The organism is Pseudomonas sp. C5pp (assembly GCF_000814065.1).
GTDB classification, from domain to species: domain Bacteria; phylum Pseudomonadota; class Gammaproteobacteria; order Pseudomonadales; family Pseudomonadaceae; genus Aquipseudomonas; species Aquipseudomonas asiatica.
Window position 1 is genome coordinate 1 of the sequence record NZ_JWLN01000018.1, and the last position, 56,942, is coordinate 56,942.

The following is a 56,942-nucleotide window of genomic DNA, read 5'->3' on the forward strand; positions in this document are numbered from 1 at the left end:
ATGGGCGCGAAGCGGCCCCGCTCTTTTATTGCATCAGCCGCGCTTACGCTGCGGCAGCACATCCTTCAGCTTGGCACGCATGCTGCGCAGGGTCTTCTCGGTAGCCGACCAGTCGATGCAGGCATCGGTAATCGACACGCCATACTGCAGCTCGTCCAGGTTCTTCGGAATCGACTGGCAGCCCCAGTTCAGGTGGCTCTCGACCATCAGGCCGATGATCGACTGGTTGCCTTCGAGAATCTGGTTGGCGACGTTCTCCATCACCAGTGGTTGCAGGGCCGGGTCCTTGTTGGAGTTGGCGTGGCTGCAGTCGACCATGATATTGGCCTTGATCTTGGCCTTGGCCAGGTCCTGTTCGCAGAGGGCGACGCTGACCGAGTCGTAGTTCGGCTTGCCGTTGCCGCCGCGCAGTACCACGTGGCCGTACGGGTTGCCCTTGGTGGTGACGATCGACACGCCGCCTTCCTGGTTGATGCCGAGGAAGCGGTGCGGCTTGGATACCGACTGCAGGGCGTTGATGGCAACGGTCAGGCCGCCGTCTGTGCCGTTCTTGAAACCGACTGCCGAGGACAGGCCCGAAGCCATCTCGCGGTGGGTCTGCGATTCGGTGGTACGGGCGCCGATGGCCGACCAGCTGATCAGGTCCTGCAGGTACTGCGGGGAAATCGGGTCGAGCGCTTCGGTGGCGGTCGGCAGGCCCATTTCGGCCAGGTCCAGCAGCAGCTTGCGGCCGATGTGCAGGCCATCCTGGATCTTGAACGAGTCATCCAGGTACGGGTCGTTGATCAGGCCTTTCCAGCCGACGGTGGTACGCGGTTTTTCGAAATACACGCGCATGACCAGGTACAGCGTGTCGGACACTTCCTCGGCCAGCACTTTCAGGCGCTCGGCGTACTCGTGGGCGGCCTTGATGTCGTGGATCGAGCAAGGGCCGACCACGACGAACAGGCGATGGTCCTTGCCGTCGAGAATATTGCGCACCACTTCACGGCCGGCAGTCACGGTCTGCAGGGCCTTGGCGCTGAGGGGGATTTCCTTCTTGAGCTGATCGGGTGTGATCAGGGTCTCGTTGGAGGCAACGTTCAAGTCATCGATCGGTAAATCAGCCATCGTGTTACTCGTCAGGTCACGGGTGCCGGCCGCCAACTATCCCCGTGCGGCCCAGCAGCAAGAATAATCGCAGCGGGGAGCCGAACCTTAGCGCGTTACAGGTGGCGCGACAATGGGCTGGGCCCAGTCCGTGTGGGGTTTTTCCGAGATGGCAGGTGTTTGCCGAGCATGGGCTGCCCAGCGCCGCGCAACCTGTGTAAAAAGAGGGCTGACTTTTACCAGGAGATCGGCATGCATCCGCACACACCACGTATCGGCATCATCGGCAGTGGCGCCATCGGCGGCTTCTATGGGTTGATGCTGGCCCGGGCCGGCTTCGATGTGCATTTTCTTTTGCGCAGCGAGTACGAGGTTGTCCGCGAGCAGGGGCTGGCTCTGGACAGTGCCGTGCATGGCAACTTGCAGATGAAGGTGCAGGCCTATGCCAGTGCCGCCGACATGCCGCCCTGCGACTGGCTGCTGGTGGGGGCCAAGGCCACCAGCAATGACCAGTTGGCGCCGCTGATCGTGCAGGCGGCCGCACCGGGCGCCAAGGTGGTGCTGCTGCAGAACGGCCTGGGCGTGGAGGAGCAGTTGCGCCCGGCCTTGCGCAGCGACATGCACCTGCTCGGCGGCCTGTGTTTCATCTGCGTCAACCGCCAGGCACCCGGCGTGATCCGCCACCAGGCCCTGGGCGCGGTCAACCTTGGCTACCACAGCGGGCCGGCCAACGATGGCGGCGCCGCGCTGGTCAATGAGGGGGCTGAGCTGTTCCGGGCTGCGGGCATCGACTCGCAGGCCATGCCCGACCTGGCCCAGGCACGCTGGCAGAAGCTGGTATGGAACGTGCCCTATAACGGCCTGTCGGTGCTGCTCGGTGCCAGCACCACGCCGTTGATGGCCGACAGTAACGGCCGTGCCCTGATCCAGGCCTTGATGGCGGAGGTAGTACAAGGCGCGGCGGCATGTGGCCATGTGTTGCCCGAGGGGTATGCCGAGCACCTGTTCCAGGTGACCGAGCGCATGCCCGACTACTGGCCCAGCATGTACCACGACCATGTCCACAAGCGCCCGCTGGAGCTGCAGGCCATCTATGGCGAGCCGTTGGCACGGGCGCGTGCGGCAGGCTGCCGCTTGCCGCGCATGGAGATGCTGTACCAGGCGTTGGCTTTCATCGACCGGGGCGAACAGCCCCGCTGAGGGGGGGCTCTGGCCCCGTCGGGGCGCTCCAGCCCGCATCGGCAGCGCGCCGGACGGCAAAGCGTGCGTCCGGCGCGCTGCTAAGCTGAAGCTTGCTCTGCCGCAGCGGCAGTCGAGGAGGTCGAATGATCCACTCCATGCTGTATGCCACCGACCTCGGTGTCTACGCCCCTTTTGTCATGCAACACGCGCTGGCGCTGGCGCGCACATTTGGCGCCGAGTTGTATGTGATCCATGCGGTGGAGCCCATGGGCCAGTTCGCTGAATCTCTCCTGCAGAGCTACCTCGATGAACAGACGCTCGACCAGTTGCACAGCCAGGGGGTGAATACGGTGATGGCCAATATCGAGCAGCGTGTGCTGGAAAACTTTCGCGACGAACTTGGCGAGGAGGCTGACCTGGCAGTGATCAAGGCAGTGCGGGTACGCCAGGGCGACCCAGCGCAGGTGATCCTGGACCAGGCACAGCGGCTGAGCGTCGATCTGCTGATCTTCGGTAGCCACAGTACCGGCGCCGGCGTGGATGTTCCATTGGGGCGCACGGCGGTACGGCTACTGCAGCTGTCGCCGGTACCGGTATACATGGTGCCGCTGGCGCAGCATTTGGGGCGTAGGAAAGCATGAAGATGGCCGTAGGCCATTTCGGGGTGGTATGTAACAAAATAGTTCTAGATTTATTTCCAGAACCACTAATATAGTTATATATCGTCGCCGCCTGCTGCCGCGGACTCATCGCTGAACCGAGGGAAACCTATGAAGCTTCAACAACTGCGCTACATCTGGGAAGTGGCGCACCATGACCTCAACGTCTCCGCGACGGCGCAGAGCCTGTATACCTCCCAGCCAGGTATCAGCAAGCAGATCCGCCTGCTCGAGGATGAGCTGGGTGTTGAAGTCTTTGCCCGCAGCGGCAAGCACCTGACCCGCGTTACCCCGGCGGGTGAGCGCATCATCAATACCGCCGGCGAAATCCTGCGCAAGGTCGAAAGCATCAAGCAGATTGCCCAGGAGTTCTCCAACGAGAAGAAAGGCACGCTGTCCATCGCCACCACCCACACCCAGGCGCGTTATGCCTTGCCGCCGGTGATCAGCAATTTCATCAAGCAGTACCCGGAAGTGTCCTTGCACATGCACCAGGGTTCGCCCATGCAGATTGCCGAAATGGCCGCGGACGGTACGGTCGACTTTGCCATCGCCACCGAGGCGCTGGAGCTGTTCGGCGACCTGATCATGATGCCGTGCTACAAGTGGAATCGCTGCGTGGTAGTGCCGCAGGGCCATCCGTTGACCAAGCTGCCAAAGCTTACCTTGGAAGCGGTCGCCGAATACCCGATCGTTACCTACGTGTTCGGTTTCACCGGGCGTTCGAAGCTGGACGAAGCGTTCAACCACCGCGGCCTCACGCCGAAAGTGGTGTTTACCGCGGCTGACGCCGACGTGATCAAAACTTATGTGCGCCTGGGGCTGGGCGTGGGGATCGTCGCCAAGATGGCGGTGGACACCAAACTCGACAGCGACCTGGTGGCCCTGGATGCCAGCGAGCTGTTCGAAGCCAGCATTACCAAGATCGGCTTCCGCCGCGGCACTTTCCTGCGTGGCTTCATGTGCGACTTCATCGAGAAGTTCGCCCCGCACCTGACCCGTGAAGTGATGGCCAAGGCCATCCAGTGCCACAACAAGCAGGAGCTGGAAGACCTGTTCGAAGGCGTCGAACTGCCGGTGCACTGATCTAGAATCGTACGGGGCCGCTTTGCGGCCCCAGCTGTGTTATGCCTTGCTGATCAGGTTGCCCGCGTGCAACCCGCATTCCTTCTGCGTCGACTCTTCCCACCACCAACGCCCTTCGCGCTCATGCTGGTTTGGCAGCACCGGGCGGGTGCAGGGCTCGCAGCCGATGCTGATGAAGCCGCGCTCGTGCAGGCTGTTGTACGGCAGCTCCAGCATGCGGATATAACCCCACACCTCCTCGCTGGTCATCTGCGCCAGTGGGTTGAACTTGTACAGGGTGCGTTCGGGCGTGGAGAACGCGCTGTCGATTTCCACTGCAGCCACCTGGCTGCGGGTGCCCGGGCTCTGGTCGCGGCGCTGGCCGGTGGCCCAGGCGCTAACGGTGGCCAGCTTGCGGCGCAGCGGCTCGATCTTGCGGATGCCGCAGCACTCGCCGTGGCCGTCCTTGTAGAAGCTGAACAGGCCCTTTTCCTTGACGAACGGGTCGAGCTTGGCGCGGTCGGGGCTGAGGATTTCGATCGGCAGGTTGTACTGCTCGCGGACCTGGTCGATGAACCGGTAAGTCTCCGGGTGCAGGCGGCCGGTGTCGAGGCTGAACACCTTGACCTGCTTGTTCAGCTTCCAGGCCATGTCCACCAGCACCACGTCCTCGGCGCCGCTGAAGGAGATCCACAGGTCATCACCGAAGTGCTCGAAGGCAAGCTTGAGGATGTCCTGCGGGGACTTGTTGGCATAGGTCGCGGCCAGGGCGGCGACGTCGAAGGGTTGGCTCATCAGGCGGTTTCCATCTTGGCTGTGGCGCTGTGCGCTCGTAGTGAGGTGATGGTAACAAAAAATGCCGGGTTAGGCGGGCTTGGAGTCGGTGGCGCCTGCTCCGCGGGCTCGCCCGCTCCCGCGAAGTAGGCGCCGCCGATCACAAGCCTTGCAGGGTCTCCATCAACACCCTCACCTTGGCAATCGACTCTTCATATTCGGCCTGCCACTCGGAGTCGGCCACCACCGCGCCGCCGCCCCAGCAACTGACCTGCCCACCCTTGACCAGCAGGCTGCGAATGGCAATCGAGCTTTCCATCTCGCCGCGCACATCCACGTAGAGCAGTGAGCCGCAGTACAGCGCCCGGCGTGCCGGCTCCAGTTCATCGATGATCTGCATGGCGCGGATCTTCGGCGCGCCGGTGATCGAACCGCCGGGGAAGCTGTCGCCGATCAGGTCCAGGGCGTCCTTGTCGCTGGCCAACTGGCCGGTGATGCTGCTGACCAGGTGGTGCACGTTGGGGTAGCTCTCCAGGCTGAACAGCTCCGGCACCTTCACCGAGCCGATCTCGCAGGTACGCCCCAGATCGTTGCGCAGCAGGTCGACGATCATCAAATTTTCCGAGCGATCCTTGGGGCTGTGCAGCAGCTCCTCGGCATTGCGCATGTCTTCTGTCGGGTTGCTGGCGCGCGGGCGGGTGCCCTTGATCGGCCGGGTTTCCACCTGGCGCTGGCTGACGCGGATGAAGCGTTCGGGCGAGAAGCTCAGCAGGGCGCTGCCGTCGGCCAGTTGCTGGTAGCCGGAGAAGGGGGTGGGGCACGCTTTGCGCAGGGCCTGATAAGCGTGCCACGGGTCGCCTTGGCAGGGCGCGCGGAAGCGCTGGGTAAGGTTGATCTGGTAGCAGTCGCCGGCCTGGATGTAGCGCTGCACCTGGTCAAAGGCGGCCTTGTACTGCTCGGGCTGCAGGTCGCCGGCCATCGGCGCGAGTAGCTGGAAGCTGCCGCTTTGCGCGTTGTCGACACCTTCGAACAGGGCGATCAGGCGTTCCCGTTCGCTGCCCGGCAGGCTCGGGTGGAACACCAGTTGGCTGGTCGCGCACTGGTGGTCGGTCACCAGCGCCCAGGCATACAGGCCCAGTTGCGCGTCCGGCAGGCCAAGGTCGTCCACGGCCAGGCTGGGCAGGTGTTCCAGGCGGCGGCCGAAGTCATAGCTCAGGTAGCCGATCAGGCCGCCGGCAAACGGCAGCTCGCTGCCTGCGGGCAACTGCGCATGGCCCAGTCGTGCCAGGCCGGCGCGCAGGCGCTGGAGGAAGGTGCGGCCTTCTTCGTCGGGCTGCGCTTGCAGGTGTTGCAGCGGCCAGGCGCTGAGCAGGTCGAAGCGCCCGCGTTCGGCGCCGGGGCGGGCGCTGTCCAGCAGGATCGCACCGGGGGCCTGGCGCAGGCGGGCGAAATAGGCGGCAGGGTCGGGCTGGTAGGGCAGGGGGTGGAGCGTACAGGTCGGCATCAGTGTGTACGGCGATGTAAAAGCGAGGAGGGCGATTGTAGACCTGTGCAGGAAATGCGCCTAGCGCTGGGCGCGACATTCAACATTGTGTTTGGCGCCGGGGGCTGCTTTGCAGCCCATTCGCAGCACAAGGCTGCTCCTACAGGAGATAGCGTAAACCTGTAGGAGCAGCCTTGTGCTGCGAATGGGCCGCAAAGCGGCCCCCGGGTTGCTAGCGCGGATGCACGTGCCCGAACAAGCCTTGCGATACCCGCACGCGCTGTTCGGCATCTTCGCTGATGCCATCCTTGGCCAGCGCTTCCAGGTGCGCCTCGATGGCGTGGGTGCGCTGGGTCAGGCCGCAGTCGTTGGCGATCTGGATGTTCAGGCCGGGGCGGGCGTTGAGCTCGAGAATCAGCGGCCCCTTGTCCTGGTCCAGCACCATGTCGACACCGATGTAGCCCAGGCCGCACAGCTCGTAGCAGCCGGCGGCCAGCTTCATGAAGCCGTCCCAGTTCGGCAGTTGCACGCCATCCACCGCGTTGGTGGTGTCCGGGTGCTTGCTGATGATGTTGTTCAGCCAGGTGCCGCGCAAGGTCACGCCGGTAGCCAGGTCGACACCCACGCCGATGGCGCCCTGGTGCAGGTTGGCCTTGCCGCCGGACTGGCGGGTCGGCAGGCGCAGCATGGCCATCACCGGGTAGCCCATCAGCACGATGATGCGGATGTCCGGCACGCCTTCGTAGCTGATGCTCTTGAAGATCTGGTCGGGGGTGACCCTGTACTCGATCAGCGCACGGTCGCGGTGCCCGCCCAGCGAGTACAGGCCGGTGAGGATGCTCGAGATCTGGTGTTCGATCTCCTCGTGGCTGATGATCTTGCCCGATACCGTGCGGTAACGGTCCTCGAAGCGGTCGGCGATCACCAGGATGCCGTCACCGCCAGCGCCCTGCGCCGGCTTGATGACGAAATCGTTGCGCCCGCCGATGATCTGGTGGAGCTTCTCGATCTCTTTCTCGGTCTCGATGATGCCGTACATTTCCGGCACATGGATGCCGGCCGCCAGGGCGCGCTCCTTGGTGATGATCTTGTCGTCGACGATCGGGTACAGGTGGCGCTTGTTGTACTTCAGCACGTAGTCCGCGTTGCGCCGGTTGATACCCATGATGCCCCGGGCCTCCAGGGCTTTCCATGTCTTGATCAGGCCAAACATCAGGCGTCAGCCTTCTTCAGGAATGCCTTGAAGCGCACGAGCTCGGTCAGGCGGTAGCCGCGGTAGCGACCCATTGCCAGCATGAAGCCCACCAGGATCAACAGCACGGCCGGGAAGGTGAACACGAAGTACACCAGCTCCGGCACCATCATCAACAGGTGCGCCAGGGAAGCGGCGAACAGGGTGCCGATGGCAACCTTCATGGCATGGCCGCCGCCACGCTCTTCCCAGGTGATCGACAGGCGCTCGATGGTCATGGTCAGGATCACCATCGGGAACAGCGCAACCGACAGCCCGCGCTCCAGGCCCAGCTTGTGGCTGAACAGGCTGATGGCGGCAATCAGCACCACGACGAAGGTCAGTACCACCGACAGGCGTGGCAGCATCTGCAGCTTCAGGTGTTCCAGGTACGAACGCAGCGACAGGCCCAGGGCGGTGATTACCGTGAACAGCACGATACCGAAGCCCAGCTGGGTCTCGCGGAAGGCCAGGGCGATCAGTACCGGGGTGAAGGTGCCCAGGGTCTGCAGGCCGACCAGGTTGCGCAGCACCAGGATCACCAGCACGCCGATCGGGATCATCACCATGATCATGAAGGTTTGCTGGGTCTGCAGCGGCAGGCCGTACAGCGAATATTCGAGGAAATCGGCGTCGGTATTCTCGTCGGTCAGCTTGGCCAGGCGGATGGCGTTCATCTCGCTGTTGTTCATGCTGAAGGTAACGTTGGCCTTCTTGCCGCCATCGACGGTGATCAGGTTGTCGTCACCGGTCCACCACAGCAGGCGATCGCTGGGCAGGCCTTGCTCGCCGGTGTCGGGGTTGAAGTACAGCCAGTCGGTACCGTTGAAGCTGCGCAGCCACAGTTCCGGCGTTTGCGGGGTGTCGGCCACCAGGCGGATGGTGTGCACCTTCTCCATCGGTACGTGGGCGATCGACAGCAGCAGGTCGATGACCTGGGCCTTCTTCATGGCCGAGGTGTCGCCGGCCAGCAGCAGCTTGACGTTGTCGTCGTTGAGGTTGTTGACCCGCTTGATGGTCTCGCTGACGAAGGTCTCGACGTCGGCCGAGTGCTGGCGGATCGGCGCCATCAGGGCCTCGGCGGCGATCTTCTCGGGGCCTTCCACTGCCAGGCTGTCACGGAAGGTCGGGCCTTTGACCGTGGTCTTCTCGTTGCTGTAGCGCTTGGTCAGCACCAGGCGGTAGTAGAGGGTCTGGTTGCCGCTGGCGCGGCGGGCCGACCAGGTGACCTTGCGGTTGCCGTCGGCACGGTTGACGCTCACCCCGTAGTTGTTGGAGATGAAGCTCTCGTTGAGGCTGACGTAATCGCGGTTCAGCGGTGGCACGAACATCTGCACCTTGACCGGGTCCTTGGTGCTGGCCACGAACTCGACCTTGGCGTCGATATTCCACAGGTCGTCGGTTTCATCCTCGGTTACCGGGATGCCGAGTACGAAGATCTGATAAGCCGTGACCGCCACGCCCAACAGCACCAGCACGGTGATCAGGACTTTCAGATGGAGGGTAAGAGAGCGCATCGGGATTACTCTGCTTTGGGAGCGTCGGTGGCACAGGCAGGTTTGCCGGCCGCGTATTTAAGGCTTGGGTCGACCAGCGCGTCGAAGTGCTTGAGCGCCTCGGAGCCGATCAGCAGCGGGAACTGGAAGGCGCTGCGGTCGGTGAGGTTGACTTCGATGGTGCGCATGGCCTGGCCCATGCAGATTTCAAGTTCGATGACCGGGCGTGCGGTGTAGGCCTTGCCCGATTCGGCATCATAGTCGCCGGCCCGGCGCTTGATCTTGCTCACGCGTGCCAGCGGGCGTTCGATGGGGTGCGAATGGGCGGCGTCGATGGCCAGGTAGAAACGCACCCAGCTTTCGCCGTTGCGCTTGAAACGCTTGATGTCACGGGCGCTGAGCGACGCGGTCTTGGCGCCGGTGTCGAGCTTGGCGGCCACTTCCAGGTCCAGGTCGCCCAGGCGTGCATATTCGTTGAGACCGTACACGGTCTTGCCTGCGGCCTGGCCAAGGGCCGGCAGCAGGGTGAGGCAGAGCAGCAATGATGCGGGTGTAAGTCTCATATTCCTGGCGCGGTGCAGTGCAAGGTTCGGGGCTGTTTTCAAAGCCATGTTCAGAGCCGTGTTCAGGGCAAGGCGACTGGCAGCGACTGCGCAAGCTTCCTCGTTAATCTGTCAACAGCATGAATGGATGACAGACAGGCTATCCATACTCCGTCGGAGGCGCGGCATTCTATCACGCCGGCGCCTTGACGCCAGCGGTGCGCGATCTGACAGCACCGGGCTGGCATTAGTTCGTTCTTAGACGATTGTCGACAATATTGATTTTGTCTTTGACTGCTTCGGTCTAATTCGCTAATTTCTGGCAAAGAGATTTTCAAGGTGTCGACAATATGCAGGACCTATCCACCCCCGGCCCGGTGCTGACAGACGAAACGGAAACCTTGTCCGAAAACGTCTTCCGGCGCATCCAGGCAGCTATCGTCAAGGGCGATATCGCCCCCGGCAGCAAGATTTCCGAGCCGGAGCTGGCGCGTACCTATGGCATCAGCCGCGGGCCGCTGCGCGAGGCCATCCACCGCCTCGAAGGCCAGCGCCTGCTGGTGCGCGTGCCGCATGTGGGGGCGCGGGTGGTGTCGCTCAATCATGCCGAACTGATCGAGCTGTACGAAATTCGCGAATCGCTGGAAGGCATGGCTTGCCGCCTGGCCGCCGAACGCATGAGCCAGGCCGACATCGACGAACTGCGCCGGGTGCTCGACACCCACGAGCGCGACGCCGCGTTCCAGGCCGGCCTGGGCTATTACCAGCAGGAAGGCGACTACGACTTTCATTACCGGATCATCCAGGGCAGCGGTAACCAGACCCTGGTCAAGATGCTCTGCGGCGAGCTGTACCAGCTGGTGCGCATGTACCGCATCCAGTTTTCCGCCACGCCCAACCGGCCGCGCCAGGCCTTTGCCGAACACCACCGCATTCTCGATGCCATCGCCGACCGTGACGGCGAGCTGGCCGAACTCCTGATGCGCCGCCACATCGGCGCGTCCAAGCGCAATATCGAGCGTCACTATCTGGACGCCCACAACAACAGCCCACGAGGTGAGAAATGACTGTGAAGAGCACCCCCGGTCAGCGTTTCCGCGACGCCGTTGCCGCTGAACATCCGCTGCAGGTGGTTGGCGCCATCAATGCCAATCATGCCCTGCTGGCCAAGCGCGCCGGCTTCAAGGCCATCTACCTGTCCGGTGGCGGCGTCGCCGCCGGTTCGCTGGGCCTGCCGGACCTGGGCATCAGCGGCCTGGACGATGTACTCACCGATGTGCGCCGCATCACCGACGTGTGCGACCTGCCGCTGCTGGTGGATGTCGACACCGGTTTCGGTGCCTCTGCCTTCAACGTCGCCCGCACCGTGCGCTCGATGAGCAAGTTCGGCGCTGCCGCCATCCATATCGAGGACCAGGTTGGCGCCAAGCGCTGCGGCCACCGCCCGAACAAGGAAATCGTCAGCCAGCAGGAAATGGTCGACCGCATCAAGGCCGCAGTCGATGCCCGTACCGATGACAGCTTCGTGATCATGGCGCGTACCGACGCCCTGGCCGTCGAGGGCCTGAACGCCGCCCTGGACCGCGCCGCCGCCTGCGTCGAGGCCGGTGCCGACATGATCTTCCCGGAAGCCATCACCGAACTGCAGATGTACAAGACCTTCGCCGACCGGGTGAAGGCACCGATCCTGGCCAATATCACCGAGTTTGGCGCCACGCAGCTGTACACCACCGAGGAGCTGGCCTCGGTCGACGTGTCGCTGGTGCTGTACCCGCTGTCGGCGTTCCGCGCCATGAACAAGGCGGCCGAGAATGTTTACACCGCGCTGCGCCGCGACGGCACGCAGAAGAACGTGATCGACACCATGCAGACCCGCATGGAGCTCTACGATGCCATTGGTTACCACGCCTTCGAGCAGAGCCTCGATGCGCTGTTTGCCCAGAAGAAGGGCTGAAGGTCAAAGATTTGCGTTAGAGCGGCTGGCCTCTTCGCGGGTGAACCCGCTCCCACAAGTACGGCGTGATGCTCGATGCCTGTGGAACCCTGTGGGAGCGGGTTTACCCGCGAAGGGGCCGGCCCAGGTTTCAACGATTAGCCAGATTTCCATAACAAGTTCAAGAAAGGAGAAACACCATGGCCGAAGCAAAAGTACTCAGTGGCGCAGGCCTGCGCGGCCAGGTGGCCGGCCAGACCGCGCTGTCGACCGTGGGCCAGGCCGGTGCCGGGTTGACCTACCGCGGTTACGATGTGCGTGACCTGGCTGCCGGTGCCGAATTCGAGGAAGTCGCCTACCTGCTGCTGTATGGCGAGCTGCCGAGCAAAGCCGAACTGGCCGACTACAAGCGCAAGCTCAAGGGTCTGCGCGACCTGCCGCAAGCCCTGAAGGAAGTGCTCGAGCGCATCCCGCGTGACGCCCACCCGATGGACGTGATGCGCACAGGTTGCTCGGTGCTGGGTACCCTGGAGCCCGAACTGACCTTCGAGGCCCAGCGTGACAAGACCGACCGCCTGCTGGCGCTGTTCCCGGCGGTGATGTGCTACTGGTACCGCTTCACCCACGACGGCGTGCGAATCGACTGCACTAGCGACGAAGACACCCTCGGTGGTCACTTCCTGCACCTGCTGCACGGCAAGAAGCCGAGCGAGCTGCACGTCAAGGTCATGAACGTGTCGCTGATCCTCTACGCCGAGCACGAGTTCAACGCCTCGACCTTCACCGCTCGCGTCTGTGCCTCGACCCTGTCCGACCTGTACTCCTGCGTCACCGCTGCCATCGGCTCGCTGCGCGGCCCGCTGCACGGCGGTGCCAACGAGGCGGCGATGGAATTGATCGAGCGCTTCCAGAGCCCGCAGGAAGCCACTGCCGAGCTGCTGCGCATGCTCGAGCGCAAGGACAAGATCATGGGCTTTGGCCATGCCATCTACAAAGAGTCCGACCCGCGCAACGAGGTGATCAAGGGCTGGTCGAAACAGCTCGCCGACGAAGTCGGTGACAAGGTGCTGTACCCGGTCTCCGAAGCCATCGACAAGACCATGTGGGAGCAGAAGCGCCTGTTCCCCAACGCCGACTTCTACCATGCCTCGGCGTACCACTTCATGGGCATCCCGACCAAGCTGTTCACCCCGATCTTCGTCTGCTCGCGCCTGACCGGCTGGGCGGCGCACGTCTTCGAACAGCGTGCCAACAACCGCATCATCCGCCCGAGCGCCGAGTATGTCGGCGTCGAGCAGCGCCAGTTCGTGCCGATCGAGCAGCGCTGACAGGCCGTACCTGTGGGGGCCTGTTCCGGCCTCATCGCCGGCAAGCCGGCTCCCACAGGGACTGCACCAGCCTCAGGAGCAGTGCAATACCTGTGGGAGCCGGCTTGCCGGCGATGAGGGCGGAACAGCTGACACAGGGCTGCAACCAGAAAGCTATCCACGACCGTACCGTGACCGAGCCTGATAACGATATGAACACTGCATTCCGCAAGCACCTGCCAGGCACCGACCTGGACTACTTCGATGCCCGCGCGGCGGTCGAGGCCATCAAGCCCGGCGCCTACGATGGCCTGCCTTACACCTCTCGCGTACTCGCCGAGAACCTGGTGCGCCGCTGCGACCCGGCTACCCTCGACGCCTCGCTGGGCCAGCTGATCGAGCGCAAGCGCGACCTCGACTTCCCGTGGTTCCCGGCCCGCGTGGTGTGCCACGACATTCTCGGCCAGACTGCACTGGTCGACCTCGCCGGCCTGCGTGACGCCATTGCCGACAAAGGCGGCGACCCGGCCCAGGTCAACCCTGTGGTGCCGGTGCAACTGATCGTCGACCACTCGCTGGCCGTCGAGTGCGGTGGTTTCGACCCGCAGGCCTTCGAAAAGAACCGCGCCATCGAAGACCGCCGCAACGAAGACCGCTTCCACTTCATCAACTGGACCAAGAAGGCGTTCAAGAACGTCGACGTGATCCAGCCGGGCAACGGCATCATGCACCAGATCAACCTGGAGAAGATGTCGCCGGTGATCCACAACGACCGTGGCGTGGCCTACCCGGATACCTGCGTCGGCACCGACAGCCACACCCCGCATGTCGACGCCCTGGGCGTGATCGCCATCGGCGTGGGTGGCCTGGAGGCCGAGAACGTGATGCTCGGCCGTGCCTCGTGGATGCGCCTGCCGGAAATCGTCGGCGTCGAGCTGACCGGCAAGCTGGCGCCGAACATCACCGCCACCGACCTGGTGCTGGCCCTGACCGAATTCCTGCGCAAGCAGAAAGTCGTCGGCGCCTACCTGGAGTTCCACGGCGAGGGTGCCCGTGCCCTGACCCTGGGCGACCGCGCCACCATCTCCAACATGGCCCCGGAGTATGGCGCCACTGCGGCGATGTTCGCCATCGACCAGCAGACCATCGACTACCTGCGCCTGACCGGCCGCGAAGAGCAACAGGTCAAGCTGGTGGAAACCTATGCCAAGGCCACCGGCCTGTGGGCCGACAGCCTGGGCGGCGCAGTCTACGAGCGCACCCTGAGCTTCGACCTGTCGAGCGTGGTGCGCAACATGGCCGGCCCGTCCAACCCGCATGCCCGCGTCGCCACCAGCGACCTGGCGGCCAAAGGCATCGCCGGCAGCTGGGAAGAAGTGCCAGGGCAGATGCCAGATGGCGCGGTGATCATTGCTGCCATCACCAGTTGCACCAACACCAGCAACCCGCGCAACGTGATTGCCGCAGGCCTGCTGGCGCGCAATGCCAACAAGCTGGGCCTGGCCCGCAAGCCGTGGGTCAAGTCGTCTCTGGCGCCTGGCTCCAAGGCCGTGCAGCTGTACCTGGAAGAGGCCGGGCTGGAGAAGGAGCTGGAACAGCTCGGCTTTGGTATCGTCGCCTTCGCCTGCACCACCTGCAACGGCATGTCCGGCGCCCTGGACCCGGTGATCCAGCAAGAAATCATCGACCGTGACCTGTACGCCACCGCCGTGCTGTCGGGCAACCGCAACTTCGACGGGCGCATCCACCCGTATGCCAAGCAGGCGTTCCTCGCTTCGCCGCCACTGGTGGTGGCCTACGCCATCGCCGGTACCATCCGCTTCGACATCGAGAAGGATGTGCTGGGCGTGGTCGATGGCAAGGAAATCCGCCTCAAGGATATCTGGCCCAGCGACGAAGAAATCGACGCCGTGGTACGTGCCGCGGTCAAGCCGGAGCAGTTCCGCAAGGTGTACATCCCGATGTTTGCCATCGAGGAAGACCGTGGGCCGAAGGTGGCGCCGTTGTATGACTGGCGCCCGATGAGCACCTACATCCGCCGCCCACCATACTGGGAGGGTGCCTTGGCCGGTGAACGGACCCTGCGCGGCATGCGCCCGCTGGCAGTGCTGCCGGACAACATCACCACCGACCACCTGTCGCCGTCCAACGCCATCATGCTCGACAGCGCAGCCGGCGAGTACCTGGCGAAGATGGGCCTGCCGGAGGAGGACTTCAACTCCTACGCTACCCACCGTGGCGACCACCTGACCGCCCAGCGCGCCACCTTTGCCAACCCCAAGCTGTTCAACGAAATGGTGCGCAAGGAAGACGGCAGCGTGAAGCAGGGCTCGCTGGCGCGTATCGAGCCGGAAGGCAAGGTCACCCGCATGTGGGAGGCGATCGAGACCTACATGGAGCGCAAGCAGCCACTGATCATCGTCGCCGGTGCCGACTACGGCCAGGGTTCGTCCCGTGACTGGGCGGCCAAGGGTGTGCGCCTGGCCGGTGTCGAGGCGATCGTCGCCGAAGGCTTCGAGCGTATTCACCGCACCAACCTGGTGGGCATGGGCGTGCTGCCGCTGGAGTTCAAGCCGGGCACCGACCGCAAGACCCTCGGCCTGGATGGCAGCGAAACCTATGACGTGCTGGGCGCGCGCACGCCGCGGGCGACGCTGACCCTGGTGGTTACCCGCGCCAACGGCGAGCGTCTGGAGGTACCGGTGACCTGCCGCCTGGACACTGCCGAGGAAGTGTCGATCTACGAGGCCGGCGGGGTGCTGCAACGCTTCGCCCAAGACTTCCTCGAAGCGACCGCCTAATCAAGAGCAGCGCGGTCCTCTGTGGGAGCGGGTTTACCCGCGAATGCGTCAGCAGATACAACATTGTTTTCTGATCGGACGCTTTCGCGGGTGAACCCGCTCCCACAGGGGGTGCGCAAGACAGGAATTGAACATGGCTCATGTACCGCAAGTAAAAATCCCCGCCACCTACATCCGCGGCGGCACCAGCAAAGGCGTGTTCTTCCGCCTGCAAGACCTGCCCGAGCAGGCGCAGATCCCTGGCCCGGCCCGCGACGCACTGCTGCTGCGGGTGATCGGCAGCCCCGACCCTTACGGCAAGCAGATCGACGGCATGGGCGGTGCCACTTCGAGCACCAGCAAGACTGTGATTCTGTCGCAGAGCATCAAGCCTGAGCACGACGTCGACTATCTGTTCGGCCAGGTCAGCATCGACAAGGCCTTCGTCGACTGGAGCGGTAACTGCGGCAACCTCTCCGCCGCGGTCGGTTCGTTCGCCATCAGCAGCGGCCTGGTCGACCCGGCACGCATTCCGCGCAATGGCATCGCCACCGTGCGCATCTGGCAGGCCAACATCGGCAAGACCATCATCGCCCATGTGCCGATCACCGAAGGTGAAGTACAGGAAACCGGCGACTTCGAGCTGGACGGGGTGACCTTCCCGGCCGCCGAGGTGCAGCTGGAATTCCTCGATCCGGCGGCCGACGAAGATGGCGACGGCGGGGCGATGTTCCCCACCGGCAACCTGGTCGATGACCTCGAGGTGCCGGGTGTTGGTACGTTCAAGGCGACCCTGATCAATGCCGGCATCCCGACCATCTTCGTCAATGCGGCGGATATCGGCTACACCGGCACCGAACTGCAGGACGCCATCAACGGCGACCCACAGGCGCTGCTGCGCTTCGAGACGATTCGCGCCCATGGTGCCGTGCGAATGGGCCTGATCGACAACGTCGACCAGGCTGCCGGGCGTCAGCACACGCCGAAAGTGGCTTTCGTCGCGCCGCCGAGCACCTACACTGCGTCCAGTGGCAAAGCGGTGCAGTCAGGTGATATCGACCTGCTGGTACGGGCCTTGTCGATGGGCAAGCTGCACCATGCAATGATGGGGACGGCCGCGGTGGCCATCGGTACCGCGGCGGCCATTCCGGGCACGTTGGTCAACCTCGCCGCAGGCGGGGGCGAGCGCAGCGCCGTGCGTTTCGGCCACCCCTCGGGCACCCTGCGGGTGGGGGCCGAGGCGCGCCAGGTGAATGGTGAATGGACAGTGACCAAGGCAATCATGAGCCGCAGTGCTCGCGTGCTGATGGAGGGCTGGGTTCGCGTGCCTGGCGATAGCTTCTAACGCACCACTGGCGCTCGGCTTTAGTGAGTTGGGGCCGCTTTGCGCCCCTTCGCGGGCTTGCCCGCTCCCACAGGTAATCCACAGGTTTCGAAGGCTGTGGTGTACTTGTGGGAGCGGGCAAGCCCGCGAAGGGCTGCAACGCAGCCCCGGCAATTCTGAAGGGAGCTGGATATGAGCGCCAACGTAGACCTCAACGCCCGCCCGGACTACGACCGGGTGCTGCAAACCCTCGCCGATTACGCCCTCACGTATCGGGTCGAATCCGCCGAAGCCCTGGATACCGCGCGCAACTGCCTGATGGATACCCTCGGCTGCGGCCTGCTGGCCCTGCGCTTCCCCGAATGCACCAAGTTGCTAGGCCCCCAGGTGGAAGGCACCGTGGTGCCCAATGGCGCCCGCGTGCCCGGCACCGCCTACCGCCTCGACCCGGTCAAGGCTGCCTGGGACATCGGCTGCACGGTGCGCTGGCTGGACTACAACGATACCTGGCTGGCCGCCGAATGGGCCCACCCGTCGGACAACCTCGGCGGCATCCTGGCCGTTGCCGATCACCTGTCGCAGAAGCGCGTGGCCGCAGGTGAAGCGCCACTGCTGATGCGCGATGTGCTCGAAGCCATGGTCATGGCTCACGAGATCCAGGGCGTGCTGGCGCTGGAAAACGCCTTCAACCGCGTTGGCCTCGACCATGTGATTCTGGTCAAGGTAGCCTCCACCGCCGTGTGCGCCAGGCTGATGGGGGCCAACCGTGAGCAGATGCTGAGCGCCTTGTCCCACGCGTTCGTCGATGGCCAGGCGCTGCGTACCTACCGCCACGCGCCCAACGCTGGTTCGCGCAAATCGTGGGCCGCCGGTGATGCTTCCAGCCGTGGCGTGCGCCTGGCCGACATTGCCCTGCGTGGCGAGATGGGCGTGCCTGGCGTGCTCACCGCGCCGCAGTGGGGCTTCTACGATGTGCTGTTCAGCCACACCAACAAGGACCTGGCGCTCAAGCCGTCCGAACAGCAAGAGCTGCACCTGCCGCAAGCCCTGGGTAGCTACGTGATGGAAAACGTGTTGTTCAAGGTCAGTTTCCCTGCCGAGTTCCACGCCCAGACTGCCTGTGAGGCTGCGGTAACATTGCATCCGCTGGTACGTAACCGCCTGCACGAGATCGACCGTATCGTCATTACCACTCAGGAGTCGGCGATCCGCATTATTTCCAAGAGCGGCTCGCTGGCCAATGCCGCCGACCGCGACCACTGCCTGCAGTACATGGTGGCAGTGCCACTGATTTTCGGGCATCTGGTGGCCGAGCATTACGAAGACGCCTTCCATGCCAACCACCCAAGCATCGACCGCCTGCGCGAAAAGATGGAGGTGGTGGAAGACCCGCGCTTCAGCCGTGAGTACCTGGAGCCGGACAAGCGCTCGATCGCCAATGCGCTGCAAGTGTTCTTCAAGGATGGCAGCAGTACCGAGCAGGTGGTGGTGGAATACCCGATCGGGCATCGCCGGCGGCGAGGGGAGGGCATACCGTTGCTGGAGGCCAAGTTCAGGGAAAACCTGGCGACGCGCTTTGCGCGGCAGCGGTGTGGGGAGATCGTGGATGTGTGCAAGGACCAGCAGAAGCTGGAGCAGATGGCGGTGCACAGGTTTGTCGACCTGTTCGTGATCTGAGGTTGCCTGTGCTGGCCTCTTCGCGGCTAAAGCCGCTCCCACAAGGTCTTGCGCAGCCCTCGAAAACTGTGGGGTCCCTGTGGGAGCGGCTTTAGCCGCGAAGAGGCCGGTACAGGTTGAAACAAGAAAGCCCCGACATTTCTGCCGGGGCTTTCTTTTACATCTTACAACTCAGCTTACGCCTGAACCACCGGGATCTTGGCGTTGGCTGCCGCTTCGCGGAACTCGGCGATCTGGTCGAAGCTCAGGTAGCGGTAAACGTCGGCAGCCATGCTGTCGATGTCCTTCGCGTACTGCATGTACTCTTCGACGGTCGGCAGCTTGCCGATGATCGAAGCGACAGCGGCCAGCTCGGCCGATGCCAGGTACACGTTGGTGGCGTCGCCCAGACGGTTCGGGAAGTTACGGGTCGAGGTGGAGACCACGGTCGAACCGGTCTGCACACGTGCCTGGTTACCCATGCACAGCGAGCAGCCTGGCATTTCCATGCGCGCGCCAGCCTTGCCGTAGATGCCGTAGTAGCCTTCTTCGGTCAGCTGGTGAGCGTCCATCTTGGTTGGCGGGGCCAGCCACAGACGGGTCGGGATACCGCCCTTGACCTTGTCCAGCAGCTTGCCGGCAGCGCGGAAGTGGCCGATGTTGGTCATGCACGAACCGATGAACACTTCGTCGATCTTCTCGCCCTGTACCGAAGACAGCAGGCGGGCATCGTCCGGGTCGTTCGGTGCACAGAGCACAGGCTCTTTCACTTCGGCCAGGTCGATTTCGATGATCTCGGCGTATTCGGCATCGGCGTCGGCCGACAGCAGCTCAGGCTTGGCCAGCCAGGCTTCCATGGCCTGGGCGCGGCGCTCCAGGGTGCGGGCATCGCCGTAGCCTTCGCCGATCATCCAGCGCAGCAGGGTGATGTTGGACTGCAGGTACTCGGCGATGGCCTTCTCTGGCAGCTTGATGGTGCAACCGGCAGCGGAACGCTCGGCCGAGGCGTCGGACAGCTCGAAGGCTTGCTCGACGGTCAGCTCGTTCAGGCCTTCGATCTCGAGGATGCGGCCGGAGAAGATGTTCTTCTTGCCCTTCTTCTCGACGGTCAGCAGGCCCTTCTGGATGGCGTAGTAAGGGATGGCGTGGACCAGGTCACGCAGGGTGATGCCTGGCTGCAGTTTGCCCTTGAAGCGCACCAGCACGGATTCTGGCATGTCCAGCGGCATGACGCCGGTGGCGGCGGCGAAGGCCACCAGGCCGGAACCGGCCGGGAACGAGATGCCGATCGGGAAGCGGGTGTGCGAGTCGCCACCGGTACCCACGGTGTCAGGCATCAGCATGCGGTTCAGCCAGCTGTGGATGATGCCGTCGCCCGGGCGCAGCGACACGCCGCCACGGGTGCGGATGAAGTCTGGCAGGGTGTGGTGGGTGGTGACGTCGATCGGCTTCGGATAGGCCGCGGTGTGGCAGAACGACTGCATCACCAGGTCAGCGGAGAAGCCCAGGCACGCCAGGTCTTTCAGCTCGTCGCGGGTCATCGGGCCAGTGGTGTCCTGGGAACCGACGGTGGTCATCTTCGGCTCGCAGTAGGCACCTGGGCGCACGCCCTGGCCTTCTGGCAGGCCGCAGGCACGGCCGACCATTTTCTGTGCCAGGGTGAAGCCCTTGCCCGAATCGGCAGGCTGCTCCGGCTTCTTGAACAGGTCGGAGGCGCCCAGGCCCAGTTCGGCACGGGCCTTCTCGGTCAGGCCACGGCCGACGATCAGCGGGATACGGCCGCCAGCGCGGACTTCATCCAGCAGCACTTCGGTTTTCAGCTCGAAGGTGGTGACCAGTTCGTCGCTGCCGTTACGGCGCACTTCGCCCTTGAACGGGTAAACGTCGATGACGTCGCCCATGGCCAGGTTGGTGCAGTCGAATTCGATCGGCAGGGCGCCGGCGTCTTCCATGGTGTTGTAGAAGATCGGGGCGATCTTGGTACCGAAGCAGAAACCACCGGCGCGCTTGTTCGGTACGTACGGGATGTCGTCGCCGAAGAACCACAGCACCGAGTTGGTGGCGGATTTGCGCGAAGAACCGGTACCGACCACGTCACCGACGTAGGCAACCGGGTAACCCTTGGCCTTGACCGCTTCGATCTGGGCCAGCGGGCCGACCGAACCAGGCTGCTGCGGCTCGATGCCGTCGCGGGCCATCTTCAGCATGGCCAGTGCGTGCAGCGGGATGTCAGGGCGCGACCAGGCGTCCGGGGCAGGGGACAGGTCGTCGGTGTTGGTTTCGCCAGGCACCTTGAACACGGTCAGGGTGTACTTGTCGGCGATGGCCGGACGCGAGGTGAACCACTCGCCGGCAGCCCAGGATTCCAGCACGGCCTTGGCGTGAACGTTGCCGGCCTTGGCTTTTTCGGCCACGTCGTGGAAGGCATCGAACATCAGCAGGGTGTGCTTGAGCTGTTCGGCCGCGACGGCGCCCAGTTCGGCGTCATCCAGCAGTGCGACCAGCGTTTCGATGTTGTAGCCGCCCTGCATGGTGCCCAGCAGTTCGGTGGCGTGCTTGCGGTCGATCAGAGGCGACTTGGCTTCGCCTTTGGCGACGGCGGAGAGGAAAGCGGCCTTGACATAGGCAGCTTCGTCGACCCCTGGCGGTACGCGGTGGGTGATCAGGTCTACGAGGAAGGCTTCTTCGCCGGCCGGCGGGTTTTTCAGCAGCTCGACCAGGCCTGCAGTTTGTTCGGCGTTCAGCGGCTGGGGCACGATACCCAGGGCGGCACGCTCTTCGATGTGTTTGCGGTAGGCTTCAAGCACAGTTATTTCCCTCATCAGTGGTCCCTAAAGGGGGTCCGGGACGCTCATCCAGCATTCAATGCACCCATGCGCTGCCACGGCTTTGTGGGCCGCCCAGCCAGAGTCGCAAAGAATCCTTACAGAAGCTGCTTTCAAAGTTTTACGCCTGCAGAACGGGGAGCTGATGAGGGCTGGCACGGGCATGCGAGGGATGCATGGCCCGGGCCAACGCCGTTCTACCGGATGAACTGTGCTCGTGACGCTTTGAAAACAGCTTCCAACGGACATTGTTGCCTTTGAAAAGGCGGGATGATTCTACGGCAAAAAAAGCCCGAAGGTAAGGCGGCGAAGATGACTTTAACGAGTGACCCTGGTTAGACAAAGGGCTAACATGGGTTCGTGTTCCATCGCCAAGCTGTTGTTTTTCATGTCCAACAAGTCCATCAAGACCCCTTGCGTCGGCCTGTGCTCCACGGTTTACGGAGACACGGTTTGCCGTGGCTGCAAGCGGTTTCACCACGAAGTGATCAACTGGAACGGCTACGACGATGCGCAGAAGCGCGCCGTGTGGCTGCGCCTGGAGCAGCTGCTGGTGCAGGTGATGATGGCCAAGCTGGAGGTGTTCGACAAAGGCCTGCTGCGCCAGCAACTGGAGCAGCGTTCCATCCGCTTTGTCGAGCAGCAGTCGGAATATTGCTGGGCGTACCAGCTGATTGCCCGCGGGGCGCGGATGATCCGCGACCTGGAAGCCTACGGCATGGTGCTGTTGCCGGAATTCCGCGACTGGGAGCTGCCGCAGTTGCGCGACGCCATCGACCGCGAATTCTTCCTGCTGTCCGAGGCGCATTACCAGCGCTACATCGCCCCGGCGTTCCTGCAACAGGCATTGGAGTAGGCTGTTTCCCGCTGATTTCGGGCGGCATTGCTCGCGTAGTGTCCGGCGTTTTCCATGTACAGGAAGCGCCCATGAGCGACTATGTCTACCACCCGGAATTTTCCTTTTTGGCTCGCTGCTGGTGGCAGCTGGGCGATGAGCTCCTGCATCCCGATCAGTGGGACGCTTCGACCGCCAGGCTTGCCCCCATGTGGCTGCATTATGGCGGGGCCGGTTTTCACAATGACCACTGGTACCGATATCTGCGGGCCGAGCCCGAAGGCACCGGCCCATTGCAGCTGGAGCCATGGAGCTACACCTTGCCCAGTCATGTGTATGGCGAGCTGTTCTGGTTCGGAGCCTATATCAGCGGTACGGACCGGACCGGGGCGACGCTGCGCTATGAAATGCGGCCTTATGACCGGAACTGGAAACCGCTGAAGCGGATTGTCTACAGTAAGCCGGGGGCGCTGTCAGGCTTTGCAGGCTATGCGGGCGTGAAGGACCAGACCGAGGCGGCGGCCGGGCGTGAGCATCTGACCGATCCGCAGCACCTGTGGAACCTTTCGGGTATCAACCACAACGATATCAAGCGCGGGGCGCGGTTATGCAATGTCGTTCTGGTCGACGCCGCCGGGCAACGGGCCAGGCGCATCGCCAACCGGGAGGCATGGCTGATAAACACGCTGACTGGCGAACCAGGCCTGATGGCCCTCGAAGTGCTGGACTACGCCCATGAAGCGCGCGATGTCGCCTGGGGCACGGGCCTGCAGCGGGCGGGCAGCAGTCAGGCGTTCAAGGCAGAGCACAGTTTCATCGCCAGTTTGTGCTGGCGGCCCGATGAGACGCCAGCCGGCCCTGCCGGCTCCACGGACGGCGTGCAGGGCTTGGTGGCAGCTCGCTTTGACGAAGGCTGGGAGTGGAACCCACGGGCAAGGTTGAGTGTGGAGCAGACCGATGCTTTGGGCACGCGCTGGCGCGACGATGAAACCCGACCGGCATGCGAGCGTTTCTGGTTTGCCGCCTACCTCGATAACGGGGTGTATGCGTATGAGATCTGGCCGCTTGACGAGCGTGGTCGGCGCCTGAACTTCACCCTGCGCAAACAGAAGGGCTGGACCATGAGCCTGGCGCAGCGCTGGCAATCGGTTCGTGCGGAGGCGGATATTCTCTGGCATCTGGACGGGTTGGACCCGGCTGCCTTGCAGGCGGGGGCAACTGTGGCCAACGTGAAACTCAGGCACAGCAGTGGCCGAGTCGTGAAGCTGGCAGATCGCAGCGAACGCAGGCTGGGTACGGAGGCGCTGGGTGAGGAAGGATCCCTGACTGTGCAGGTGCTGGAAACCTCGGCCAGGTTCTAGGGGGGGCGCAAGGGCGCTGCTACAGCGCCCTTGCCGGGGTTCAGTCGCCGCTGTACTCGCAACCGCTGGTGCAGGTTTCGTGGATGCGCACCTTCGACAGTTCCGGCAGCAGCGGCTTGACCTGGTCCCAGATCCACTTGGCGATCACTTCACTGGTGGGGTTTTCCAGGCCCGGGATGTCGTTCAGGTAGTTGTGGTCCAGTTGCTCGTAGATCGGCTTGAAGATCGCCTTGATCTCGGCGAAGTCGCGGATCCAGCCGGTGTGCGGGTCGAGCGGGCCGGTCAGGTGCAGGCCGACCTTGAATGAGTGGCCGTGCAGGCGACCGCATTTGTGCCCGGCAGGGACGTGCGGCAGGCGGTGGGCCGACTCGAATGTAAATTCTTTAAAAATTTCCACGCTGTCATAACTCTATGTGAATCAAGAATGCGCGCAGTCTACCAGCATGGCCGCTACAAGGCTTGCAGGCGTTCATGCAACCGCCCGGTGGCAATCAGCTCCAGCAGCTCGTCGCCCAGCCGCTGGCTCTCGGCAATGGCCTTGTACCAGTAGCGCTTGCGGCCAGGCGCATCGCCCATGAAACGCTTGAAGTCATTGCGGTCGGGCAGCTTGCCGTAGGGCAGGGCCGCCAGGTACTGCGGCGAGGGCGTCATCAGCAGCACGTTCTGCAGGCGCGTGGCATCGCCCTTGCGCCAGGGCAGGGCCTTGTCGAACCAGCCGGGTACGACCTTGTCGGTGAAGTGCGGGTACAGCACCAGGTCGTCGCCGCGGTAGGGCAGGTCGAGGTGGTAGTCGAGCAGGCCGCCGTCGCGGTAAGTGCCTGCACCTGCACCAGGGATGTCTTTCACGCCTTCCATGACCATGGGGATGGAGCCCGAGGCAAGCAGGGCATGGCGCAGGTTGGCCAGGTCCAGCGGCAGGCAGCGCGAGGGGAAGTCGGTCAGTGCGTCGAGCGGCGGCGTGGCGCGGCCGTCGTGCAGGATGACGCGCTCGAAGTGCCGTGCCAGGCGCGAGCGGCCGAGCAGGTTGCTGGCGATCACCGAACCCAGGCCGAGGCCCAGGCGGCCCCGATGGTCGTGGGCGAGCTGGCCATGGCTCTTCACCACCAGGATGTTCAGGCGATAGTGCGGGTTGGCCAGCAGCTGGCTGTCGCGGCCTTGCAGCAGGTCATCGAGCATGTGTTGGCAACTGCGGCTGATTTCGGCCGGGGTGACGCCCTTGGCGAAATCCTGCTCGGTGTACAGTTCGCCCAGGCGACGGATGCCTGCGACCGGGTCGTCGAGGCAGGCACTGGCAAAGCGCCAGGCGCCGATCGAGGCGCCGATCAGCGCACGTTGGCGTGGCGCCGACGGCAGCCACTCACCGAACAGCGCCAGGTCCAGGCCCTGGATGCCCAGCGGCTTCGACCCGCCAGCCGCACCCGGCAGCACACCGACATCGGCCGCCTGCAGGCCGCGCTCGCGGACCTGCCGCAGGGCACGTTGGCCGGCCTTGAAGGTGAGGGCGGGGTATTTGATGTGAATGGCGCTCATGGCGGATCTCTTGGGCGGCAGGCAAGTCATTGTAAAGGGTTCAAGGCACGCACAGGACCTGTAGGAGCAGCCTTGTGCTGCGAAGAGGCCATTGCTGGCGAAGAAAATCTGTTGCCCTAGTGGCCCATTCGCAGCACAAGGCTGCTCCTACAGGTATTTGCCCCATGCCGCGGCCTGTGATGAACCGGTGAGAGCTGCGCTATCATGGCGCCAGTTGTTTTCAGGTTGAATTAAGGACCGGTGGTTAATCTTAACCCCGTAGACAACTTGCACAGTTCTCAGGAGAGAAGAACGATGAAACGCATGACTGCCCTGTTCACCGTAGCCGCCGCCCTTGCCCTGGGCGCCCATTCCGCCATCGCCAAGGACGTGCAGCCCGACGAAGTGGTCAAGCTGGTAAATGCCAAGGCCGTCAAGTCGCTGGACGAACTCAAGGCCGCCGCCGTGGCCAAGCACCCGGGTGCCACCGTCACCGACTCGGAACTTGAAGATGAGTACGGTCGCTACGTCTACAAGGTCGAGCTGCGCGACACGCAGAACGTCGAATGGGACGTGGCGCTGGACGCCAAGACCGGTGAAGTGCTGAAGGATGAGCGGGACAACTGATGATCCACCTACTGCGGCCGGCGCGCTACTTCGCGCTGGCGCTGCTGGCCGTCTGTTCCCTGGCCGTTGCCCGTGACCTTGATCAGGACGAAGCCCTGGAACTGCGCCAGAAGGGCATCATCCTGCCGCTCGAGCATCTGCTGGAAACCGCCCTGGGGCGTCACCCCGGGGCGCGCCTGCTGGAGGCCGAGCTGGAAGAAGACGACAATCGCTACGAATACGAAGTCGAGTTGCTGACAGCTGAAGGCGTGGTGCGCGAGATCAAACTCGATGCCAGCAGCGGTGCCCTGTTAAAAGACGAGGAAGACGACTGAATGCGCCTGTTGCTTGTCGAGGACAATGTACCGTTGGCCGATGAACTTACCGCCGGCCTGCAGCGCCAGGGCTACGCCGTGGATTGGCTGGCCGATGGCCGCGACGCGGTGTATCAGGGCCAGAGCGAACCCTACGACCTGATCATCCTGGACCTTGGCCTGCCGGGCCTGCCGGGCCTGGAAGTGCTGGCTCAGTGGCGTGCCGCCGGCCTGGCCACGCCGGTGTTGATCCTTACTGCCCGCGGCTCGTGGGCCGAGCGTATCGAAGGGCTGAAGGCCGGGGCCGATGACTACCTGAGCAAACCCTTCCACCCCGAAGAACTGCAGCTGCGCATCCAGGCGTTGTTGCGCCGTGCCCGTGGCCTGGCCAACCAGCCAACGCTGGAAGCGGCCGGCCTGCACCTGGACGAAAGCCGGCAGTGCGTGAGCCGTGACGGCGTGGATATCCAGCTGACCGCCGCCGAGTTCCGCCTGCTGCGCTACTTCATGCTGCATCCGCAGCAGATCCTGTCCAAGAGCCACCTGGCCGAGCACCTCTACGACGGTGAAACCGAGCGCGACTCCAACGTGCTGGAAGTACACGTCAACCACTTGCGGCGCAAGCTGGGCCGAAGCGTCATCGAGACCCGCCGCGGGCAGGGCTACATCTACGCCGGGAGCGCCGCGTGAAGTCGATCCAGGCGCGCCTGAGTCTGGGCCTGGTGGCGGTGCTGGTGGTGGTCGGCCTGGTGCTGGCGCAGCTGACCCTTTGGTTGTTCGAGGTCGGCCTGCAGCGCTACCTGGAGAATGGCCTGCGCAAGGAAAGCGAAAACCTGTTGGTGGCCCTGGTGCGCGGGCCTTCGGGTCTGCAGCTGGATGAGCGGCGTATCTCGGCCGCCTACCAGCGGCCGTTTTCCGGCTATTACTTCCGCATCGATTTCGATAAAGGCACCTGGCGTTCCCGGTCGCTGTGGGATCTGGACATGCCCAAGCCCGCCGCGCCGGGCCTTTCCGACAGCCACGAACTCGGCCCGGAAGGCCAGCAACTGCTTGCCCTGCGTGCCGACTACCGGCGCCTGGGCCAGGACATCTCGATCAGCGTGGCACAGGATTATTCACCGGTACGCGAAGGTTTCCGGCGCCTGCAGCAGATCGGCCTGGGCATGGGCCTGGTGGCGCTGATCCTGGTGCTGGTGTTGCAGCGCATCACCGTGACCCGCTCGCTGCGGCCGCTGGAGCGGGCACGCCAGCAGATCGCCCAGTTGCAGCAGGGCCAGCGCTCGCAGCTGGATGCCGAAGTGCCCAGCGAACTGGCGCCGCTGGTGGGGCAGATCAACCACCTGCTGAGCCATACCGAAGACAGCCTGCGCCGCTCGCGCAATGCCTTGGGCAACCTGGGCCATGCATTGAAGACGCCGCTGGCGGTTTTGCTGAGCCTGGCCTCCAGCGAGCGCCTGAAAGACCTGCCGGATGTTCGCGCGCAGATGCGCGAGCAACTGGAGCAGATTCAGCAGCGCCTGGCGCGTGAGCTGAACCGTGCGCGCCTGGCGGGGGATGCGCTGCCTGGTGCGCAGTTCGACTGCGACGTCGAGCTGCCGGGGCTGCTGGGGACACTGGGCATGATCCATGGCGAGGGTCTGCTGCTGGCCAGGGATGTGCCGCCCGGGCTGCTGCTGCCGTGGGACCGCGAGGACTTCCTGGAACTGCTCGGCAACCTGCTGGACAACGCCTGCAAGTGGGCCGACAGCGAGGTGCGGCTGGGTATCGCGCCGAGTGCCGATGGCTACCAGGTGTGGGTCGATGATGATGGCCCCGGTATCCCCGAGGGCCAGCGGCAACAGGTGCTGGAGCGCGGTTCGCGGCTGGACGAGCAGGTAGACGGGCACGGGCTTGGGTTGGGCATCGTGCGCGATATCGTCGAGGCCTGGGGCGGGCGTCTGGCGCTGCTGGATAGCCCGTTGGGCGGGCTGCGGGTGAGCATCGACTTGCCGCGCAAGGCTCGGTAATACCAGGGCCCTGTGGGAGCGGGTTTACCCGCGAACACCGGCGAAGCCGGTGCCATGCACCGTGTCGCATTCTTCGCGGGTGAACCCGCTCCCACAAGTTGCGCGGCGCGCTTGAGGAATTTGCTGGCCATATCACCACTGCAAAAAAATTGCAGTACAGCCGCATTTTTTTGAATTAGCCCAATCTCACCCCACCCGGCAAAATTCCCCCACGAAACCTTGCGGTTTCCATCTCTCCACGGACGGAGCCCCTTGTGCTATTGCAACCGCAATACGAGGCCCAGGCCACCTCGGCTGGGCTTTCTTTTTAACCAGAAAAAACTACAGATTCCGATTACCTACATGCCTGCCTCGCGTTTCGAAAGTCGTTTGCAGCGGCTGTTGCCAGCGCCCCTGAATATTCCCCCCAAAGAATGGTTGCGTGCCGGTATCGGCGCGTTGTTCGGCCTGTTCCTCGCCGGCTGGCTGACCAGCATGGCCTACGGCCCCAGCATTGCCTTGCACCTGCTCGGCCCGCTGGCGGCTTCGGCCGTGCTGGTGTTCGCCGTGCACTCCGGCCCATTGGCCCAGCCCTGGCCTGTGCTGGGCAGCTACGCCTTGGCCGGTGCGGTCGGCCTGGCCATGCGCCAGGGCTTCGGCCCGCAGCTGTGGGTTGCCGCTGCAGCCCTGGGTATCTCGATTCTGGTGATGTGCCTGCTGCGCTGCCTGCACCCGCCAGGCGGCGGGGTGGCGGTGAGCGCGGTGCTGGCCGACCCCGGGCTTACCGCCATGGGCGACCACCTGCTGGAGCCGGTGCTGCTCAATGCGTTGATCCTGGTAGCGGTGGCGATCCTCTACAACCGCGTCACCGGCGTGCGCTACCCGAAAGGCGCGGTGCCGCGCAAGGATCTGCACCACACCCATGACCCGCTCCCCAGCGAGCGGGTCGGCATCCGTGGGGAAGACCTGGACCAGGCTCTGGAAGAACTGGGCGAGTTCGTCGATGTCACCCGTGACGAACTGGAGCGCATCATCCTGGCCACCGAGCAACACGCCCTGCAGCGCAGCCTCGGCGGCATCACCGCGGCCTCGGTGATGTCCCGCGACGTGCAGTTCGCCACGCCCGACACCACCCTGGAGCAGGCCTGGAAACTGCTGGCCAGCCACCACCTGAAAACCCTGCCGGTGCTGCAGCAGGGCAAGCTGGTGGGAATAGTCAGCCTCAGCGATCTGGTCGGCCCGGCCATGCAGCGTGGCCGCTTCAGTTGGCGTGGGTTGTTCGGCCGCAAGACAGTGCGCATGGAGCAGGTGATGAGCCGCCGGGTAATCAGCGTCAGCAGCCAGCACCCGCTGGAGCGCTTGCTGCCACTGCTGTGCGAACAGGGCCTGCATTGCCTGCCAGTGCTCGATGCCGACCAGTTGGTGGGGGTGATCACCCAGACCGACCTGATCGCCGGCCTCAAGCGCCAGTTGCTTAGCGAGGCCGAGGCTTCAGATAAGCGGGTCCCAGCGTTGTGACCAGTCGCTGGCGCCGGCGGCCACCAGCCGGCGCAGGATGGCGAAGGCCTGTTGCAGGGCTTCGCTGTCGCGTTTGCGCGGGTACACCAGGAAGGTCGGGTAGGTGAATTCCGGCGCCTGCGGTACCCGCTCGAACACCCCGCTGTCCAGATAGGCCTGCACTACCCGCGTGCGGAAGTAACCACTGCCGCCCTGGTCGAGTATGAACTGCAAGGCCAGCGGGCCCAGGTTGAAGCTCAGCGCCGGGCGCGCGCAGTCGGGCAGGGCGGCATCGTGCTGGCGACGGAAGGCTTCGCCCCAGTCGATATAGATGTACGGGTCTGGCTGGGCGACCCGGCGCACACGGATCAGCTTTTCCTCCATCAGCTGCTCCACCTGCAGGCCCGGGCCGTAGGTCGGCTGGTAGACCAGCGCGGCATCCAGCAGGCCCATCTCGACCTTGCGCAGCAGCGATTCGCCGTCGCTCACCTCGCTGCGGATGGCATGGCTGGGCAGTTCGCGGTGCAGGGCACTGACCCAGTCGAGCAGCATCGGGTTGCCCAGGCTCACCTCAGCGCCCACGTGCAGCACTTGCTGGCAGCCTTCGGGCAGCGGCAGGTCGCGGCGCGCCGCTTCCCAGGTTTGCACCATCTGGTTGGCATAACTGACGAATGCCTCGCCGTCGCTGGTCAGGCTGGCGCCGTTGCGGCTGCGCACGAACAGCTGGCAGCCCAGTTGCTGTTCCAGGCGCTGCACCCGCGCGGTGATCGCCGTCTGTGACACGAACAGGCGTTCGGCGGCGGCGACCAGGCTGCCGCAACGCACGATTTCCAGAAAGGTACGGGCCTGATCGATGTCCATGAGCTGCTCGGTGGCTGAAGGGGTGGCCTATTCTAGAGGCTTTGCACCGTTATGGGGCGTTTTTGCGTTGTCTGCAAATTTGCAGGTCGGTTGTGACTTTAGTCCCATGGCGGCGCGGGTGTAGCGGTCCATACTCAAGTTTCGCCCTTCAATAACAACAAGTACCGGGTTTCTTTCGATATGAGCTACCAGCACAGCTACGCCCATTCCATTTCCGACCCTGCCGCTTTCTGGGCGGAGCAGGCCGCGCACCTGGCCTGGCACCGCAAGCCGGCCCTCACGCTGCAAGACAATGCCGATGGCACCCACCGCTGGTTTGCCGATGGCCGCCTGAACAGCTGCTACCTGGCCCTCGATCACCAGATCGAGCAGGGCCGTGGCGAGCAGCTGGCGCTGATTTACGACTCGCCGGTGACCGGTGTGCAACAGGCCTACACCTACCACCAACTGCGCGACGAGGTGGCGCGCCTGGCCGGTTTGTTACGCCAGTTGGGGGTGAACAAGGGCGATGGCGTGATCATCTACATGCCCATGGTGCCGCAGGCGGCCATGGCCATGCTGGCCTGCGCGCGGATTGGCGCAGTGCACTCGGTGGTGTTCGGTGGCTTTGCCGCCAACGAGCTGGCCTTGCGCATCGACGATGCCCGGCCGACGCTGCTGCTGACGGCCTCCTGCGGGCTGGAGTTCGACCGGGTAATCGAATACAAGCCGCTGGTCGATCGTGCCCTGCAACTGGCCCGCCACCAGCCGCGCAACGTGCTGGTGCTGCAGCGCCCGCAGGCGCGTGCCCAGCTGCAGCCAGGTCGCGACCTGGACTGGCAGGCGGCATTGGCCAAAGCCGAGCCAGTGCCACCGGTGGAACTGGATGCGGGTGATCCGCTTTACATCATGTACACCTCTGGCACCACCGGCAAACCCAAGGGCATCGTGCGGGAAAACGGCGGCAATGCCGTCGCGCTGTGCTACGCCATGCGCCATATCTACGGCATGCAGGCCGGCGATGTGTGGTGGGGCATATCCGACGTGGGCTGGGTGGTTGGCCATTCGCTGATCGTCTATGGGCCGCTGATGAGCGGCTGCACCACGGTGTTCTACGAAGGCAAGCCGATCCGCACCCCGGATGCCTCGGCCTACTGGCGGGTGGTGGAGCAATACAAGGTCAACGCATTGTTCTGCGCCCCTACGGCCATGCGCGCCATCCGCAAGGAAGACCCTGAGGGCGAGCTGATCCGCAAGCACGACCTGAGCTCGCTGCGCCAGTTGTTCCTGGCTGGCGAGAAACTGGATTCCAGCACCCACGAGTGGCTGGAGCGGGTCAGTGGCAAGCCGGTGCACGACCATTGGTGGCAGACCGAGACCGGCTGGCCGGTCACCGCGCCCTGCGTAGGGCTGGAAGGCAGTGCGGCGAAGCCCGGGTCGAGCAACCGGGCGGTGCCGGGCTATCACGTGCGCGTGCTGGATGACGAGGGCAACCTGCTGGGGCCGAACCACCAGGGTTCGATCGTCATCGCCCTGCCATTGCCGCCCGGGTGCAGCCAGACGCTTTGGGGCGACCACGAGCGTTACCTGCAGGCTTACCTGCGGACTTACCCGGGGTATTACCACACGGGTGACGGTGGCTACCTGGACGATGACGGCTTCGTCTACATCATGGGGCGCACCGATGACGTGATCAACGTGTCCGGGCACCGGCTGTCCACCGGCGAGATGGAAGACCTGGTGGCACGCCACCCGGCAGTGGCCGAGTGCGCGGTGATTGGCGTGCATGACGAGATCAAGGGGCAGGTGCCGTTGGCGCTGGTGGTGCTCAAGGACGGCGAGGGCATTGCAGAGGCGCAGTTGCTGGTGGACCTGGTGGGTAGCGTGCGCGAGGAGATTGGCGCGTTGGCATGTTTCAACCGGGTGCGGTTGGTGAAGCGACTGCCCAAGACCCGCTCCGGGAAGATTCTGCGGGCGGTGCTGCGCAAGATTGCCGACGGGCAGGACTATGTGCCGCCTTCGACCCTGGATGACCCGGCGGTGCTGGGGGAGATCGAGGCGGTGCTGGCGGATTTGCCCAGGGCTGGCTGAGGGTTTGACCTTGCTGGCCTCTTCGCGGGTAAACCCGCTCCTACAGGGATGTCGCAGGCCTTGAGAACTGTGCAATACCTGTGGGAGAGAGGCCGGCCTGGTCAATACAGTTCTAGGGTCCTACCTGATGCAGCTGTCCCAGCCGGCTGCGCGTACGCATCAGGTCGGCAAGCGGCCCGCCCAGGCTTTCTTCCAGTGGCCGCTTGCCGATCACCAGCACCTGCCGGTCCTGGTCATACAGCACATCCACCAGGTTGACGAAGCGCTGCTGCGCCGCCAGGGAACATTCCGACAAGTCATCCAGCCCATCGATGATCCACTCATCGTATTGCCCGGCCAGCACCAGGTAGTCGATCACTGCCGTGGCCTTTTCGCACAGGTCGTCAAAGCCCAGCACCACCCGCCGGCTGTCCACCGCCAGTGCGCGCAGCGGGCGCTTGTTCACTTCCAGCATCACCGGCTGCGGCTCGGGCACATTCAGCGCCTGGCGCTGCGCTGCATTGCCCGGCCAGACATAGTGGCCCCGGGTAAAGCGCTGATGTTCGCGGTTGGCCGGCAGGCTGCGGAAATCGGTATCGCCCCCCACTTCCAGCACTTCCATCGCGCTGTTGATCAGGCGGATCACCGGCAGGAAGCGCTCGTGGTACAGCGGGTTGGGCAGCAGCCCTTCGGGTGCATAGTTGGACGTCACCAGCAGGAATACGCCACGGCTGAACAACGCATTGAACAGCCGCGTGAGCAGCATGGCATCGCCAATGTCGTGCACATGGAATTCGTCGAAGCACAGCACCTGGCAATCACCCACCAGCTCGTCGAGGGTCGCGCCCAGTGCATCATCCAGCGCCCGGTGGCGGTGCATGCCCTGGTGCAGGCGGGCGAAGAAGTCATGGAAGTGCAGGCGCAGCTTGGCCTGCACCGGCACGGCCTGGAAAAAACCGTCGAGCAGCCAACTCTTGCCACGGCCCACCGAACCGTACAGGTACAGGCTGCGTGGCTGGCCTTGTTCGAGCTGCGCCAGCTGTTCGGCCATGCAGTGGATTACCCGGCGTTGGCCGTCGCTGAGTTGGTAACCGCGGCTGTGCGCCTTGTCCTCAAACCAGCCGAGCAGTTCGCTCTGGTTGGCGGCGGCGCCGCGCAGGCGTTGGCCAAGCTGGCGTAGCGGGGTAGGGATCCAGGCAGGCAAAAGCAAAGCTCCTTGGGCGATGGCAGGGCAGGGTGCAGCTTGCCCGAGGGCAGCCATTTTGACTAATACAGAAAGTGCGCGGCAATCATCGCCTGACGAGATAGGTTCGCCATGCAGGCGTACAGTAAAGGCTGGAACCGGTGCGAGGAGGGGCGAGCATGCACGCCGACTTTGATCTGCAGCGCTTCGTAGAGGCGCAGAACCCTGTGTATGACCAGGTGATGCAGGAGCTGCAGGCCGGGCGCAAGCGCAGCCACTGGATGTGGTACGTGTTTCCCCAGCTCGATGGCCTGGGCCACAGCGCCATGGCCGAACGCTATGCGCTGGCCGGTATCGACGAAGCCCGTGCCTACCTGGCTCATCCGCTGCTCGGCCCGCGCCTGCAAGCGTGCGTGACTGCGCTGCTGCAGCACCATGACAAGAGTGCCCGTGAAATGCTCGGCAGCCCTGACTACCTCAAGCTGCGCTCGTGCCTGACCCTGTTCGCCCAGGCCGCGCCCGGCAACCCGTTGTTCCAGCTGGCGCTGGTGCAGTTCTACGACGGTGAGGCGGACGCCCTGACACTGGCCATGTTGCAGGGTTAGTTCAGGCCTTTTGTTCCAGTTGGCGCTCGATCATGTACTTCACTGCCAGCCGACGTTCTTTCAGGCGGCGCAGGTCTTCATCCTCGAAGTTGCCCGCCGAAATCGACTCGGCGGCCAGCACCTGGTTGTCGATGTCCATGTATTCGTCCAGCAGACGGTCCAGTGCCTTGTCCTGCTGTCGGCGCTGCTGGACGATTTCGCGCGGGTAGTGCAAGTCCTGGTAAAGATCGTGGGAGACAGGCATGGGGTCCTCCTTGGTCAATGCAGATGGCTCATCTGATTGGAAGGGAGGAATGCGATTGTGTTGAAGCCAAGCGGGCGGAAAGCGACGGATGGTCGCCTCGCCAACCACGAAAATGACTAACTCGCTGTTTTTTGGTAATTTTTTTTCATCAGGGGGTTCACAGACCGAAAGTTTGTTGTTAAAGTGCCGCGCATTCCAAGACAACAACCCAGTTGTCACTCAGTTGGAATTGTCAGAGCAGCAGATGCTGCATCCGATACAGGGGCGTCGCCAAGCGGTAAGGCAGCAGGTTTTGATCCTGCCATGCGTTGGTTCGAATCCAGCCGCCCCTGCCATTTTCTTGCTTCAAACGTATCTCGGTCCGGTGCTTGGAAAGACTAGCGCTGGGCTTTGTCGTTTCCGCAGGTTTTGCCGAAGGCTCTGTTCGGTCACCTGGCCGTTCCAAGCATCTCGTTCAGCAAGCGGGCCAGTTCATCGGCCTGTACCGGCTTCTGGATCACCAGGCTGCCCGGCAACTCCAGTCCCTGCAACTCTGCATAACCGGTAAGAAGCACCACCGGCAGGTGCGGGTAGCGCTCGCGCGCCGCCAGGGCCAGTTGCGCACCGTTGAACTCGGGCATGGCGAAATCGCTCAGTAGCAGGTCGATCTGCTCATCCAGCAAGGCCAAGGCCTGTTCGCCACTGTGCGCCTGGCGTACCTGGTAGCCGTACTGGCGCAACACATCACCAAGCATGTCGCGTACCAGATGGTCGTCATCCACCAGCAGCACGGTGCGATTACAACCGCTTTCGCTAGTCGAGTGGCTGAGCAGCGACGGCATCGGTTCGTTGACGGCTTCACCCTTGACTGCCGGCAGATACACGGCCACCTGCGTACCACGCCCCGGCGTGGTGTCGATGCGCACGCCACCCCCGGACTGTTTGGCGAAGCCGAATACCTGGGCCAGGCCCAGGCCCGAACCCTTGCCGATATCCTTGGTGGTGAAGAACGGTTCGAACACCTTGGCCAACACCTCTTCGCTCATGCCGCAGCCGGTATCGCGGATACTCAGCATCACGTACTCGCCAGGGTCCGGGTCTTCCGGGCGCTGTGGACGTGCGTCGATCCGGGTGTTGCGGGTCGACAGCGTCAGCTGGCCACCGTCGGGCATGGCATCGCGGGCATTGATCGCCAGGTTGAGAATGATCATTTCGGTCTGGGTCGGGTCGGTCAGGGCCTGCCACAAGGTTGGTTCCAGGTCCAGGCGCACCGAGACATTGCCGCCCAAGGTGCGGCGCAGCAACTCTTCCAGCCCGGCCAGGGTGCGGTTGAGGTTCAGCGCCACCGGCTCCAGGCGCTGGCGGCGGGAGAAAGCCAGCAACTGCGAGGTCAGCTTGGCGCCGCGCTCGCCGGCTTCGCGGATGTGCTTGAGCCGCGCACTGGCCTTTTCCAGGTCGGCTTTGGCCAGGTCGCGCTCAAGGAAGCTGGCGCCGGTGAGGATTACCGTCAGCAGGTTGTTGAAGTCGTGAGCCACACCGGCGGTCAACTGGCCGACCGCTTCCAGGCGCTGCATCTGCTGCAGCGCGGCCTCGATGCGTTCGCGTTCGGCGATCTGCTCGCGCAGGCGGGCGTTGGCTTCGGCCAGGCCCAGGGCGGCTTCGCGCTCGCTGGTGATGTCGCGTGCCACCACGTACAGCAGGGTGTCTTCCGGCACCACCACCCACGATAACCAGCGCTGCTGACCACCGGCATCCAGGATACGCCCGACAAAGCGGGCGCTGGTGCGACCATGGGCGAGGGCAGCCAGTTCGGTGAGCAGCAGTTCCTGGTCGGGCTCGGGCAGCAGGTGCAGCAAGGACGACTGGCTCAGGCGTTCGCGGGACAAGCCCAGGCTGGCTTCCCAGGCGGGGTTCAGCGCGACTGGGGTCAGGTCCTTGTTGAGCACGGCCAGCAAGTCTTGCGACAGCTCCCAGGCACGGTCGCGTTCGCGGGTGCGGCGCTCGACCCTTTCCCCCAGCATTTCGTTGAGCTGGCGCAGTGCCTGGGTGGCCAGGCGTTGGGTGTGGATGTCCTGCAACACCCCGGAAAAGCGCACGCACTGGTCGTTGACGAACCGGCTCTGGCCGCTGCTGAGCAACCAGCGCGGTTCCAGGCCGTCGGGTTGGGCGATGCGGAATTCGACCCGATACAGGCCGCCACCTTCCGGGCACATGGCCTGTTCCACCGCCTCGCGCACCTGCGGCAGGTCGTCGGGGTAGATGCCGGCGTAAAACACCTCGAGGCTCATTTCAGTATCGGTGGGTAGACCGAACAGGGTTTTGCAGCGGTCATCCCACAACAACAGGCCTTCCTGCGGGCGCATGTCCCATGTGCCCATGCCGGCAGCGTCGATGGCAATGCGTGCACGTGCCTCGACGTCTGCCAGGGCCTCTTCGGCGCGGCGCCGGCGCTGGCGCTCCTGCACTTCGGTCAGGGCCCGGCGCACGGCCTTGGGCAGTAGCGGCAGGTTCTTCTTCAGCACATAGTCGGTGGCGCCCAGGCGGATCATTTCCACCGCATGTTCTTCGCCATAGATACCAGACAGGAAAATGAACGGAATGTCGGGTGCCAGGCGCTGGGCGATGGCCAGCACATCGGTGCCGGACGAGCCCGGCAGCACGCAGTCGCACAAGATCAGGTCGTAGTGGGCCTCGCTCAGGGCTTGCTCGACACCGGCATGGTCGAACACCAGCTGCGCCTGCACCTGCAACCCGCTACGTTCCAGGCGCATCAGGGTCAGCTCGGCGTCCATCGAGTTGTCTTCGACCATCAGCAGTTTCAGCGGCGTTGGCTGCATCGTCGCGGCCACCTCAGATGCTGCCACGCCGGTTCAGGCGCAGCGAGCCGGGTGGCGGTTCGTTGAGTACCGCCCAGAACACCCCCAGGTCGGAAATGGCGGCGACGAATTCCTTGAACTCCACCGGCTTGACCACGTACGCGTTCACCCCCAGCTCGTAGGCGCGCAGCAGGTCGGGCTCCTCGCGCGAGGACGTCAGCATCACCGTCGGGATGCTGCGCAGCTCGGCGGTGGCGCGCACTTCCTTCAGCACCTCCAGGCCGTCGACCTTTGGCAGTTTCAGGTCCAGCAGCAGCACGGCGGGGTTGCCATCGTCACGTTCGGCATAGGCATTGCGCCGAAGCAGGTAGTCGAGTGCCTCGGCACCGTCACGCAGCACGATGACCTCGTTGGCCAACTGGCTGCGCTCCAGCGCCAGGAGCGTCAGCTCCAGGTCCCGTGGGTTGTCTTCGACCAGCAGGATGGGTTTGAGCATGATGGTAGCGGTGCCTCAGGTAGTCGCGGGATGGCGCGGGAGGGTGAAGTGGAAGGTTGCACCCTGGCCAACCTTGCCATGGGCCCAGACCCGACCGTCATGGCGTTCGATGATGCGACGCACGCTGGCCAGGCCGATCCCGGTGCCTTCGAAGTCTTCCATGCGGTGCAGGCGCTGGAACACGCCGAACAGTTTGTTGGCGTAGGCCATGTCGAAGCCCACTCCGTTGTCGCGAATGCAGATCTCGGTTTCGCCCGGATGTTGCACGGCGCTGATGCCGATGCGCGCCGGGGTGCGCCCGCGTGTGTATTTGATGGCGTTGGCCAGCAGGTTGTGCAAGGCCATGTTGATGAACGCCGGGTCACCGACCACCTTGGGCAGTTGGGCGATGTCCCAGACAATTTCGCGGTTTTGGTAGTCGGGCGCCAGTTCGCTGCGAATGGCCTCGACCAGGGCGTTGAGGTCGACCTCGGACAGGCGCAGGGCAGAGCGGCCCATTTGCGAGAAGTTGAGCAGGTTGTCGACCAGGCTTCCGGCAAAATGCGCGGCTTCCTCGATGTGTTGCAGAAAGCGCCTGCCGCGCTCGCTGAGGCCCTGGCCCTCGATTTCGCCGAGCAGTTCGGAGTAGCCGGCAATATGGCGCAGGGGTGCGCGCAGGTCATGGGACACGCTGTAGGAAAACGCTTCGAGCTCCTTGTTCGAGCGACGCAGTTCGCCAGCCAGCTGCGCCAGTTCCTCGGCCTTGCGCAGGACAATCCCCAGCACTGCCGTGCGCAGCTCCTGCACGCCTTCGATGACTAGCGGGTGCCAGGGTTCGCAGTAGCCGCGCAGTTTTTCCTGCCAGCTATCGAAACTGTGCCGCGGGTCGAGGTTGCCCTGCGGCCCGACCTGTTTGTTCGGCTGCCCGGCCCAGTTCACCGTGCGCACCTGCTCGGGACGGAACCACAGCAGGTAGTGCGAGTGGATCTGGGAAATGGCCACTGCCAGCACACCGCCTGCATGGGCCGCGAGCTCGGGCAGTTCATCGATGTCGCGGCACAGGTTGTCGCTGTGGAACACGCTCTCTTCGCCACGCTGGGAGAGCCAGTGCACCAGGGCGTTTACCTGCGCGGCCGGAGGGGTCTTGCCGATCAGGTCGCAACGTTCGGCGGAAATGACCGCGGCACCTTGGGCGCCTGCGAAGGCCAGCAGTACTTCGGGCAAGTCGCGCAGGCCGTCGCCGACACTGTCATGGTCGGCCATGGACGAGATCATGCGCACGATGTGCTGGCGCAGCTCGAGCAACTGGCGAGTGTTGGCGTGGGACTCGCGCGACTCGATCTGCAGCGACAGCACACTGGCCAGCAGTTCGCAGGCGGTACGGGTGCGCAAGTCCACCGGGCGCGGCTGTTCGTGGTGGCAGGACACCAGCCCCCAGAGTTGCCCGTCGACCACGATCGACAGCGACATCGATGCCAGGGTACCCATGTTGCGCATGTACTGCAGGTGCACTGGCGACACGCTGCGCAGCGCGGCAAAGCTCAGGTCCAGCGGCTTGCCGGTGCGTGGGTTGGCAGCGGGCAGCAACGGCGAGGCCTGGTAGTTGGCATCCTCGATCACGCGGATGCGGTTGATTCGGTACAGCTCGCGCGCCTGGCGCGGTATGTCCGAAGCGGGGAAACACAGGCCCAGGTAGCTCGGGTAGCCCGGGTCGGCCACCTCGGCCAGCACCTGGCCGTTGCCTTCGGCATCGAAGCGATAGGCCTTGACCCTGCCAAAGCCGGTGATGCGCTTGAGCTGCAGCACTGCTTGCTGCAGCAGTTCCTCGAGGCTGCCGGCCTGGTGCAGGCGGCCTACGAAGCTGCGCACCAGCGGGTAGTAGTCGCCTTGCCCGACAAGATCGGCCGGCAGGCGAGGGGGTTCGAATTCGGCGATCAGCACCTGGTCGTGACGATGGACCAGCAGGTGCAGGTTGCCACGATATGGAGCGTCCTGGCGCAGGTGCACATCGCTGATGTGGAACGGAAAGACCTCGTCCTGCGGCAGGCGGGCCAGGTGCAGGCGCAAGTCGAAGGCACCGCTGACCAGTTCGGCGAACTCGCGACCTATCAGATCACTGGCCGGTATGCCCAGCCACTGCTCGACATTTTCACTGGCCTGGAGTACCCGCATGTCGGTTTCGTCCAGCACTAGAAGGAAGCCGTGGGGCTGGATGCTGCCAGGCAGCTGGATCGGCTCCTGGGCGCAGCGCTCGAGGGCTTGGGTGAGCGTGCTGTCTGCAATCATCTGTGAAAACGCTCCTGTCGTGTCCGTCCATGCATGCCGCATGAGTCTAGGCAGGATGAAGGGAATACACCTTAACAGAATACCCGCCGGGATAACGGCCCTTGGCCATTTGAGGAGAATGCCGGCGATGCGTTCTGTGTCGTGTGGTTTTTTTTTCAGGTGGTAGCGCTTTTTGGCTAATACAAAAAAATGGCTCGATGCCAGTACCGTGATGTCACGTCGCTGCTACGCTCAGGTCAGCAGACATCGACAAGGATAATAAGGTGACGGACCGCTACCTGGCCGCCCTGTTGGGCCTTATGTTGAGCAGCAGCGCAATGGCGGCGGACTTCCTGGTGGAAGTGCGGGTGCTGGTGCAGCGTGGCTGCATGCTGGTCAACCAGCCCCGCGATGCTGGGGCGCAGGCGCTGGGGCGCATCGATCTGGGCGCTGCTGCACGGCTGGATGGCCCAGGTGCGCCGCTCACCGGCGCGCTGCTGAGCCAGCGCCCGCCACGCCTGGAATGCAATCCCCACACCCCCTATCAGGTCCGCGTCGATGGTGGGCAGCATGGCGGCGTCGGCGAGTTGCGCTTTCTGGCCAGTGACGATGACACGGCCCGGCTCATACCTTATCGCCTCTACCGCGACGCTGCCTGGCGCGAGCCGCTGGCGGTGAATGTGGCGCATTCGGCGCGGGTGCCGGACAGCGGTTCGGTCGAGCTGCCGTTGTATGCACGGATCGACAAGCTGGCCTGGATACCGCCTGCAGGCCTGTACGCCGACCTGCTCAAAGTCACCGTCACCTGGTAGGGATGCCACCATGCTCAAGGACGCGACGCCATGAACCGCACCTCGATCCTGCTGCTTTCCCTGGGCCCGCTGCTGGTGCCCGGTGGTGCCGCGCATGGCACCAGCACCGGTTTCATCCAGGCGCGGCTGGTGATCAGCAGTGCTTGCCAGATCAGCAGCAACGAGACGCAACCGGCAACGGTGGGTAACCCCGGCGTGATGGACTTCGGCGAGCGCGGACCGAACTGGCGCCAGCCGCTGCGCAGCCGGGTTGATGATGTGAGCGGCGAAGGCAGCCTGCAGATCAGTTGCACGCCCGAGGTGCGGGCTTTCAACGTGCGCATCAACGGCGGCCTGAATGGCAGTGACGGCATACGGCGGCTGAGCAACGGCCGCGAGCTGATCCCCTACCAACTGGCGATCGACCCAGGTGGTAACAGCCGCTACGGCATCGGCCAGGCCCGTGCCTTCACCATCAGCAGTACCCGGCAGATACCGATCCCCATCTACGGTGTGGTAGTGGCGCAACCGCGTGCGCTGCCAGCCGGCCTGTACCGTGACACCCTGAGGGTGACCCTGGACTGGTAACGACACAAGGAGACTTCGATGCGAACGAACCTTTCACGCTGCATCCTCGCCGGTCTGGGGCTGATGCTGAGTTACCAGACCCAGGCCGCCACTACTGGGACTATCGAATCGACGCTGACATTGACCGCAGCGTGTCAGGTCAACGGCAGCTCAGCCTCCTCGGGGGCAGACTTCGGTACCTTGGACTTCGGCACTCACGATGCCTTGTTCAACACTGCCGACGGCCAGGTAATCGGCGGCGGCGGTGGGGCGATCAGCATTCTCTGTTCGGCTGGCACGGTACCAGTCATCCGCGTGGGTGCAGGTTCCCACGATGGCCAGTCGGCCGGGGGCAGCCGTGCGCTGGCGGATGGCGTCGGCAACTTCGTGCCGTACGACTTCTACACCGATGCCGGGCGTACGCAGGTGTTGGCCATCAACGGCACCATCACCTTGCCGCTCAGCAGCGGTGTGGCCCAGACCGTCAACCTGTATGGCCAGGCGCGCGGCAAGGTCGGCCTGCCGGCGGGGGAGTACACCGACACAGTGTCCGTCGAGCTGTCGTTCTGAACCATGCGCAGCTGGCTGGCGGGCGGCATGAGCGTCCTTGGCGTGCTGCTGGCCGCGCCTCTGGATGCGGCGACCACCAGCAGCTTCCTGGTGACGGCGCAGATCGTCGCCGGGTGCCTGGTGGTGGGCGGCGTGACCAGCTACGGGACGCTCGACTACGGCTCGCAGTCGGCACTGGCCACCGGAACTCTCGGCACCTCGTTGGGGGGTACCACGGTGACCTTCCAGTGCACCCCGGGCGTGGCTTTGAGCATGAGCGTGGATGGCGGGCAGAACAGTGCCGGTGGCACACGCAACCTCAAACGCACGGGCGGCACGCAGGTGCTGGCCTACCAGTTGTACCAGGACGCGGCATACAGCCAGAGCCTGGGGATCGGCCAGAGCGTGGCCGTGGGCTATACCGACCCGACGGCGATCAAGCTGCCGGTGTACGGGCGGGTTCAGCTGACCGGCACGATGCCGGCGGGGACTTACACCGATGTGGTGCAAGTGACGGTGACCTGGTGAATGCATCGGCACCAACGACCAGTATCCAAGGAGAGCTTCATGGGGGCAGGCGCGAAGTGGGCGCGAGGATTGATCGGAGTATCGTGGCTGGCGAGCCTGCCAGCCTGGGCGGCCACCTCGGTGCTGATCTGGCCGATCGACCCGGTATTGGAGGCTGACCAGAAGGCTGGCGCACTGTGGCTGGAAAACCGCGGAACCGCACCGGCCAACCTGCAGGTGCGGGTGTTCGCCTGGCGCCAAGGTGACTACCAGGAACAGTACCAGGCACAGCGCGAGATCATTGGCAGCCCGCCGGTGGCCAACGTCGCCCCCGGGCAGAAGCAATTGATCCGCCTGACCCGCACCGGCCCCTCGCCAGTCGGCCAGGAGCAGGCCTACCGCATCATCATCGACGAAATCCCGCCCGCCATCCCGGTGGACAAGGCCGAGCCCGGCACCACCGCGGCGATCCGCCTGCAGATGCGCTACTCGGTACCCCTGTTCGTCTACGGCGAAGGCCTGTGGGGCAAGGCAGGCCCTGAGGGCAAGGGCAATGCCGAGGGCGTCGGCAAGCCGCAACTCAGCTGGCGTGCAGTGACCGTGCAGGGCAAGCCGTACGTGGAACTGCGCAACACCGGCCCGGTGCATGCACGCCTGACTGATGTGGTGGTGCAGCAGGGCAGCCAGAGCAAACCACTGGCCGATGGCTTGCTGGGTTATGTGCTGCCGGGGGCCAGCATGCGCTGGCCGGCACCGCTAACACCGAGTGCCGGCAGTGTGCTCAAGGGGAGGGTAAACGGCCAGAGCAGCGCGGACGCCATCCGCCAAAGCCAATGAGCCTGCGCCTGAATGCCGCGCACAGGCCGTGGAGAATCCGGCAATGGTTGGACACCGTGTGTGAGGTGGCTGACCCACCGTTGTTGCCTGGGGCTTGCCCTGGTCGGCCCTGGCCTGGTGCTGGCCGACGACCTGCCGCCACCGCCCACGGAGATGTCTGCCATCGCCGATGCCACGTTGTACCTCGAGTTGCTGGTGAACCAGGTGCCCAGGGCTGAGCTGGTGCCGGTGCAGCAGCGTGCCGGGCAGTTGTACCTGGATAGCGAGGTGTTGCGGGCGGCCGGAGTTTCGCTGCCGGGCACCCCCCAGGGCGAGGTGGCGCTTGAGGCCATCGTGGGGATGCATGCCGACTACGACAGCCAGAACCAGCGGCTGCTGCTGCAAGTGCCGCCGGCCTGGCTGCCCGACCAGCAACTGGGCGACCGCAACCTGTACCCGGCCAGCGATGCACGCAGCAGTTTCGGCGCCTTGTTCAACTACGACCTGTACCTGAACGACACCGATGACGGCGGCAGCTACCTGGCGGCCTGGAACGAACTGCGCCTGTTCGACAGCTGGGGAACGTTCTCCAGCAGCGGGCAGTGGCGCCAGTCGTTCAATGGTGCGCCGACCGACGATATGCGCCAAGGCTTCTTGCGCTACGACACCACCTGGCGTTTCACCGACGAGCAGCGCCTGCTGACCTACGAAGCCGGTGACCTGGTGACCGGGGCCTTGCCCTGGACCAGCTCGGTGCGGGTCGGTGGCCTGCAGTTGTCGCGCGATTTCGCTGTACGCCCCGACCTGGTCACCTATCCGCTGCCGGCGTTCTCCGGTGAAGCGGCGGTGCCGACCTCGCTGGACCTGTTCATCAATGGCTACAAGTCCAGCACCAGCGAATTGCAGCCGGGTCCCTACACCTTGACCAACGTGCCGTTCATCAACGGCGCCGGGGAGGCGGTGGTGGTCACCACCGATGCCCTTGGCCGGCAGGTGTCGACCACCTTGCCGTTCTACGTCACCAGCAGCCTGCTGCAGCAGGGCCTGGCGGATTATTCGGTAGCGGCCGGCAGCCTGCGGCGTGACTACGGGGTGCGCGATTTTGCCTACGGCCCCGGGGTTGCTTCGGCCAGCCTGCGCTACGGGGTCAGCGACGTCTTCACCCTGGAGACCCATGCCGAAAGCGCCGAATCGCTGATGCTGGGAGGCCTGGGTGGCAACATGCGGCTAGGCAACTTCGGCGTGCTAAATGCGGCGCTGGCGCAGAGCCGGTTCGACGGCGACAAGGGCCACCAGGTCGCCCTCGGCTACCAGTACAACAGCCAGCGCATCGGCTTCAGCTACCAGCGCCTGCAACGCCATGGCGACTATGCCGACCTGACCCGGGTCGACAGCCGGGACATACAGCTGAGCCAGCGCAGCGAGCAGGTCACGCTGAGCCTGAACCTGAACGAATACGGCAACATCGGCGCCGGCTATTTCGATGTGCGCGCCGGCGACGGCACACGTACCCGGCTGATCAACCTGAGCTACAGCAGGCCGCTGTGGGGCAACAGCAGCGTTTATCTGTCGGCCAACCGTGAAGTGGGGGACAGCCAGTGGGCAGTGCAGGCGCAACTGGTGATCCCGTTCGACCTGCACGGCACCCTGGCCCTGGGCATGGAGCGCAGCCAGCAAGGCGAAACCCTGCAGCGGGTCAACTACAGCCGCGCGACGCCGGTGGGGGGTGGTGTTGGTTACAACCTGGGCTACGCCGCCGGTAGCGAGCGCGATGCCTACCGCCAGGCCGATGTCACCTGGCGCCTGCAGTCGGTGCAGTTGCAGGCCGGTTTGTATGGCAGCAGTGGAGAGATGACCCGCTGGGCCGACGCCAGTGGCTCGCTGGTTTGGATGGATGCCGGGCTGTTCGCTGCCAACCGTATCGACGATGCCTTCGTGTTAGTCAGCACCAGTGGTTACGCCGACGTGCCGGTGCGCTATGAAAACCAGGAGGTCGGCCGTACCGATGCCGATGGTCACCTGCTGGTGCCGTACAGCAGCGGTTACTACCGCGGCAAGTACGAGATCGACCCCATGGGCTTGCCGCCGGACATCCTCGCGCCGGAAGTGGAACAGCGGGTGGCGGTGCGCCGCGGCAGCGGCTACTTGCTGGAGTTCCCGCTCAGGCGCGTGCTGGCGGCCAGCCTCGAACTGGTGGACGCCGAACAGCAGGTACTCAAGCTGGGCAGCCGTGTCACCCATGCAGAAAGTGGCAGCCAGGCGGTGGTCGGTTGGGATGGCCTGGTTTATGTGGAGAACCTGACGCCGCATAACCGACTGCTGGTTGAGTTGCAGGGGGGCGGGCATTGCCAGGTGGCGTTCGACCTGCCTGAGTCGCAAGGTTCGATCCCGTTGATTGGCCCGTTGGTGTGCAAGTGAAGGCCTGCTGGCGTGGTTTGTGGGCATGCGCCTTGTTGTTGTGGGCGGGCTCGGCCTGGGCCAAGTGCACGTCAGTGTTGACTGCTCCGGCGGCGTTTGGTTCGCTCAACTCGACTCAGGTACGTGGCACGGTCCAGACAGCTTCCAGCACCAACTCGGGCCTGCAATGCAACGGTTCGGTGATCAGCGTGCTCAGTAGCACCGACTCCTTCAAGATCAAGATCACATCCACCACCAGCGGCCTGGTAGGGCCTACCGGGGATGTGATCCCCTACACCCTCTATGCCGACGCCACAACCAACTATCCGATCACCCGTGGCACCCCCTTCGAATTCAGGACCACCGGCATCCTCGACTTGCTCGGGTTGCTCAACGGTACACCGAAGAACGTGCCTATCTACATGCGCACGCAGGTGGGCAGCAACGTATCGGCGGGGCTATATCAGGAAATCCTCGATGTCGAGTGGACCTGGGACTATTGCGACGGGATTGGTGTTGGCGGGCTTTGCATCGGGCGAGACCAGGGCTCCGGTACCAGGACCCTGCTGGTAAGCATGACGGTGACCAACGACTGCCAGATCACCACGCCCAGCATCAACTTCGCCAGCGCGCCGGTGGTGGCGGGGTTCGGCACGGTGAGCCAGAGCCTGAGCGTGTCGTGCACCAAGGGCAGCAACTACACGGTGGGTCTGGATGACGGGCAGAACGTGGCCAATGGTCGACGGCGGATGAAGTCGGCGGCCAACAACTACCTGGCCTATGACATTTTCAAGGGCGCCGGTGCGGTGCGCTGGGGTTCGACAGGGGCTGCGCGGCGGGCCAGTGCCGATGCCGATGTGAACCCCGGCACGGGGACCGGCACCGGTAGCCAGGTGTTCAACTACAACGCCAAGGTCTACACCGACCAGGCTACACCCCCGGCTGCGACCTATACCGACAGCGTGATTCTGGATGTGCAGTTCTGAGCGCAGGGACCTTGTGGGAGCGGCGGTCCGCGTAACCTGTGGGAGCGGCTTTAGCCGCGAAGAATCCAACGCGGTGCATGGCACCGGCTACGCCGGTGTTCGCGGCTAAAGCCGCTCCCACAGGGGCCCTGCTAATTCCATGAGTCATGTGCAGTCCTGTGAGAGCCGACTTGCCGGTGATGGGCCGTTTCAGTCAGCGCAAATCGCCAACCATCTTCGCCAAGGTCTCAAGCACCGCCCCGGCCAACGCCTTCGAGCGCGCCCCCGACCACCCGGTGACGGCATCCGGTGCGTCGTCATGGTCCTTGAACGGCATTTCCAGGGTCAGTGACAGGCAGTCATGCGCCATCCCCACCGCATTGCAGGCCAGCGTCGTGTTGGCTTGCCCCGGTTCGTCGCGGGTATAGCCATGCACGGTCTGGAAGTCGCGGGTCAGGCTGCACAGGGTGCTGCGGAACTGCTCCTCCAGTTTGGCCAGACGCGGCGTGTAGCCCGGGTTGCCCTCGCAGGCCGCGGTGAACACATGGGGAATCTCTTCGTCGCCATGCACGTCGATGAACGCATCCACGCCGTGTTGCTTCATCTGTGCCTGGGCGAAGAAAACCTCGGGGCTCAGCTCGACGCTGGCGTCTTGCCAGGCACGGTTGAGGTCCTTGCCCTTGAAGTTGGTGCGCAGGTGGCCGAGGAAGGCACCGTCGGGGTTCATGTTGGGGATCAGGTACAGGTCGGCCTTGGCCAGCAACTGCCGGATCACCTCGTCGTTGGCCTGCAGACGGTCGATCACGCCCTCCATGAACCATTCGGCCATGTGTTCGCCCGGGTGTTGCTGGGCAATCAGCCACAGCTTGCGCTTGCCTGCGGCACCATCACCGGCACGCAGCAGGGGAATGTCGCGGCCCTGTACGCTGCGGCCACTGGCGAGCAATTCCACCCCCGGCAGTTGCCGTGCACGTTCGATCAGCTGGTTGTGACGAGCACGCGGGTAGGGCTCGAAGTAGGCGAACCAGATGTGCGGCTGTTCGGCCTTTACCTCGAACGACAGCGCCGTGCCGTCGAACTGGCTGGGGACGCGGAACCAGGTTTGCTGGTCGTAGGAGGCCACGGCGTTGTAGCCGCTCCAGGCGTTCTTGTAGGAGGAACCGGAGGCGTTGTCGAGGCTGAAGCGATGGACCTGGCCTGGCGTCAGCCCGCTGACCTTGAAGTGGAACCACTGGTAGTGGCCGCTGTGGGTGTCCGGGCGGATGGCCAGGTGCACCCGGGCCGGGTTGCTGGCATCCAGCACCTGGATGTTGCCGGAGTCGAAATCGCAGTCGATCTGCAGGGGGGACAGCGTCACGGTCATGTGCCGGGCTCCTTCTGGGGGCTTTGTTGTGAGGGTACTGTACACGGCTTGACAGGGTTGCTGTGCGAGATCAGGCGACGCGGGGGCGATCTCATATGTTTCCTACAGGCTATTTGAAGAACTGACTCGGCGTGATACCGAACTGGCGCTTGAACATGCTGGCGAAGGCACTGGGGCTGTCATACCCCAGCGTCCCCGCCACATCGATGATCCGCTCGCCCAGGGCGATCCGCTCCAGTGCCTGCATCAGCCGCGCCTGCTGGCGCCACTGGCCGAAGGTCATGCCGGTTTCCTTGCGGAACAGGCGCTGGATGGTCTTTTCGTCCACTCCCAGCTGCTGGCCCCAGTCGGCCACGGTGGCGTTATCGTCAGGCCGCTCGTGCAGCGCGGAGCAGATCGCCTGCAGGCGCTTGTCGCCGGGCTGCGACAGCTTCAGCGGCAAGGTCGGCAGCACGCAGATCTCGTCGAGGATCAGGCGCATCACCCGGGCTTCACGCGAGTCTTCGGCAAACGGCGCGGTAAAGCCTACGGAGGCCTTGATCAGTTCGCTGAGCAACGGCGAGATACTGATCGCCTTGCTCTGCAGGGGCAACTGCACTGCCGCGTCGGCGCGCACGAACACACTGCGCATCTTCACCTCGCCCACGCAGCGTATCGCGTGCACCTGGCCGCAAGGCATCCATACGCCGCGGCTGGGAGGCACGGTCCAGCGTTCGTTACCGGACTCGACGATCATCAGGCCTTTGGTGGCATAGATCAGTTGATGCTTGGCATGGCTGTGGGGCTCGATGAACCAGTCGGTCGGGTAGTCCGTCGCACGGCTGCCCACCTCCCAGCTCCACTCATCCACCTCCACCAGCAATTCGTGCTGCGGCTTCAGCATTTCGACCTCATGTACGGGCAGCCTGGCACGCCCACTTTAACAGCAGCGGCTGGGGCGGGCTTGCGAGCGGGTTGCCGGCAGCAGCGCGGTGGCCAACCCCAGCAGCGGCAGGAACGAGATGATCTGGTACACCCACTCGATGCCATGCCGGTCGGCCAGTTCGCCGAGCCCGGCGGCGCCGATGCCGCTGATACCGAACATCAACCCGAACATCACCCCCGACACCATGCCGACCCGGCCCGGCACGGCCTCCTGGGCATACACCACCAGGGCGGCGAAGGCCGAGGACATCACCAGGCCGATGGCCACCGCCAGTACCGCCGTCCAGGCCAGGTTGGCGTAGGGCAGGGCGAGGGCGAAGGGCGCCACGCCGAGGAACGAGACCCAGATCACCGCCTTGCGCCCGATACGGTCACCCACCGGGCCACCAGCGAAGGTGCCCAGGGCCACGGCCGCGAGGAACACGAACAGGTACAGCTGGCTGTGCTGCACGCTCAGGCCGAAATGCTCGATCAGGTAGAAGGTGAAATAGTTGGTGAACGAGGCGATGTAGACGAACTTGGCGAACATCAGCACGGCGATGACCGCCACGGCGCGCCACATGGCGCCACGCGACAGGCCGGGGGCCTGCTGGCCGGCGAAGGTCTTGAGCCGGGTCTGGCCGTGACGCACGGTCCAGCCGGTCACCCGCAGCAGCACGAATACCGCCAGCGCGGCCGCCAGCATGAACCAGGCGATGGCCGGCTGGCCGTGCGGAATGACGATGGCAGCGGTCAACAGCGGGCCGAGGGCCGAGCCGGTGTTGCCACCGACCTGGAAGGTCGATTGCGCGGTGCCAAAGCGCCCGCCGGAGGCCATCCTGGCCACTCGCGAGGCTTCGGGGTGGAAGGTCGCCGAGCCCACGCCGACCACCGCGGCAGCCACCAGCAGCATTTCATAACTGCTGGCGAAGGCGAGCAGGGCGATGCCCACCAGCGTCACCAGCATGCCGGCCGGCAGCAGGTAGGGTTGCGGGTGCTTGTCGGTGTACAGGCCGACCCAGGGTTGCAGCAAGGACGCGGTCACCTGGTAGATGAGGGCGATCCAGCCGATCTGGGCAAAGCTGAGTGCGAAATCGCTCTTGAGCATCGGGTAGATGGACGGCAGCACGGCCTGGATCAGGTCGTTGAGGAGGTGGGCGAATGCCGCAGCGCCGACGATGCGGACCAGAAAGCCCTGGGGTTGGTCGGCAGGTGTGGTGGCGGCCATGGAGGCGGTGGAGGTCGTCATGGGCGATCTTCTTCTGGCGAAAGGGAACAAGGCATTTGCCGAAGAAGGGTAGCCAGTGCCCGGTTTGCCTGTCTCACGCCGAACAGGCAGCCACTGTCGCGTTTCGGACATTCCGGGCCTGACGCCCTGAATTCGCAGGCGGTCCGCGTACCCTGTGGGAGCGGGTTCACCCGCGAAGAATCCAGCGCGGTGTATGGCACCGGCTGCGCCGGTGTTCGCGGCTAAAGCCGCTCCCACAGGGTCCCTGCTGACACTTGGCCGCCCTCGAATTCATCGTTCGTGCCGCGCCGCCCAGCGCAGCAATGCTGCAATCGGTACGCTGCGGTGAGCCTCGTGTCGGTAGGGCTTGCCCTCGGCGGTAAAGCGTTCGCGATAGCGGCTCAGCACCAGGCTGCGGCCATCGGCCGAAACCCGGGCCTCCAGTTCATGCAGCAACAGCGGTTGCCGGGCAGCGCCTTCCAGGCGCCTGAACAGCAGCATGGCGCCTTGGGCATCATTCTTCATGGGCACCCCCTGCGCACTCCACTGGCCAGGTGCCCGGCTCGCCGGCCTTGCCTTCTGCCACCCGGTTGCTGCGCCGCTGCGCGGTGTAGTCACGCATCGCAACGTAGTAGTCAGGCCAGGTGCGCAGCAGGTCGGTCAGTGGCAGTGCTTCGGCCCGTGCATCGACGATGCCGCCGGCCGTGGCTACGTTGCCCATGGTTTCGACGGTATCGCTGTTGCCGCCAAACGGGTCCAGTGCCAGGCCCAGCAGCGTGCCTGTGGCATCACGCAGGTTGTGGGTGCCCAGCAGCGGCAGCTCGACGATGGGGCCAGAGGCGATGTCCCACACCCCGAAAGTCTGGCCAAAGTCCGAGCGATGCTGGCTCAGCCCCATCTTGCCAGACACGTCGACGAGCCCTGCCACACCCAGGGTGGTGTTGAAGATGAAGCGGGAGAGGCTGGTCATCGCCCGTTCGCCGTTGCCCTGCAGCAGGTCGTTGACGAACACCTTCGGCTCACCGAAGTTGCTGGCAAAGTTGTGCATGCCCTGCTGGGCAAAACCGGGCAGCGCGGTGTAGCCCCGTGCGACGGGGGCCAGCAGATAGTCGTCGACCGTGCGGTTGAAGGCGAATACGGCGCGGTTGGCGGGCTCCGCCGGGTCACTGACCTGATAGGCGACATTGCCGCAGGCCGCCGTGGCCGGTGCACGTTGGCTGCAGCCTCCCGCCGCAAGCAGCGACAAGGCCAGCGCGGCTGAGCGCGCTGAGCGGGAGGCGGATGATGAACGGGACATAGATACATTCCTGGCAAGAACTGGCAGCGATGCTGCGCAGTTTTCTTTGCCTGGTAATGTCCGGATTGTCTCGGCGTCGACACTTTGTTTCCGGGTTGAAATATATGACGGCTACGTGGGGATGGCCTTAAAGTACGGCTTGATAACCTTGTTTTGCGGTGCTTTTTTGTGAGCCATTTGCTGATAGTCGACGATGATGTCGAGGTGCTCGACCTGCTGCAGAAGTTTCTCTGCCAACATGGCTACGAGGTTGATGTGGCCAAGGATGGCAAGGCGCTGTGGCAGGCCGTCGAGCGGCGGGTGCCGGACCTGGTCATCCTGGATGTGATGCTGCCTGGCGACAGTGGCCTGGTGTTGTGCCAGCGCCTGCTGGCCGAGCACAAGGTGGCAGTGATCATGCTCACCGCCATGGGCGAGTTGAGTGACCGGGTGGTTGGCCTGGAGCTGGGGGCAGACGACTACCTGACGAAGCCGTTCGCCGCCCGTGAACTGCTGGCCCGGGTGAGGGCAGTGCTGCGCCGTGCCGGCGAAGCGGCCGGGAGCGCGGCGGGCCATGCCTGCGCGACCCTGGAGTTTGCCGGCTGGCGGCTGGATGTGGTGCGGCGCGAGCTGCGTTCGCCGGACAACGTCATGATCCCCTTGTCCAACGGTGAGTTCGAGCTGCTGCTGGTGTTCGCCGAACATCCGCGGCGGGTGCTCAGCCGCCAGCAGTTGCTGGACATGGCCCGTGGCGATGCCTACGACGCCTATGATCGCAGCATCGACGTCCAGGTCAGCCGGCTGCGCCGCAAGCTTGAAACCGACAACGGCAACGAGCCCTTGATCCGTACCCTGCGCAACGCCGGTTATTTGTTCACGCCCACGGTCGCGAAGCGATGAAGCTGCTCGCCTGGGTTCGCCAGGCCCTGCCACGGCCCAGGATCACCATTGCCCGCTGGATCGCGCTGACCACCCTGACGGCGATGCTGTTCCTGTTGCTGCTCAAGGGGCTGTTCAGCCTGTTGCTGAGTGTCTGGGCCCAGCCACCGCTGCTGGAGAGCGGGGTGATCGAGAAGGTTGCAGCGGTCACTCGCATCCTCGACGTCGCGCCCATGGCGCAGCGCGCCAACATCGCCAGTGCGGCGGGCGACGGCTCATACTCCGTGCGCTGGCTGCGCCGCCATGACGAAGCGGGCGTACCCGTGCTGGTCGATGCCGAGTTCAGCGAGGGCACGCCTATCCTGCGCGCATTGCTCAAGCGCCCGGATGCCAGGGTCGAGGCCTTCGCACCGTCCGACATGCCGGAGTACGCACCTGAACGTGGTTATGCGCTGATGATCGAGCTGACCGACAAGTCCTGGGTGCTGTTCCGTGCCACCAGCCGTAGCTGGGGCCTGGACGAACTGCCGCGCAACCTGATCATCCTCGGGCTGATGCTGGTTTCCAGCCTTGTCGTCGCGCTGCTGGCCACCCGCTACCTGGCCAAGCCGCTGGAGCGCTTTGCCGAAGGTGCGCGGCGTTTTGGCAAGGACTTCAACGCCCCGCCCATTCCGGTGGTCGGCCCGCACGACCTGCGTCAGACCATTCTTGCGTTCAACGCCACCCAGGCGCAGCTCAAGCATTTTCTCAACGACCGTACCCAGATGCTCGCGGCCATCTCCCATGACCTGCGTGCACCGCTGACCCGCATGCGCTTGCGCGCCGAGTTCATCGACGATGCCCAGCTACAGGCCAAGTTGTTCAAGGACGTCGACGAGATGCAGGCGATGGTAGATGCGGCGTTGGGGTTTTTCCGTGATGACGCGCGGTTGGAACAGACGACCGTATTCGACCTCGGCGAGCTGCTGCTGACCGTGGTGGACGACTTCAAGGATGCGGGGGTCGAGGTCGGCCTCAGCGGGCCGCGTCGCTGTGTGTATACGGGGCGGCCGGTGGGTATCAAGCGGGTGCTGGTCAACTTGATCGACAATGCAGCGAAATACGGCTGCGAGCCCACGGTGGTGTTGGCGGTAAACGCCAGGCAGATCGAGATTACCGTGCAGGATCGCGGGCCGGGCATTGCGCCGGAGCTGCACGAGCAGGTATTCGCGCCGTTCTACCGTATCGAAGGTTCTCGCAACCGCAATACCGGTGGCGTGGGGCTGGGCCTGCCCGCAGCACGTGCCATCGTGCTGGAGCAGGGGGGCAGCGTGACCCTGGGCAACCGCCCGGGTGGCGGGCTGGAAGTCAGGATCATGCTGCCGCAGGGCTGATCAGAGCCCCAGTTCGCTGAGCCCGGGGTGAACTCGGTGGGGCCGATGCCGAAGGCGCCGATGGCCAGGGTTAACAGGACGCGCCCGCCCTTCATTGCGCGTGTGCCTGTCTTGGGGTGGCCTCCGTCAGTTGGGCTTTTTTCTCATTGAATTGTGGCAATACGTATTCGGCAATTTCGCGCAGGGTTTCGTCCAGCGGCCGCACGTTACGCCTCAGGTGCAGGCCGATATGGTCGACGCCCGCCGTACGCAGGGCGCGGAGCTCGGCCGCCAGCGCCTTGCGGCCGCCGCGGAAACCGAAACGCCAGCGTTGCAACGGTTCGTCAGGGTTGTCCGCCAGGTCCAGGTGGATGAAGCTGCTGTAGGGCTTGTTGCCTGCCACCGCGCGCCAGGCGGCGACCCGGTGCCGGTGGTCGTCCGGTGTGCCGGGGTAGGCCAGGCAGCCGTCGAGGTTGCTGCCGGTCCATTCCGGGCTCTGCTGGGCCAGGCCGGCTACCAGCAACGGTAGCGGCGAAGCGGTGCTGGGCAGCACGGTCAGCCCTTCGGGCAGGTGGCCGTTGGCACCATCACGCAGCAGCGCGACCTGTTTGCGAAATGCGTCGCCACGCCCCTCGAAATCCCGGCCGAACAGTGGGTACTCCACCGGCCGGTCACCACTGGCCACGCCCAGCAGCAGGCGGTTGCCACTGAGGCGCTGCACGCTGTTGGCCGATTTCAGGGTCAGCAGCGGTTCGCGAATCGGCAGCACCACGGCAGCCGTGCCAAGCAGGATGTCGCGGGTTACCCCGGCCAGGTAGCCGAGGTAGGCAAACACCTCGAACACCTGGGCGGCATCGCCGAACGACGGGTCGTACAGCGGCACATCGCGGACCCACAGGGCGCGGTAGCCCAGGCGGTCGGCCAGTTGTGCCAGTTCTGCGTGGCGGGCCAGGTCCGGCTCGCCGAACTGGCGGCCATCGCGGCGCCGCGCCTGGTCGCCGGCGGGCGTCCAGTCGTGGTCCAGCGGCGCTTCCAGGCCGATGCTGAAGCCGCCAGCGGTCAGGCGTTCGAGGGGCGTTGTCATGGCATCAATCCCAGATTGGCGCCAGGCCGTCAGGGCTGACTTCACGGCCGTTGCGCTCGAGCTTGGCGATGCGTGCCATGTCGTCAGCGTCCAGCTTCAGGTCACGAGCGAGCAGGTTGCTGGCCAGGTTTTCCCGCTTGGTCGACGACGGGATCACCGCGTAGCCCAGCTGCAGGGCCCAGGCCAGGGCAACCTGGGCCACGGTGGCCTTGTGCTTGGCAGCGATGTCGGCCAGTACCGGGTCTTTGAGCACCTTGCCGTAGGCCAGGGTCATGTACGAGGTGACGGTGATGCCTTGCTCCTTGAGGAACGCGGTCAGCTTGCCGTTCTGCAGGTAGGGGCTGAGTTCGATCTGGTTGGTGGCGATTTCGCCTTCGCCGACCACTTCGATGGCCTGGCGGGTCAGTTCGATGTTGAAGTTGGACACACCGATCTGGCGGGCCAGGCCCAGCTTCTTGGCTTCGGCCAGGGCGGCCATGTACTCGGGCAGCGCAACGCCGTTGCCTGGGGCCGGCCAGTGGATCAGCAGCAGGTCGACGTAGTCGGTGCGCAGTTTTTTCAGGCTGTCGCGCAGGCTGGGGACCAGCTTGTCGGCGGCGTAGTTTTCGACCCAGATCTTGGTTGTGATGAACAGCTCGCCGCGCTTGACGCCGCTTTCGGCGATGGCCTGGCCGACGTCGGCTTCGTTCTTGTAGATCTGTGCGGTGTCGATGACGCGGTAGCCAAGTTCCAGGGCCGACTTGACCGAATCGATGACGGCTTGGCCGGTTAGGCGAAAGGTGCCGAGGCCGAAGGATGGAACGCTCATGGATCTGCTCCTGGTGAGTGAGGGGGTGAGCCGAATCGAGGTTGGTCGCTCGGATTCGATCGCTCTTCGTGTGGGGAGCAGTGTGCGGCTTTGAGGGGAATTGATTAAGGTGGGGCGGGGCCAAGGTCATTTGACCGGGAGGCAAGAATAGGTCGCTGTGCCGTGACTGTTGCTGGGGGAATGCAGGGTAAACCTGTACCGGCCTCTTCGCGGGTGAACCCGCTCCCACAGGGACCGCGCCGCACTCAAGAACGGTGCAGTACCTGTGGGAGCGGGTTCACCCGCGAAGAGGCCGCTACAGGAAAATGAAACGGCCCGCCATATAGGCGGGCCGTCTGGCATTGCAAGGTGACGATCAGCGCCGGCGGAACAGCGGCAGCGGCTCGTCGGTGGCGGCCTGGTAGGTCACCGAGAAGTCCTTCAGGCTTTGCAGCGCGTCTTCCGGGTCCTTGTCGGCGCGGATGGCGAACGCGTCAAAGCCGCAACGGGCCATGAAGAACAGCTGGTCGCGCAGCACATCGCCGATGGCGCGCAGTTCGCCCTTGAACTTGTAGCGGTCACGCAGCAGGCGCGCATTGGAGTAGTTGCGCCCGTCGGTAAACGCCGGGAAGTTCAGTGCGATGACCTGGAAGTGCTGCACGTCTTCGCCGATTTCTTCGGCTTCTTCGTCACTGTCCAGCCATATGCCCAGCCCGCCGTCACGGGCCTTGAGCGCATGGGCATGGTCGCGCCACATCTGCAGCGGGACGATGTAGTCGTCGCAGTTGGTCAGCTCGTCAAAGGACGTTTCCTTGGGCAGCAGATGCCAGGTTTCGTCGACGATCTGGTTGTTCTTAATGATTCGCTGCATAGACGCGTTCCTTGAAGGGGTCGATGCCGATACGCTGGTAGGTGTCGATGAAACGCTCTTCCTCGGTACGTTGCTCGACGTACACGGCGATCAGCTTTTCGATCACATCGGCCATGTCATCCTGGGCGAAGGACGGGCCGAGAATCTTGCCAAGGCTCGCGCCACGCGCGGCATTGCCGCCCAGCGACACCTGGTAGAACTCCTCACCCTTCTTGTCCACGCCGAGGATGCCGATGTGGCCCACGTGGTGGTGGCCGCAGGCGTTCATGCAGCCGGAGATATTCAGGTCGATCTCGCCGATGTCGAACAGGTAGTCCAGGTCGTCGAAGCGGCGCTGGATGGATTCGGCAATCGGGATCGACTTGGCGTTGGCCAGCGAGCAGTAGTCACCGCCCGGGCAGCAGATGATGTCGGTGAGCAGGCCGATGTTCGGGGTAGCGAAGCCGTTTTCGCGCAGTTCCAGCCACAGGGCATGCAACTGACGCTGCTCGACGTCGGCAAGAATGATGTTCTGCTCGTGCGACGTGCGCAGGAAACCGAAGCTGTAGCGCTCGGCCAGGTCGGCCACGGCGTCCAGCTGCTTGTCAGTCACATCGCCCGGGGCAACGCCGGTGGGCTTCAGCGACAGGGTCACGGCCACGTAGCCAGGGCGCTTGTGGGCGCGGGTGTTGCGCGAG

General features: G+C 64.3%; 51 protein-coding genes and 1 tRNA gene (1 of these 52 running past the window's edge). 28 read left to right on the top strand and 24 right to left on the bottom strand.

Annotated features, from left to right (window positions below; translation table 11 throughout):
- Positions 1-33: 33 nt before the first annotated feature.
- Positions 34-1,110, bottom strand: a complete 1,077-nt coding sequence (locus RR51_RS15950) for a 3-deoxy-7-phosphoheptulonate synthase (protein ID WP_013971901.1) — start codon at positions 1,108-1,110, stop codon at positions 34-36.
- A 231-nt stretch (positions 1,111-1,341) separates the two neighbouring features.
- Between RR51_RS15950 and RR51_RS15955 the strand changes: the two genes are divergently transcribed.
- The 3 genes from RR51_RS15955 to cysB all read left to right on the top strand — a co-directional run bounded on the left by RR51_RS15955 (position 1,342) and on the right by cysB (position 4,016).
- Positions 1,342-2,289 (top strand): putative 2-dehydropantoate 2-reductase, encoded by a 948-nt coding sequence (locus RR51_RS15955; protein WP_039614055.1) that lies wholly within the window; start codon positions 1,342-1,344, stop codon positions 2,287-2,289.
- Between the two features lie 125 nt (positions 2,290-2,414).
- Positions 2,415-2,912: a universal stress protein gene (locus tag RR51_RS15960; RefSeq protein WP_013971903.1), complete on the top strand. Its 498-nt coding sequence runs from the start codon at positions 2,415-2,417 to the stop codon at positions 2,910-2,912.
- 129 nt (positions 2,913-3,041) lie between these two features.
- On the top strand, positions 3,042-4,016 hold the full coding sequence (cysB, locus tag RR51_RS15965) for an HTH-type transcriptional regulator CysB (protein ID WP_013971904.1): 975 nt from the start codon (positions 3,042-3,044) through the stop codon (positions 4,014-4,016).
- A gap of 39 nt (positions 4,017-4,055) precedes the next feature.
- Here cysB and RR51_RS15970 read toward each other — a convergent pair whose 3' ends face one another.
- The 5 genes from RR51_RS15970 to rloA all read right to left on the bottom strand — a co-directional run bounded on the left by RR51_RS15970 (position 4,056) and on the right by rloA (position 9,542).
- Positions 4,056-4,790 carry a phosphoadenylyl-sulfate reductase gene (locus RR51_RS15970; RefSeq protein ID WP_015269712.1) on the bottom strand — a complete coding sequence of 245 codons (735 nt, stop codon included), beginning with the start codon at positions 4,788-4,790 and terminating at the stop codon, positions 4,056-4,058.
- 139 nt (positions 4,791-4,929) lie between these two features.
- Positions 4,930-6,273, bottom strand: coding sequence for an aminodeoxychorismate synthase component I (pabB, locus tag RR51_RS15975; RefSeq protein WP_039614056.1), 1,344 nt, complete (start codon positions 6,271-6,273; stop codon positions 4,930-4,932).
- A gap of 211 nt (positions 6,274-6,484) precedes the next feature.
- Positions 6,485-7,465 (bottom strand): alpha-L-glutamate ligase-like protein, encoded by a 981-nt coding sequence (locus RR51_RS15980; RefSeq protein ID WP_039614057.1) that lies wholly within the window; start codon positions 7,463-7,465, stop codon positions 6,485-6,487.
- A complete protein-coding gene (gene rloB / locus RR51_RS15985; RefSeq protein ID WP_013971908.1) occupies positions 7,465-9,000 on the bottom strand; it encodes an osmotic stress tolerance membrane protein RloB in 1,536 nt (511 codons plus the stop codon). Before rloB ends, RR51_RS15980 begins: the two co-directional genes overlap by 1 nt.
- A 5-nt stretch (positions 9,001-9,005) precedes the next feature.
- Positions 9,006-9,542: a retropepsin-like aspartic peptidase RloA gene (rloA, locus tag RR51_RS15990; protein ID WP_023662146.1), complete on the bottom strand. Its 537-nt coding sequence runs from the start codon at positions 9,540-9,542 to the stop codon at positions 9,006-9,008.
- Positions 9,543-9,871: 329 nt separating this feature from the next.
- Between rloA and RR51_RS15995 the strand changes: the two genes are divergently transcribed.
- From RR51_RS15995 to prpD, 6 genes are all read left to right on the top strand, one after another.
- Positions 9,872-10,588, top strand: coding sequence for a GntR family transcriptional regulator (locus RR51_RS15995; protein ID WP_039614058.1), 717 nt, complete (start codon positions 9,872-9,874; stop codon positions 10,586-10,588).
- Positions 10,585-11,475, top strand: a complete 891-nt coding sequence (prpB, locus tag RR51_RS16000; RefSeq protein WP_039614059.1) for a methylisocitrate lyase — start codon at positions 10,585-10,587, stop codon at positions 11,473-11,475. Before RR51_RS15995 ends, prpB begins: the two co-directional genes overlap by 4 nt.
- 179 nt (positions 11,476-11,654) lie before the next feature.
- The gene (gene prpC, locus RR51_RS16005; RefSeq protein WP_013971911.1) at positions 11,655-12,782 is read left to right on the top strand and encodes a bifunctional 2-methylcitrate synthase/citrate synthase; all 1,128 of its coding nucleotides are present in this window, start codon (positions 11,655-11,657) and stop codon (positions 12,780-12,782) included.
- Between the two features lie 191 nt (positions 12,783-12,973).
- On the top strand, positions 12,974-15,562 hold the full coding sequence (acnD, locus tag RR51_RS16010) for a Fe/S-dependent 2-methylisocitrate dehydratase AcnD (protein ID WP_015269715.1): 2,589 nt from the start codon (positions 12,974-12,976) through the stop codon (positions 15,560-15,562).
- Between the two features lie 133 nt (positions 15,563-15,695).
- Complete coding sequence (gene prpF / locus RR51_RS16015) at positions 15,696-16,886, top strand: 2-methylaconitate cis-trans isomerase PrpF (protein WP_039614060.1); 1,191 nt, start codon at positions 15,696-15,698, stop codon at positions 16,884-16,886.
- A gap of 171 nt (positions 16,887-17,057) precedes the next feature.
- The gene (prpD, locus tag RR51_RS16020) at positions 17,058-18,542 is read left to right on the top strand and encodes a 2-methylcitrate dehydratase (RefSeq protein ID WP_039614061.1); all 1,485 of its coding nucleotides are present in this window, start codon (positions 17,058-17,060) and stop codon (positions 18,540-18,542) included.
- A 176-nt stretch (positions 18,543-18,718) separates the two neighbouring features.
- Here the strand turns inward: prpD and acnB are convergent, their stop codons facing one another.
- Complete coding sequence (gene acnB, locus RR51_RS16025) at positions 18,719-21,328, bottom strand: bifunctional aconitate hydratase 2/2-methylisocitrate dehydratase (protein WP_023661205.1); 2,610 nt, start codon at positions 21,326-21,328, stop codon at positions 18,719-18,721.
- A gap of 406 nt (positions 21,329-21,734) precedes the next feature.
- Between acnB and RR51_RS16030 the strand changes: the two genes are divergently transcribed.
- Both RR51_RS16030 and RR51_RS16035 read left to right on the top strand, forming a co-directional pair.
- Positions 21,735-22,202, top strand: coding sequence for a DUF1289 domain-containing protein (locus RR51_RS16030; RefSeq protein WP_161795747.1), 468 nt, complete (start codon positions 21,735-21,737; stop codon positions 22,200-22,202).
- 71 nt (positions 22,203-22,273) lie between these two features.
- Positions 22,274-23,542 carry a hypothetical protein gene (locus RR51_RS16035; RefSeq protein WP_039614063.1) on the top strand — a complete coding sequence of 423 codons (1,269 nt, stop codon included), beginning with the start codon at positions 22,274-22,276 and terminating at the stop codon, positions 23,540-23,542.
- Positions 23,543-23,582: 40 nt separating this feature from the next.
- Here the strand turns inward: RR51_RS16035 and queD are convergent, their stop codons facing one another.
- Positions 23,583-23,939 (bottom strand): 6-carboxytetrahydropterin synthase QueD, encoded by a 357-nt coding sequence (gene queD, locus RR51_RS16040; protein ID WP_025338446.1) that lies wholly within the window; start codon positions 23,937-23,939, stop codon positions 23,583-23,585.
- Between the two features lie 53 nt (positions 23,940-23,992).
- On the bottom strand, positions 23,993-25,072 hold the full coding sequence (locus RR51_RS16045; RefSeq protein WP_039614064.1) for a patatin-like phospholipase family protein: 1,080 nt from the start codon (positions 25,070-25,072) through the stop codon (positions 23,993-23,995).
- 294 nt (positions 25,073-25,366) lie between these two features.
- Here RR51_RS16045 and RR51_RS16050 point away from each other — a divergent pair, with 294 nt between their 5' ends.
- The 5 genes from RR51_RS16050 to RR51_RS16070 all read left to right on the top strand — a co-directional run bounded on the left by RR51_RS16050 (position 25,367) and on the right by RR51_RS16070 (position 29,474).
- A complete protein-coding gene (locus RR51_RS16050) occupies positions 25,367-25,678 on the top strand; it encodes a PepSY domain-containing protein (protein ID WP_039614065.1) in 312 nt (103 codons plus the stop codon).
- The gene (locus tag RR51_RS16055) at positions 25,678-25,992 is read left to right on the top strand and encodes a PepSY domain-containing protein (protein ID WP_013971918.1); all 315 of its coding nucleotides are present in this window, start codon (positions 25,678-25,680) and stop codon (positions 25,990-25,992) included. The genes RR51_RS16050 and RR51_RS16055 overlap by 1 nt, the downstream gene beginning before the upstream one ends.
- Positions 25,993-26,661: a response regulator transcription factor gene (locus tag RR51_RS16060; RefSeq protein ID WP_039614066.1), complete on the top strand. Its 669-nt coding sequence runs from the start codon at positions 25,993-25,995 to the stop codon at positions 26,659-26,661. It begins immediately after the preceding gene.
- Positions 26,658-27,977, top strand: a complete 1,320-nt coding sequence (locus tag RR51_RS16065) for an ATP-binding protein (protein ID WP_013971920.1) — start codon at positions 26,658-26,660, stop codon at positions 27,975-27,977. The genes RR51_RS16060 and RR51_RS16065 overlap by 4 nt, the downstream gene beginning before the upstream one ends.
- A 342-nt stretch (positions 27,978-28,319) precedes the next feature.
- Positions 28,320-29,474 carry an HPP family protein gene (locus RR51_RS16070; protein WP_039614067.1) on the top strand — a complete coding sequence of 385 codons (1,155 nt, stop codon included), beginning with the start codon at positions 28,320-28,322 and terminating at the stop codon, positions 29,472-29,474.
- Here RR51_RS16070 and RR51_RS16075 read toward each other — a convergent pair.
- Positions 29,448-30,314 carry a LysR family transcriptional regulator gene (locus RR51_RS16075; protein ID WP_023663489.1) on the bottom strand — a complete coding sequence of 289 codons (867 nt, stop codon included), beginning with the start codon at positions 30,312-30,314 and terminating at the stop codon, positions 29,448-29,450. The genes RR51_RS16070 and RR51_RS16075 overlap by 27 nt on opposite strands.
- Before the next feature lie 180 nt (positions 30,315-30,494).
- On the opposite strand from RR51_RS16075, the gene RR51_RS16080 reads away from it, so the two are divergent.
- Positions 30,495-32,384 (top strand): propionyl-CoA synthetase, encoded by a 1,890-nt coding sequence (locus RR51_RS16080; protein ID WP_039614068.1) that lies wholly within the window; start codon positions 30,495-30,497, stop codon positions 32,382-32,384.
- 112 nt (positions 32,385-32,496) lie between these two features.
- On the opposite strand, the gene zapE is transcribed toward RR51_RS16080, so the two are convergent.
- A complete protein-coding gene (zapE, locus tag RR51_RS16085) occupies positions 32,497-33,567 on the bottom strand; it encodes a cell division protein ZapE (protein WP_039614069.1) in 1,071 nt (356 codons plus the stop codon).
- Between the two features lie 158 nt (positions 33,568-33,725).
- On the opposite strand from zapE, the gene RR51_RS16090 reads away from it, so the two are divergent.
- Positions 33,726-34,151, top strand: coding sequence for a DUF1810 domain-containing protein (locus tag RR51_RS16090; RefSeq protein ID WP_039614070.1), 426 nt, complete (start codon positions 33,726-33,728; stop codon positions 34,149-34,151).
- A gap of 1 nt (position 34,152) precedes the next feature.
- Here RR51_RS16090 and RR51_RS16095 read toward each other — a convergent pair whose 3' ends face one another.
- On the bottom strand, positions 34,153-34,395 hold the full coding sequence (locus RR51_RS16095) for a DUF465 domain-containing protein (RefSeq protein WP_013971925.1): 243 nt from the start codon (positions 34,393-34,395) through the stop codon (positions 34,153-34,155).
- Positions 34,396-34,655: 260 nt separating this feature from the next.
- Here RR51_RS16095 and RR51_RS16100 point away from each other — a divergent pair.
- Positions 34,656-34,730 (top strand) — tRNA-Gln (locus RR51_RS16100).
- A gap of 93 nt (positions 34,731-34,823) precedes the next feature.
- Here RR51_RS16100 and RR51_RS16105 read toward each other — a convergent pair.
- Genes RR51_RS16105 through RR51_RS16115 form a run of 3 tightly spaced genes read right to left on the bottom strand, consistent with a single transcriptional unit; the run spans position 34,824 to position 39,951 of the window.
- Positions 34,824-37,211 (bottom strand): response regulator, encoded by a 2,388-nt coding sequence (locus RR51_RS16105; protein ID WP_039614071.1) that lies wholly within the window; start codon positions 37,209-37,211, stop codon positions 34,824-34,826.
- 13 nt (positions 37,212-37,224) lie between these two features.
- Positions 37,225-37,686 (bottom strand): response regulator, encoded by a 462-nt coding sequence (locus RR51_RS16110; RefSeq protein WP_015269730.1) that lies wholly within the window; start codon positions 37,684-37,686, stop codon positions 37,225-37,227.
- Positions 37,687-37,701: 15 nt separating this feature from the next.
- The gene (locus RR51_RS16115; RefSeq protein WP_039614072.1) at positions 37,702-39,951 is read right to left on the bottom strand and encodes an ATP-binding protein; all 2,250 of its coding nucleotides are present in this window, start codon (positions 39,949-39,951) and stop codon (positions 37,702-37,704) included.
- A 263-nt stretch (positions 39,952-40,214) separates the two neighbouring features.
- Between RR51_RS16115 and RR51_RS16120 the strand changes: the two genes are divergently transcribed.
- The 7 genes from RR51_RS16120 to RR51_RS16150 all read left to right on the top strand — a co-directional run bounded on the left by RR51_RS16120 (position 40,215) and on the right by RR51_RS16150 (position 46,543).
- Complete coding sequence (locus RR51_RS16120) at positions 40,215-40,742, top strand: Csu type fimbrial protein (RefSeq protein ID WP_039614073.1); 528 nt, start codon at positions 40,215-40,217, stop codon at positions 40,740-40,742.
- A 30-nt stretch (positions 40,743-40,772) separates the two neighbouring features.
- Positions 40,773-41,309 carry a Csu type fimbrial protein gene (locus RR51_RS16125; RefSeq protein ID WP_039614074.1) on the top strand — a complete coding sequence of 179 codons (537 nt, stop codon included), beginning with the start codon at positions 40,773-40,775 and terminating at the stop codon, positions 41,307-41,309.
- Between the two features lie 18 nt (positions 41,310-41,327).
- Positions 41,328-41,858, top strand: coding sequence for a Csu type fimbrial protein (locus RR51_RS16130; RefSeq protein ID WP_039614075.1), 531 nt, complete (start codon positions 41,328-41,330; stop codon positions 41,856-41,858).
- Positions 41,859-41,861: 3 nt separating this feature from the next.
- The gene (locus RR51_RS16135) at positions 41,862-42,365 is read left to right on the top strand and encodes a Csu type fimbrial protein (RefSeq protein WP_039614076.1); all 504 of its coding nucleotides are present in this window, start codon (positions 41,862-41,864) and stop codon (positions 42,363-42,365) included.
- Between the two features lie 39 nt (positions 42,366-42,404).
- Entirely contained in the window at positions 42,405-43,181 is a 777-nt protein-coding gene (locus tag RR51_RS16140; RefSeq protein ID WP_039614077.1) for a fimbrial biogenesis chaperone, read from the top strand.
- A gap of 99 nt (positions 43,182-43,280) precedes the next feature.
- Complete coding sequence (locus tag RR51_RS16145; RefSeq protein ID WP_039614112.1) at positions 43,281-45,578, top strand: fimbria/pilus outer membrane usher protein; 2,298 nt, start codon at positions 43,281-43,283, stop codon at positions 45,576-45,578.
- Entirely contained in the window at positions 45,575-46,543 is a 969-nt protein-coding gene (locus RR51_RS16150; protein WP_039614078.1) for a Csu type fimbrial protein, read from the top strand. The genes RR51_RS16145 and RR51_RS16150 overlap by 4 nt, the downstream gene beginning before the upstream one ends.
- A 193-nt stretch (positions 46,544-46,736) precedes the next feature.
- On the opposite strand, the gene RR51_RS16155 is transcribed toward RR51_RS16150, so the two are convergent.
- The 5 genes from RR51_RS16155 to RR51_RS16175 form a co-directional block, all read right to left on the bottom strand.
- Positions 46,737-47,885, bottom strand: a complete 1,149-nt coding sequence (locus tag RR51_RS16155) for a M14 family metallopeptidase (protein WP_015269738.1) — start codon at positions 47,883-47,885, stop codon at positions 46,737-46,739.
- A gap of 109 nt (positions 47,886-47,994) precedes the next feature.
- Positions 47,995-48,768 carry an AraC family transcriptional regulator gene (locus tag RR51_RS16160; RefSeq protein WP_003256408.1) on the bottom strand — a complete coding sequence of 258 codons (774 nt, stop codon included), beginning with the start codon at positions 48,766-48,768 and terminating at the stop codon, positions 47,995-47,997.
- Positions 48,769-48,804: 36 nt separating this feature from the next.
- A complete protein-coding gene (locus RR51_RS16165; RefSeq protein ID WP_039614079.1) occupies positions 48,805-50,037 on the bottom strand; it encodes an MFS transporter in 1,233 nt (410 codons plus the stop codon).
- Positions 50,038-50,307: 270 nt separating this feature from the next.
- Positions 50,308-50,541: a hypothetical protein gene (locus tag RR51_RS16170; protein ID WP_039614080.1), complete on the bottom strand. Its 234-nt coding sequence runs from the start codon at positions 50,539-50,541 to the stop codon at positions 50,308-50,310.
- Positions 50,531-51,313, bottom strand: a complete 783-nt coding sequence (locus RR51_RS16175) for an MlaA family lipoprotein (RefSeq protein WP_039614081.1) — start codon at positions 51,311-51,313, stop codon at positions 50,531-50,533. The genes RR51_RS16170 and RR51_RS16175 overlap by 11 nt, the downstream gene beginning before the upstream one ends.
- Before the next feature lie 168 nt (positions 51,314-51,481).
- On the opposite strand from RR51_RS16175, the gene RR51_RS16180 reads away from it, so the two are divergent.
- The gene (locus RR51_RS16180; RefSeq protein WP_039614082.1) at positions 51,482-52,192 is read left to right on the top strand and encodes a response regulator; all 711 of its coding nucleotides are present in this window, start codon (positions 51,482-51,484) and stop codon (positions 52,190-52,192) included.
- Entirely contained in the window at positions 52,189-53,544 is a 1,356-nt protein-coding gene (locus RR51_RS16185) for an ATP-binding protein (protein WP_039614083.1), read from the top strand. Before RR51_RS16180 ends, RR51_RS16185 begins: the two co-directional genes overlap by 4 nt.
- A 91-nt stretch (positions 53,545-53,635) precedes the next feature.
- On the opposite strand, the gene RR51_RS16190 is transcribed toward RR51_RS16185, so the two are convergent.
- The 4 genes from RR51_RS16190 to RR51_RS16205 all read right to left on the bottom strand — a co-directional run.
- Complete coding sequence (locus RR51_RS16190; RefSeq protein ID WP_039614084.1) at positions 53,636-54,607, bottom strand: TIGR03571 family LLM class oxidoreductase; 972 nt, start codon at positions 54,605-54,607, stop codon at positions 53,636-53,638.
- Between the two features lie 4 nt (positions 54,608-54,611).
- On the bottom strand, positions 54,612-55,415 hold the full coding sequence (dkgB, locus tag RR51_RS16195; RefSeq protein WP_039614085.1) for a 2,5-didehydrogluconate reductase DkgB: 804 nt from the start codon (positions 55,413-55,415) through the stop codon (positions 54,612-54,614).
- A 355-nt stretch (positions 55,416-55,770) separates the two neighbouring features.
- Positions 55,771-56,265, bottom strand: coding sequence for a DUF934 domain-containing protein (locus RR51_RS16200; RefSeq protein ID WP_013971943.1), 495 nt, complete (start codon positions 56,263-56,265; stop codon positions 55,771-55,773).
- Positions 56,249-56,942: the 3' end of a nitrite/sulfite reductase gene (locus tag RR51_RS16205; protein WP_013971944.1), read on the bottom strand. Its footprint extends 959 nt past the window's final position; the window shows 694 of its 1,653 coding nt (coding positions 960-1,653); the start codon falls outside the window, past its right edge; the stop codon is at positions 56,249-56,251. Before RR51_RS16205 ends, RR51_RS16200 begins: the two co-directional genes overlap by 17 nt.

Coding starts and splice junctions, on each gene's coding strand:
- RR51_RS15950 (WP_013971901.1), bottom strand. CDS start 1,110: ATGGCTGATTTACCGATCGATGACTTGAACGTTGCCTCCAACGAGACC.
- RR51_RS15955 (WP_039614055.1), top strand. CDS start 1,342: ATGCATCCGCACACACCACGTATCGGCATCATCGGCAGTGGCGCCATC.
- RR51_RS15960 (WP_013971903.1), top strand. CDS start 2,415: ATGATCCACTCCATGCTGTATGCCACCGACCTCGGTGTCTACGCCCCT.
- cysB (WP_013971904.1), top strand. CDS start 3,042: ATGAAGCTTCAACAACTGCGCTACATCTGGGAAGTGGCGCACCATGAC.
- RR51_RS15970 (WP_015269712.1), bottom strand. CDS start 4,790: ATGAGCCAACCCTTCGACGTCGCCGCCCTGGCCGCGACCTATGCCAAC.
- pabB (WP_039614056.1), bottom strand. CDS start 6,273: ATGCCGACCTGTACGCTCCACCCCCTGCCCTACCAGCCCGACCCTGCC.
- RR51_RS15980 (WP_039614057.1), bottom strand. CDS start 7,465: ATGTTTGGCCTGATCAAGACATGGAAAGCCCTGGAGGCCCGGGGCATC.
- rloB (WP_013971908.1), bottom strand. CDS start 9,000: ATGCGCTCTCTTACCCTCCATCTGAAAGTCCTGATCACCGTGCTGGTG.
- rloA (WP_023662146.1), bottom strand. CDS start 9,542: ATGAGACTTACACCCGCATCATTGCTGCTCTGCCTCACCCTGCTGCCG.
- RR51_RS15995 (WP_039614058.1), top strand. CDS start 9,872: ATGCAGGACCTATCCACCCCCGGCCCGGTGCTGACAGACGAAACGGAA.
- prpB (WP_039614059.1), top strand. CDS start 10,585: ATGACTGTGAAGAGCACCCCCGGTCAGCGTTTCCGCGACGCCGTTGCC.
- prpC (WP_013971911.1), top strand. CDS start 11,655: ATGGCCGAAGCAAAAGTACTCAGTGGCGCAGGCCTGCGCGGCCAGGTG.
- acnD (WP_015269715.1), top strand. CDS start 12,974: ATGAACACTGCATTCCGCAAGCACCTGCCAGGCACCGACCTGGACTAC.
- prpF (WP_039614060.1), top strand. CDS start 15,696: ATGGCTCATGTACCGCAAGTAAAAATCCCCGCCACCTACATCCGCGGC.
- prpD (WP_039614061.1), top strand. CDS start 17,058: ATGAGCGCCAACGTAGACCTCAACGCCCGCCCGGACTACGACCGGGTG.
- RR51_RS16030 (WP_161795747.1), top strand. CDS start 21,735: ATGTCCAACAAGTCCATCAAGACCCCTTGCGTCGGCCTGTGCTCCACG.
- RR51_RS16035 (WP_039614063.1), top strand. CDS start 22,274: ATGAGCGACTATGTCTACCACCCGGAATTTTCCTTTTTGGCTCGCTGC.
- RR51_RS16045 (WP_039614064.1), bottom strand. CDS start 25,072: ATGAGCGCCATTCACATCAAATACCCCGCCCTCACCTTCAAGGCCGGC.
- RR51_RS16050 (WP_039614065.1), top strand. CDS start 25,367: ATGAAACGCATGACTGCCCTGTTCACCGTAGCCGCCGCCCTTGCCCTG.
- RR51_RS16055 (WP_013971918.1), top strand. CDS start 25,678: ATGATCCACCTACTGCGGCCGGCGCGCTACTTCGCGCTGGCGCTGCTG.
- RR51_RS16060 (WP_039614066.1), top strand. CDS start 25,993: ATGCGCCTGTTGCTTGTCGAGGACAATGTACCGTTGGCCGATGAACTT.
- RR51_RS16070 (WP_039614067.1), top strand. CDS start 28,320: ATGCCTGCCTCGCGTTTCGAAAGTCGTTTGCAGCGGCTGTTGCCAGCG.
- RR51_RS16075 (WP_023663489.1), bottom strand. CDS start 30,314: ATGGACATCGATCAGGCCCGTACCTTTCTGGAAATCGTGCGTTGCGGC.
- RR51_RS16080 (WP_039614068.1), top strand. CDS start 30,495: ATGAGCTACCAGCACAGCTACGCCCATTCCATTTCCGACCCTGCCGCT.
- RR51_RS16090 (WP_039614070.1), top strand. CDS start 33,726: ATGCACGCCGACTTTGATCTGCAGCGCTTCGTAGAGGCGCAGAACCCT.
- RR51_RS16095 (WP_013971925.1), bottom strand. CDS start 34,395: ATGCCTGTCTCCCACGATCTTTACCAGGACTTGCACTACCCGCGCGAA.
- RR51_RS16105 (WP_039614071.1), bottom strand. CDS start 37,211: ATGCAGCCAACGCCGCTGAAACTGCTGATGGTCGAAGACAACTCGATG.
- RR51_RS16110 (WP_015269730.1), bottom strand. CDS start 37,686: ATGCTCAAACCCATCCTGCTGGTCGAAGACAACCCACGGGACCTGGAG.
- RR51_RS16115 (WP_039614072.1), bottom strand. CDS start 39,951: ATGATTGCAGACAGCACGCTCACCCAAGCCCTCGAGCGCTGCGCCCAG.
- RR51_RS16125 (WP_039614074.1), top strand. CDS start 40,773: ATGAACCGCACCTCGATCCTGCTGCTTTCCCTGGGCCCGCTGCTGGTG.
- RR51_RS16130 (WP_039614075.1), top strand. CDS start 41,328: ATGCGAACGAACCTTTCACGCTGCATCCTCGCCGGTCTGGGGCTGATG.
- RR51_RS16135 (WP_039614076.1), top strand. CDS start 41,862: ATGCGCAGCTGGCTGGCGGGCGGCATGAGCGTCCTTGGCGTGCTGCTG.
- RR51_RS16140 (WP_039614077.1), top strand. CDS start 42,405: ATGGGGGCAGGCGCGAAGTGGGCGCGAGGATTGATCGGAGTATCGTGG.
- RR51_RS16155 (WP_015269738.1), bottom strand. CDS start 47,885: ATGACCGTGACGCTGTCCCCCCTGCAGATCGACTGCGATTTCGACTCC.
- RR51_RS16160 (WP_003256408.1), bottom strand. CDS start 48,768: ATGCTGAAGCCGCAGCACGAATTGCTGGTGGAGGTGGATGAGTGGAGC.
- RR51_RS16165 (WP_039614079.1), bottom strand. CDS start 50,037: ATGACGACCTCCACCGCCTCCATGGCCGCCACCACACCTGCCGACCAA.
- RR51_RS16170 (WP_039614080.1), bottom strand. CDS start 50,541: ATGAAGAATGATGCCCAAGGCGCCATGCTGCTGTTCAGGCGCCTGGAA.
- RR51_RS16175 (WP_039614081.1), bottom strand. CDS start 51,313: ATGTCCCGTTCATCATCCGCCTCCCGCTCAGCGCGCTCAGCCGCGCTG.
- RR51_RS16185 (WP_039614083.1), top strand. CDS start 52,189: ATGAAGCTGCTCGCCTGGGTTCGCCAGGCCCTGCCACGGCCCAGGATC.
- RR51_RS16190 (WP_039614084.1), bottom strand. CDS start 54,607: ATGACAACGCCCCTCGAACGCCTGACCGCTGGCGGCTTCAGCATCGGC.
- dkgB (WP_039614085.1), bottom strand. CDS start 55,415: ATGAGCGTTCCATCCTTCGGCCTCGGCACCTTTCGCCTAACCGGCCAA.
- RR51_RS16200 (WP_013971943.1), bottom strand. CDS start 56,265: ATGCAGCGAATCATTAAGAACAACCAGATCGTCGACGAAACCTGGCAT.